This is a genomic window from Streptomyces sp. NPDC059828, from assembly GCF_042731955.1.
Lineage (GTDB): Bacteria > Actinomycetota > Actinomycetes > Streptomycetales > Streptomycetaceae > Streptomyces.
In genome coordinates, this window is the sequence record NZ_JBHWIW010000047.1 from 12,131 (window position 1) to 60,234 (window position 48,104).

The 48,104-nt window shown below is 68.7% G+C and carries 55 protein-coding genes; 34 read left to right on the plus strand and 21 right to left on the minus strand.

Features of this window, described 5'->3' with window-relative positions; translation table 11 throughout:
- Window positions 1–41 precede the first annotated feature (41 nt).
- From ACFV6V_RS24705 to ACFV6V_RS24760, 12 genes are all read right to left on the minus strand, one after another.
- On the minus strand, window positions 42–893 hold the full coding sequence (locus tag ACFV6V_RS24705) for an SDR family oxidoreductase (protein WP_385568807.1): 852 nt from the start codon (window positions 891–893) through the stop codon (window positions 42–44).
- A 91-nt stretch (window positions 894–984) separates the two neighbouring features.
- Complete coding sequence (locus ACFV6V_RS24710; protein WP_385568810.1) at window positions 985–1,446, minus strand: GNAT family N-acetyltransferase; 462 nt, start codon at window positions 1,444–1,446, stop codon at window positions 985–987.
- A 14-nt stretch (window positions 1,447–1,460) separates the two neighbouring features.
- A complete protein-coding gene (locus ACFV6V_RS24715) occupies window positions 1,461–2,783 on the minus strand; it encodes a UDP-glucose dehydrogenase family protein (RefSeq protein ID WP_385568813.1) in 1,323 nt (440 codons plus the stop codon).
- A gap of 149 nt (window positions 2,784–2,932) precedes the next feature.
- Window positions 2,933–4,225, minus strand: coding sequence for an aminotransferase class III-fold pyridoxal phosphate-dependent enzyme (locus ACFV6V_RS24720; RefSeq protein ID WP_385568815.1), 1,293 nt, complete (start codon window positions 4,223–4,225; stop codon window positions 2,933–2,935).
- A gap of 79 nt (window positions 4,226–4,304) precedes the next feature.
- Window positions 4,305–5,561 (minus strand): hypothetical protein, encoded by a 1,257-nt coding sequence (locus ACFV6V_RS24725; RefSeq protein WP_385568818.1) that lies wholly within the window; start codon window positions 5,559–5,561, stop codon window positions 4,305–4,307.
- A gap of 296 nt (window positions 5,562–5,857) precedes the next feature.
- The gene (locus ACFV6V_RS24730; RefSeq protein WP_385568820.1) at window positions 5,858–6,112 is read right to left on the minus strand and encodes a helix-turn-helix domain-containing protein; all 255 of its coding nucleotides are present in this window, start codon (window positions 6,110–6,112) and stop codon (window positions 5,858–5,860) included.
- On the minus strand, window positions 6,105–6,782 hold the full coding sequence (locus ACFV6V_RS24735; protein ID WP_385568823.1) for a hypothetical protein: 678 nt from the start codon (window positions 6,780–6,782) through the stop codon (window positions 6,105–6,107). Before ACFV6V_RS24735 ends, ACFV6V_RS24730 begins: the two co-directional genes overlap by 8 nt.
- Complete coding sequence (locus ACFV6V_RS24740; RefSeq protein WP_385568825.1) at window positions 6,779–6,973, minus strand: DUF5999 family protein; 195 nt, start codon at window positions 6,971–6,973, stop codon at window positions 6,779–6,781. Before ACFV6V_RS24740 ends, ACFV6V_RS24735 begins: the two co-directional genes overlap by 4 nt.
- A gap of 70 nt (window positions 6,974–7,043) precedes the next feature.
- Window positions 7,044–7,526 carry a DUF6302 family protein gene (locus ACFV6V_RS24745; protein WP_385568827.1) on the minus strand — a complete coding sequence of 161 codons (483 nt, stop codon included), beginning with the start codon at window positions 7,524–7,526 and terminating at the stop codon, window positions 7,044–7,046.
- Window positions 7,523–7,996, minus strand: coding sequence for a DUF6415 family natural product biosynthesis protein (locus tag ACFV6V_RS24750; RefSeq protein ID WP_385568829.1), 474 nt, complete (start codon window positions 7,994–7,996; stop codon window positions 7,523–7,525). Before ACFV6V_RS24750 ends, ACFV6V_RS24745 begins: the two co-directional genes overlap by 4 nt.
- Window positions 7,993–8,466, minus strand: a complete 474-nt coding sequence (locus ACFV6V_RS24755) for an ATP-binding protein (RefSeq protein ID WP_385568831.1) — start codon at window positions 8,464–8,466, stop codon at window positions 7,993–7,995. Before ACFV6V_RS24755 ends, ACFV6V_RS24750 begins: the two co-directional genes overlap by 4 nt.
- A 46-nt stretch (window positions 8,467–8,512) precedes the next feature.
- Window positions 8,513–9,031: a hypothetical protein gene (locus tag ACFV6V_RS24760; RefSeq protein ID WP_385568833.1), complete on the minus strand. Its 519-nt coding sequence runs from the start codon at window positions 9,029–9,031 to the stop codon at window positions 8,513–8,515.
- Window positions 9,032–9,301: 270 nt separating this feature from the next.
- On the opposite strand from ACFV6V_RS24760, the gene ACFV6V_RS24765 reads away from it, so the two are divergent.
- The 3 genes from ACFV6V_RS24765 (at window position 9,302) to ACFV6V_RS24775 (ending at window position 11,922) form a co-directional block, all read left to right on the plus strand.
- Window positions 9,302–10,171: a helix-turn-helix domain-containing protein gene (locus ACFV6V_RS24765; protein ID WP_385568835.1), complete on the plus strand. Its 870-nt coding sequence runs from the start codon at window positions 9,302–9,304 to the stop codon at window positions 10,169–10,171.
- The gene (locus ACFV6V_RS24770) at window positions 10,171–10,383 is read left to right on the plus strand and encodes a DUF397 domain-containing protein (RefSeq protein WP_385568838.1); all 213 of its coding nucleotides are present in this window, start codon (window positions 10,171–10,173) and stop codon (window positions 10,381–10,383) included. Before ACFV6V_RS24765 ends, ACFV6V_RS24770 begins: the two co-directional genes overlap by 1 nt.
- Before the next feature lie 243 nt (window positions 10,384–10,626).
- Window positions 10,627–11,922 carry a helix-turn-helix domain-containing protein gene (locus ACFV6V_RS24775; protein ID WP_385568841.1) on the plus strand — a complete coding sequence of 432 codons (1,296 nt, stop codon included), beginning with the start codon at window positions 10,627–10,629 and terminating at the stop codon, window positions 11,920–11,922.
- Between the two features lie 188 nt (window positions 11,923–12,110).
- On the opposite strand, the gene ACFV6V_RS24780 is transcribed toward ACFV6V_RS24775, so the two are convergent.
- Window positions 12,111–12,548 (minus strand): helix-turn-helix domain-containing protein, encoded by a 438-nt coding sequence (locus tag ACFV6V_RS24780; protein ID WP_385568843.1) that lies wholly within the window; start codon window positions 12,546–12,548, stop codon window positions 12,111–12,113.
- A gap of 106 nt (window positions 12,549–12,654) precedes the next feature.
- Here ACFV6V_RS24780 and ACFV6V_RS24785 point away from each other — a divergent pair, with 106 nt between their 5' ends.
- The 17 genes from ACFV6V_RS24785 (at window position 12,655) to ACFV6V_RS24865 (ending at window position 27,927) form a co-directional block, all read left to right on the plus strand.
- Window positions 12,655–13,764 carry a conjugal transfer protein gene (locus ACFV6V_RS24785; protein WP_385568846.1) on the plus strand — a complete coding sequence of 370 codons (1,110 nt, stop codon included), beginning with the start codon at window positions 12,655–12,657 and terminating at the stop codon, window positions 13,762–13,764.
- Between the two features lie 38 nt (window positions 13,765–13,802).
- Window positions 13,803–14,048: a hypothetical protein gene (locus ACFV6V_RS24790; protein WP_385568848.1), complete on the plus strand. Its 246-nt coding sequence runs from the start codon at window positions 13,803–13,805 to the stop codon at window positions 14,046–14,048.
- Complete coding sequence (locus ACFV6V_RS24795) at window positions 14,045–14,596, plus strand: hypothetical protein (protein WP_385568851.1); 552 nt, start codon at window positions 14,045–14,047, stop codon at window positions 14,594–14,596. The genes ACFV6V_RS24790 and ACFV6V_RS24795 overlap by 4 nt, the downstream gene beginning before the upstream one ends.
- Window positions 14,597–14,612: 16 nt before the next feature.
- On the plus strand, window positions 14,613–17,156 hold the full coding sequence (locus tag ACFV6V_RS24800) for an ATP-binding protein (RefSeq protein WP_385568854.1): 2,544 nt from the start codon (window positions 14,613–14,615) through the stop codon (window positions 17,154–17,156).
- Window positions 17,153–17,764, plus strand: coding sequence for a hypothetical protein (locus ACFV6V_RS24805; RefSeq protein ID WP_385568856.1), 612 nt, complete (start codon window positions 17,153–17,155; stop codon window positions 17,762–17,764). The genes ACFV6V_RS24800 and ACFV6V_RS24805 overlap by 4 nt, the downstream gene beginning before the upstream one ends.
- 4 nt (window positions 17,765–17,768) lie before the next feature.
- Window positions 17,769–19,886, plus strand: coding sequence for a hypothetical protein (locus tag ACFV6V_RS24810; RefSeq protein WP_385568859.1), 2,118 nt, complete (start codon window positions 17,769–17,771; stop codon window positions 19,884–19,886).
- Window positions 19,887–20,681, plus strand: a complete 795-nt coding sequence (locus ACFV6V_RS24815; protein ID WP_385568861.1) for a hypothetical protein — start codon at window positions 19,887–19,889, stop codon at window positions 20,679–20,681.
- 1 nt (window position 20,682) lies between these two features.
- Window positions 20,683–21,900, plus strand: a complete 1,218-nt coding sequence (locus ACFV6V_RS24820) for a peptidase M23 (protein WP_385568864.1) — start codon at window positions 20,683–20,685, stop codon at window positions 21,898–21,900.
- Window positions 21,901–21,956: 56 nt separating this feature from the next.
- On the plus strand, window positions 21,957–22,373 hold the full coding sequence (locus ACFV6V_RS24825) for an Lsr2 family protein (protein WP_385568866.1): 417 nt from the start codon (window positions 21,957–21,959) through the stop codon (window positions 22,371–22,373).
- A gap of 25 nt (window positions 22,374–22,398) precedes the next feature.
- The gene (locus ACFV6V_RS24830) at window positions 22,399–22,782 is read left to right on the plus strand and encodes a hypothetical protein (protein WP_385568869.1); all 384 of its coding nucleotides are present in this window, start codon (window positions 22,399–22,401) and stop codon (window positions 22,780–22,782) included.
- A gap of 11 nt (window positions 22,783–22,793) precedes the next feature.
- Window positions 22,794–23,663, plus strand: a complete 870-nt coding sequence (locus ACFV6V_RS24835; protein WP_385568871.1) for a hypothetical protein — start codon at window positions 22,794–22,796, stop codon at window positions 23,661–23,663.
- A 28-nt stretch (window positions 23,664–23,691) separates the two neighbouring features.
- A complete protein-coding gene (locus tag ACFV6V_RS24840; RefSeq protein ID WP_385568874.1) occupies window positions 23,692–24,444 on the plus strand; it encodes a nuclease-related domain-containing protein in 753 nt (250 codons plus the stop codon).
- Window positions 24,445–24,542: 98 nt separating this feature from the next.
- Window positions 24,543–25,148, plus strand: a complete 606-nt coding sequence (locus ACFV6V_RS24845; protein WP_385568876.1) for a hypothetical protein — start codon at window positions 24,543–24,545, stop codon at window positions 25,146–25,148.
- Between the two features lie 145 nt (window positions 25,149–25,293).
- Window positions 25,294–26,964 carry a hypothetical protein gene (locus ACFV6V_RS24850; RefSeq protein WP_385568879.1) on the plus strand — a complete coding sequence of 557 codons (1,671 nt, stop codon included), beginning with the start codon at window positions 25,294–25,296 and terminating at the stop codon, window positions 26,962–26,964.
- Window positions 26,964–27,287: a hypothetical protein gene (locus ACFV6V_RS24855; protein WP_385568882.1), complete on the plus strand. Its 324-nt coding sequence runs from the start codon at window positions 26,964–26,966 to the stop codon at window positions 27,285–27,287. The genes ACFV6V_RS24850 and ACFV6V_RS24855 overlap by 1 nt, the downstream gene beginning before the upstream one ends.
- A gap of 107 nt (window positions 27,288–27,394) precedes the next feature.
- On the plus strand, window positions 27,395–27,676 hold the full coding sequence (locus ACFV6V_RS24860) for a hypothetical protein (RefSeq protein WP_385568884.1): 282 nt from the start codon (window positions 27,395–27,397) through the stop codon (window positions 27,674–27,676).
- A gap of 14 nt (window positions 27,677–27,690) precedes the next feature.
- Window positions 27,691–27,927, plus strand: a complete 237-nt coding sequence (locus tag ACFV6V_RS24865) for a hypothetical protein (RefSeq protein WP_030794391.1) — start codon at window positions 27,691–27,693, stop codon at window positions 27,925–27,927.
- A 547-nt stretch (window positions 27,928–28,474) separates the two neighbouring features.
- Here ACFV6V_RS24865 and ACFV6V_RS24870 read toward each other — a convergent pair.
- The 4 genes from ACFV6V_RS24870 to ACFV6V_RS24885 are packed head-to-tail and all read right to left on the minus strand — an operon-like array spanning window position 28,475 to window position 32,074.
- Window positions 28,475–28,897: a hypothetical protein gene (locus ACFV6V_RS24870; RefSeq protein WP_385568886.1), complete on the minus strand. Its 423-nt coding sequence runs from the start codon at window positions 28,895–28,897 to the stop codon at window positions 28,475–28,477.
- Window positions 28,898–28,901: 4 nt separating this feature from the next.
- Window positions 28,902–29,705 carry a 3'-5' exonuclease gene (locus ACFV6V_RS24875; RefSeq protein WP_385568888.1) on the minus strand — a complete coding sequence of 268 codons (804 nt, stop codon included), beginning with the start codon at window positions 29,703–29,705 and terminating at the stop codon, window positions 28,902–28,904.
- Window positions 29,702–31,081, minus strand: coding sequence for a hypothetical protein (locus ACFV6V_RS24880; RefSeq protein WP_385568890.1), 1,380 nt, complete (start codon window positions 31,079–31,081; stop codon window positions 29,702–29,704). Before ACFV6V_RS24880 ends, ACFV6V_RS24875 begins: the two co-directional genes overlap by 4 nt.
- 12 nt (window positions 31,082–31,093) lie before the next feature.
- Window positions 31,094–32,074: a hypothetical protein gene (locus ACFV6V_RS24885; protein WP_385568892.1), complete on the minus strand. Its 981-nt coding sequence runs from the start codon at window positions 32,072–32,074 to the stop codon at window positions 31,094–31,096.
- A 560-nt stretch (window positions 32,075–32,634) separates the two neighbouring features.
- Here ACFV6V_RS24885 and ACFV6V_RS24890 point away from each other — a divergent pair.
- From ACFV6V_RS24890 to ACFV6V_RS24910, 5 genes are read left to right on the plus strand one after another with little or no spacing between them, the layout of a single operon-like run.
- Entirely contained in the window at window positions 32,635–33,108 is a 474-nt protein-coding gene (locus ACFV6V_RS24890) for a hypothetical protein (protein WP_385568895.1), read from the plus strand.
- Window positions 33,105–33,452 (plus strand): hypothetical protein, encoded by a 348-nt coding sequence (locus ACFV6V_RS24895; protein WP_030795186.1) that lies wholly within the window; start codon window positions 33,105–33,107, stop codon window positions 33,450–33,452. Before ACFV6V_RS24890 ends, ACFV6V_RS24895 begins: the two co-directional genes overlap by 4 nt.
- The gene (locus ACFV6V_RS24900) at window positions 33,449–33,865 is read left to right on the plus strand and encodes a hypothetical protein (RefSeq protein WP_030795183.1); all 417 of its coding nucleotides are present in this window, start codon (window positions 33,449–33,451) and stop codon (window positions 33,863–33,865) included. Before ACFV6V_RS24895 ends, ACFV6V_RS24900 begins: the two co-directional genes overlap by 4 nt.
- Window positions 33,862–34,308: a hypothetical protein gene (locus ACFV6V_RS24905; RefSeq protein ID WP_385568898.1), complete on the plus strand. Its 447-nt coding sequence runs from the start codon at window positions 33,862–33,864 to the stop codon at window positions 34,306–34,308. The genes ACFV6V_RS24900 and ACFV6V_RS24905 overlap by 4 nt, the downstream gene beginning before the upstream one ends.
- An 18-nt stretch (window positions 34,309–34,326) precedes the next feature.
- Window positions 34,327–35,595: a hypothetical protein gene (locus ACFV6V_RS24910; protein WP_385568900.1), complete on the plus strand. Its 1,269-nt coding sequence runs from the start codon at window positions 34,327–34,329 to the stop codon at window positions 35,593–35,595.
- Here ACFV6V_RS24910 and ACFV6V_RS24915 read toward each other — a convergent pair.
- From ACFV6V_RS24915 to ACFV6V_RS24930, 4 genes are all read right to left on the minus strand, one after another.
- On the minus strand, window positions 35,592–36,287 hold the full coding sequence (locus ACFV6V_RS24915) for a hypothetical protein (protein ID WP_385568903.1): 696 nt from the start codon (window positions 36,285–36,287) through the stop codon (window positions 35,592–35,594). The two genes, ACFV6V_RS24910 and ACFV6V_RS24915, sit on opposite strands and share 4 nt — an antisense overlap.
- Window positions 36,288–36,927: 640 nt before the next feature.
- Window positions 36,928–37,419 carry a hypothetical protein gene (locus tag ACFV6V_RS24920; RefSeq protein ID WP_385568905.1) on the minus strand — a complete coding sequence of 164 codons (492 nt, stop codon included), beginning with the start codon at window positions 37,417–37,419 and terminating at the stop codon, window positions 36,928–36,930.
- On the minus strand, window positions 37,416–37,979 hold the full coding sequence (locus ACFV6V_RS24925; protein ID WP_385568908.1) for a hypothetical protein: 564 nt from the start codon (window positions 37,977–37,979) through the stop codon (window positions 37,416–37,418). The genes ACFV6V_RS24920 and ACFV6V_RS24925 overlap by 4 nt, the downstream gene beginning before the upstream one ends.
- A 15-nt stretch (window positions 37,980–37,994) precedes the next feature.
- Window positions 37,995–38,375 (minus strand): hypothetical protein, encoded by a 381-nt coding sequence (locus ACFV6V_RS24930; protein WP_360119429.1) that lies wholly within the window; start codon window positions 38,373–38,375, stop codon window positions 37,995–37,997.
- 177 nt (window positions 38,376–38,552) lie between these two features.
- Here ACFV6V_RS24930 and ACFV6V_RS24935 point away from each other — a divergent pair, with 177 nt between their 5' ends.
- The 9 genes from ACFV6V_RS24935 to ACFV6V_RS24975 all read left to right on the plus strand — a co-directional run bounded on the left by ACFV6V_RS24935 (window position 38,553) and on the right by ACFV6V_RS24975 (window position 47,987).
- Window positions 38,553–38,927 (plus strand): hypothetical protein, encoded by a 375-nt coding sequence (locus ACFV6V_RS24935; RefSeq protein ID WP_385568911.1) that lies wholly within the window; start codon window positions 38,553–38,555, stop codon window positions 38,925–38,927.
- A gap of 614 nt (window positions 38,928–39,541) precedes the next feature.
- A complete protein-coding gene (locus ACFV6V_RS24940) occupies window positions 39,542–39,883 on the plus strand; it encodes a hypothetical protein (RefSeq protein ID WP_158709002.1) in 342 nt (113 codons plus the stop codon).
- A gap of 372 nt (window positions 39,884–40,255) precedes the next feature.
- Complete coding sequence (locus ACFV6V_RS24945) at window positions 40,256–42,025, plus strand: hypothetical protein (protein WP_385568914.1); 1,770 nt, start codon at window positions 40,256–40,258, stop codon at window positions 42,023–42,025.
- A gap of 1,020 nt (window positions 42,026–43,045) precedes the next feature.
- Window positions 43,046–43,804, plus strand: a complete 759-nt coding sequence (locus ACFV6V_RS24950; RefSeq protein ID WP_385568916.1) for a hypothetical protein — start codon at window positions 43,046–43,048, stop codon at window positions 43,802–43,804.
- 98 nt (window positions 43,805–43,902) lie between these two features.
- Window positions 43,903–46,020, plus strand: coding sequence for a hypothetical protein (locus ACFV6V_RS24955; RefSeq protein WP_385568918.1), 2,118 nt, complete (start codon window positions 43,903–43,905; stop codon window positions 46,018–46,020).
- A 486-nt stretch (window positions 46,021–46,506) separates the two neighbouring features.
- A complete protein-coding gene (locus tag ACFV6V_RS24960) occupies window positions 46,507–46,887 on the plus strand; it encodes a hypothetical protein (protein WP_030795580.1) in 381 nt (126 codons plus the stop codon).
- Window positions 46,888–46,974: 87 nt separating this feature from the next.
- Window positions 46,975–47,349, plus strand: coding sequence for a hypothetical protein (locus ACFV6V_RS24965; RefSeq protein WP_376539193.1), 375 nt, complete (start codon window positions 46,975–46,977; stop codon window positions 47,347–47,349).
- 129 nt (window positions 47,350–47,478) lie between these two features.
- Window positions 47,479–47,712 carry a hypothetical protein gene (locus ACFV6V_RS24970; protein WP_385568921.1) on the plus strand — a complete coding sequence of 78 codons (234 nt, stop codon included), beginning with the start codon at window positions 47,479–47,481 and terminating at the stop codon, window positions 47,710–47,712.
- A 68-nt stretch (window positions 47,713–47,780) separates the two neighbouring features.
- A complete protein-coding gene (locus tag ACFV6V_RS24975) occupies window positions 47,781–47,987 on the plus strand; it encodes a hypothetical protein (protein ID WP_385568923.1) in 207 nt (68 codons plus the stop codon).
- The last annotated feature ends 117 nt before the right edge of the window (window positions 47,988–48,104 follow it).

Genomic DNA, 48,104 nt, shown 5'->3' on the forward strand with positions numbered 1-48,104 from the left:
AGGCCATGACCTGCCGGGCCGATTCCGTGGCGCGGTTTCCGTTACACCTCTCGTGACACTGCTGCCGCGTCGCGGTCCAGGAACTGCCGAGCCCCGCGCAGCGGAGTGCGTAGTTGCCGTTGGGTCAGCCGGCTGTCGAGGCGCACGTCGAGGGCTCCGGGAATGGTGCTCTCGGCTCGAAGGCCAGTGGGCAACCGGGAGGCGTCGAGACCGTCGCGCCGTGCGATGAGGACGCCGAGTTCGTGGCGGCTCAGGGCATCGGCTCCCGCGACATGGTGGATTCCCGCAGCACCGCTCAGCGCCAGTTCCAGCAGGGCGGCGGCCAGGTCTGAGACGTGGACCGGACACCGAATGTCGTCGGTGAACAGGGCTCCGTCGACCGTGCCCGCGGCGAGTTGGTGGACCAGGCGCTCGTGCACAGAACGTCCGTGGCCGATGATCAGTGAGGTGCGGACGACGGCGGCTTTCGGGTGCACCGCGAGGACGCCAGTCTCCGCGGCTGCCTTGGCTGCGCCGTACGGGGTGACGGGGTCCGGGAGACTGGACTCGTCGTAGTGGACGCGGCCGGAGCCGGAGAACACCGCGTCGGTGGACATGTGGACCATGCGGATGTCGCGCTTCGCCGCCACTATGGCGAGCTGGAGAGGGCCTTCTGCCGTAACCGCCCAGTCGGCCCCGCCGCTCGATGCGTTGACGACGACGCGCGGGTTCACCTCGGCCATGACGGAGTCCAGGCTTCCCGCGTCCCGCAGATCGAGGGGGCGCCACGCGCTCGGGGAGGCAGTGCCCGCCTTGGTCGCGTACGTCGCGACCGTCGAGTGTCCCGCCGCTCTTGCCTGCCGGACCAGCTCAGACCCCAGGAAGCCCGACCCACCAACGATCAGAATTGTCATGTGCGTAACCGTAGTCCCGTAGGCCCCACGACGACGGCGGCCACTCGGTGTTCGGGTGACCGCCGTCATCGTCTGGCCGGGCGGGAAACGGCTACGTCTGCGGCTGCCAGACGTAGCGAACATCGGGCTCGTGCTCGTCGTTGCGCTGACCGTCGGTGCGCTCGGCCTCGGTGAAGCCGTGCCGCTGGTAGAAGCGCCGGGCCGGGCCATTGACCTGGAACGTCCACAGCGACAGGCCGTCAGGCTGCTGCTGCTTGGCCAGGGCCATGAACCGGTCACCGAGGCCCCGTCCGCGCCAATCCGGGTCGAGGTAGAGCTGCTTCAGTTCCTCTCCCTTGAGCACCAAGAGGCCCACCACGCTGTTCCCGGTGACGGCGACCCAGGTCTCGTACTGCGGCACGAGTACACGGGCGAACCAGTCCCGCACGTCGCGCTCGTCGTGTGCACAGTGCACGGTCGGCAGCGCCGCGGCGTAGGAGCGCAGCCACACATCGGCCGCGGCGCGTGCGTCGGCGTCGCGGGCCCGGCGGAGGAGGACTTCGTCGCTGGTCATGGCGCGGCGCGGTTCTACTTCCCCGGACGCCCGAGCTGGCGAACGGTCCATCCCGCCGCCCGCCAAGGCTTGGGGTCGAGAGTGGTCCGGCAGTCGACAAGCAAAGGGTTGGCCGGGCGGTCCACCAAGGAATGGGGGACCGCCTGCCGGTACTCGGGCCACTCGGTGGCCAGGACGACGAGGTCCGCGCCGTCGAGGGAGGCGGCCAGGTCGTCGGTGTAGTCCAGCTCCGGGTTGCGGACCATCGCAGTGGGCACGGCCTGCGGGTCGTGGACAGTGACCACACCGCCGGCCTGCTGGAGTGCCTGGCAGAGGGCAAGGGCGGGCGAATCGCGCACGTCGTTGGTGCCGGGTTTGAACGCGGCGCCCCACACGGTGACCCGGGCGCCCTTAATGGGGCGATCGCCCAAGGCGCGGGTGATGAGCCCGAGGGCGACGTCCGTGCGGTGCTCGTTGATCTCCTCGGCGGCGCGCAGGAGGGTCGCGGCCTGTTCGGCACCGAGCTGCCGGGCGGATGCCGTGAATGCCCGGACGTCCTTGGGGAGGCAGCCACCGCCGTAGCCGATGCCGGGCCGCATACCGCCGGCACCGATACGGGGGTCGATGCCGAGGATGTCCACGATCTCGGAGACGTCGCCGCCCGCAGCCTCGCACATGTCGGCGACGGCGTTGATGTAGCTGATCTTCAAGCCCAAGAACGTGTTCGCGGCGCCCTTGGCCAGCTCGGCGGTCTGCGGGTCGGTGACGAAGATCGGCACGCCCGCATCAATGATCCCGGCGTACACCGCACGGATCGCCTTCTCACCCTCCGCGGTGGAGACGCCAGCGATGAGCCGGTCCGGGCGAAGGGTGTCTTCGACCGCGTGACCTTCGCGCAGGAACTCCGGATTCCATACGACGTCGACCCGATCACCTGCGGGGGCCAGGCGCTGCGCGAGAGCAGTTACCTGGATGGTGGTGCCGACGGTGACCGTGGACTTCCCGACGATCGTGCACGCACGGTCGAGGTGAGGAGCGAGCTGACGGATCGCGCCGAAGACCTGTGCGGTGTCGTAGGAGCGGCCGTCAGCGTCGATGGGAGTGCCGACGCCGATGAAGTGCAGCTCCGCGAAGTCGGCGGCCTCTCGGATGTCAGTGGTGAAGCGCAGACGCCCGCTCTGGGTATGGCGGGCGAGCAGTTCCGGCAGGCCGATCTCGTAGATGGGGCATTCGCCGGCGTTGAGCCGATCAACCTTGGCCTGGTCGACGTCCACGCCGATGACATCGTGGCCGAGCTCGGCCATCGCCGCAGCGTGCGGGATGCCGAGGTGCCCGCAGCCGATCACGGAAACACGCATTGCAGGTCGTCCTTGTCCTGTCGGGGGCACACCGACGTCGGTGTGCCCCAAGACGCTATCGGTTGGTGAGCAAGGCCCAAGTCGGCCTGCTCGTGGGTTCGTTGGAGTGTTCGATCGGGTGACGTGAGTCCGGTCGGGGAGTCGACGGTTCAGCTCACGGTGCCCAGCACGCCGGACAGCGCGGTGGTCAGGAACTCGATGTCCTGGTCCGTCGACGTCAGCGGGGGCGCGACGACGAACCCCTCGCTCTTGGGCTCCCCGACGCCGGTGAACGGGTAGAAGAACACCCCTCGCTCCTCCACGGCCTGCAACACCGGCCAGAGCTGTCCCGGGGTGACCTCCACCCCGTAGAGGAAGCCCCGCCCACGGACGTCCTGCACCGGCCCGATGCCGTTCAGCGACGTCAGGGCCTCCCCGAGGCGTTCGCCGCGCGCCGCGAAGGCGGCGAAGTCCATCCCCTCCAGTTCGTCCAGGACGCCCAGGCACGCGGCCGCCATGAGGGGATGGCTGGCCATGGTGCCCATCGCGGGCAGCGGGTCGGCGTCCTCATGCCGTACCCACCGGGCCATCTCGGGTGACACCAGCACCGCGCCGACGCTTGTGTATCCGGCACCCAGCCCCTTGGAGAGGATCACCATGTCGGGCTCGCAGCCGTCCCAATGGTGGCTGGCGAGCGGCGTCCCGGTGCGCCACATCCCGGTCAGCACCTCGTCGTGGATCACCAGGACGTCCCGCTCCCGGCAGATCTCCGAGACCCGCCGTAGATAGCCGTCGGGCGGCACGAAGGCACCGCCCGTGGTCCCGTTGATGGGCTCGATCAGCACTGCGGCGACGTTCTCGGCCCCGCGGCGGTCGATCTCCCTCGCGATCTCGTCGGCGCACGAGGCGTCACAGTCGCGGTCCGAGTGGGCGTGCGTCGGCGGGTAGGGCGCCGGGAACCCGGGGCCGAGGCCGAGCGCGTCCTCTGGGCGAGGCCTGCGGGCATGGTTGCCGGCCAGGGCGAGAGTGAGCGCCGACATCCCGTGGTAGCTCAGGGTGGAGGTCAGGATGTCCCCGCGCAGCTTCCCGTCGCGTACCCGGGTGATGTTCCGCGCCAGGCCCACGGCCACCTCCACGCCGAGCGTCCCGCACGTGGTCAGCGCTACGGAGTCATCGGGTCGGCCCACAGCGCGGCACAGACGATCCATCAATTCCATTTGAATGTGGGGCTGGACGACGGCGGCGCCGCCGAAGGAGTAGCGGAAGAACTGCCTTTCGAACCTGGCGTGAACCTTGGGGCTGCTCTGGCCCACGTTGGTGCAGAGCAGCCCACTCGATCCGTCGAAGATCCGGGCGCCGCCCGCAAGGTGCAGCCATGGGCCCTGTGTGCCCACAACCTCGAAGTCCGGCATGGGCCTGGATGACGTCAGCAACCGCTCACGGTTCTGTGCGTACCGATCCACTCGGGGGAGTCCCTTCTCGGGTGTGCTCACGGAAGGGGCCGCGCACGAGCGCCGTGCGCGGCCCCGGGGAACCGATCGGTCAGGCGGCAGGCTGGGCGACGGGGACGTCCACCCCGAGCTGGTGGCACAGCTCGATGAGCGTGGGGATGGCCTCGGCCTTCACGATCACGTCACCGTCCTGCGGGCCCTCCAGCGGATAGGGCATGTACTTGCCGAACTCCTCCAGACCCTCGGTGTCGACGTAGAAGACCTTCATCCCGCGCTCGCGGGCCCGCTTCTCGACCGACCGCCGGTCGGCGTGCAGGCCGACGACCAGGAGCGCCTTCGCCTCGGGGTGGAACGGCACGGGCGGGATCTTCTGGTCGTAGCGGCGCACGAAGCACTCTTCGAGCCCGGCCCGCGCGGCGAGCAGGTCGAAGTTGTGCTGGAGCACGGGGCCGACGAAGTGTCCGGCGTCGTGCAGGGCCTTGAGCGCGTGGTGAGCGGCCGTCGGCTGTGCGAGGAAGCTGACGCGGAACATCGTGACCAGCTCGTCCGCCTTCGCCGTGGCGTCGAGCAGCATCTCCCGCACGAGCGTGTCCTTCTTCGGGCTCAGGACGAACGGGTGCGTCTGCTTCATGACGTTGTCGGTCCGCTCGGTGACCCGGTACGCCTGGTGTAAGAAGTGCAGCGGCGGCACCCCGGCCTCCACGCTCGTGCCGCACCCGATCTCGACCTGGAACGGCAGGAAGTTCTTCAGCTCGCTCAGGTCGTCGGCGTAGGTCGGGTTGCCGCGCTCGTCCTTAATGCGGATGCCGCCCGCCAGGACGTTCCACGGCATCTGTCGCACGTTGCGGGTCACCGTGAAGTCCTCGGAGAGGAACATGACGTCGAGCGAGCAGAACCCGGCCGGTGTCTCCCGCGAGGCTCGCTCGTCCTGCGGGTGCGTGTCGTACGGGGTGACGGTGACCCGCAGGTCGCCCTTCGACCACATGGCGTCGTCCACCTGCCGCCAGCCGCCCTCGATGAGCCAGAAGCGCACGTTGCTGCGGTACTCGTCGATCTCGGCCTTCGGGCCGAGCACCGACGTGTACAGGTACAGGTCCGCGAGAACGAGCCGCGGCACCGGGAACGTGTAGTCGAGGTCGTACCGGTATCGGTAGTGCACGATGCGACGGCGGCCCTGCTCGTCCTCGGACCAGCCGGACTGGACGGCGTTCGCCGGGTCCTGCGTCCGGCGCCAGATACCTTCCTCGATCGCCCGGGGCCGTTCGTGCCCGGCGCCGGCGAAGTGCTTCTCCCAGGTGGCCACCTGGGGGTCATCGAGCTGTTCGATCACGGGATAGGGAAAGAACATCTCGTCCTCCTAGTGAGCGACGTTGGCGTAGCGCGTGCTTCCCGGCCTGGCGCGGCTGCCATTGCGCTGCAACGCGGTGAACTGCATGTGCGTCGCGTGGCCGTGCTCGGACGGGAAGTCGGAGCCCGCCCCGTCCTGCGCCATGAGGCAAGACGTGCCCGGCAGCAGGCCGGGGCGGGAGTCTGGGGTGCGACGTTGGCTGTTCGAGAACACCACCGGCACGACGGCCGTAGGGCTCTGCTAGCAGGACATGCAAACGCCTTGCAGGATCTGCAAGGGGTCGCTTGCCCGAAACGTCAGCGTGAGGTTCGGGGGCCGCTGTTCCGCGGTCGACGCGAGGAGCCCCGCCGGTTGCCGCCCCGAGGTCGGAACGTCACGCCGGATTCGTACAGGCGCTGGTGGACATAGCCGTACGACCGTCCCGATTCCTCTGCGAGAGCACGGATCGACGCGCCGGCGTCGTACTTCTTCCGTAACTCCGAGGTGACGCGGTCCTGCTGCTCGGGCTGGAGCCTCCTACGGGGCTCTGGCCATGTGAAGTCGTCAGACACCTGCTTCTATCTCCTCTGCGAGGTTGATGACGGTGACGCCGCGCAGCTCACGGACGAGCTGGGACGCCAGAACCCACGGGGTGTACCGCCGCTCTCGGTACGAGAGGGGGACGTCGTCCTCTCCCTCTTTCGTCTCGATGGGCTCGGGGGGCTGCAGACCCCTGCTCTGGTAGTACGTGCCGAGCACGCCGTACAAGCGGGGAACCCGGGCACGGAGGGCGACGACGCCCTCCCTCAAGAGGTGGCCGCACCGTTCGGTCGCGATAGCCGCGTGCTGCAAGCAGAGCGGTGGCTGAGCGGTTCGGTAGCCCTCCACCCACTCAGCCGACGTGGCGTCGGGCGGTGGCGAGGCGAGAAAGAGGTACCCCAGGGACGTCCGGCTGGATTGCTGGACGCACCCCTGGCACAGCAGTTGCTCCATGCACTCCCGCTGGCGGGCCGGATGCACGTCCCTCCAGCGGGGCTTACCCAGAACCGCGTTGCCGTCGCGGTTCTGGGAGCAGCGGGCCCAGAGGACGCCCCGGTCGTCCCGGTCGCCCGGTCCTTCATCCGTGTAGAACAGGCCGCCCTTCGGGCCGGGCCTCGCGCCCAGCGTCGACGCCAGGGCGGCTTCCTCGCCGTGGCGGGCAGTGATGTACGGAACGAAGGGGTGAGCCACCGTCCTGCTCATGCCGACACACCGGCGAGGGGGCGGTGGGGCGCGATGATCTGCCCGTTCGGCAGCAGCTCGCCGGTGTCCTCGAAGAGCAGGACCCCGTTGCACAGGAGGCCCCAGCCCTGTTCCGGGTGGGACGCCACGGGGCGCGCTGCCTCCCGGTCGGCGGAGTCAGCTGTGGGGCAGGTGGGCTCATGTTGGCACATATTCATCCTCTTCAGACAGACCTCCTCCACCAGCCCGTCGGGGGTACAGCTCGGGCTGATGGAGGAGGCGCTAGGGGCCGCAAGGGGCGGTTACGGGGGAGTGGTACTCCGAGGCTGCTCGGCGTTCCGCAGCGGCTTCGGCCTCAGCGATGCAGTGGTCGGCGCCGCCGTAGAAACGGGCCCGATCGCTGGCCGTGATCCGGAAAGGAAGGCGTTCGCCCCATTCCACGACCCAGTTGTTCCGCCGCTCGCCCGGAGGCGACACGAGGCGGATGCGCACGTTGGGGAACCCGGGGATCTCCAAGAGGGCGTCCCGGATCGACAGGGCCACTTCCACGGGCCCTGCGTCCATGCAGCCGCCGCGGCGCCGGCCGCCGACGGGCACGGCCAGGAGCGGCGCGCGGAAGACGCGAACGGCAACGCTGGAGTCCAGGAGGTGGCGGTCGTGCAGGCGGGGCGCGACGAACTCGAAGTCGTACGCCGTCCTGGCGTGGGACAGCGTGACGGGCAGCGCACCGGCTCCCTGCGTCTGGGAAGCGAAGTGCGATTTCATGCCTCATCACCGGCCAGGAGTGCCGCGCGATCCAGCACGTCTTCGGCAATCACGTCTTGATCGAGAATGTCCTGCGCGGCCAGAGCGACGCGCCGTAGGTGCCCCAGACCGTCTTCGCCTTGTGTGGGCAGCGCCTCCGCCAAGGCCTCACAGGCACGGAGGACGGCGTCGGCGACCTTGCCCTGGGGCCGGTTGTGCGTCTCCTGCATCACGAGGTCCACGAGCTGGGCGGCGGCGCTTCGCAGCCGCAGAGACAGTGGGGCGATCATGTGGGCGGCAGGTGCGCGTTCCCCAAGCGCTGTGTCGATGTCGTCCTCGATGTGGGCGAGGGCGATCATGTCGATGGCGACGGATTCCTTCAGCGCAGCCACGAGCCGTTCCAGGAGGTACGTGTCGCCGACCGGCTCGGCTCTCTCGACCGCGGCGTCTCGTAAGGGTGTCCGCTGAGCGAGGCCGGTCGCGGCAGTCATTGGCTCCTCCGCGGAGTCGTGGGGATGGTGAAGGTGCACCAGGTCTTGGTTCCGTCGGGACTCACGCCGCACAGGGTGGACAGCGCGTTGACGATGAACAGGCCGCGGCCGTTCTCGTCGTACGGGTCTGCTTCGTTGACGTGCGCTCGGTTGGGGGAACCGTCGTCCACTTCGAGCGCGAGTACGTTTGCGGCGAGGAGGAACCGGAAGGCGACCCGGTCACCCTTGCCGTGTAACAGCGCGTTGGTGACGAGTTCGCTGATCACACTTTCTGCGTCTTCGATCAGGCTGGGGAAACCCCAGTGACGCAGCTTGGCCGTGCTGATCCGACGGAGGCGGCCGACCCACTGGCCCTCGCGTTTGTCGATGGCCTCGCCTTCGGCCCTGGGGTCACGCTTGATGCTGAGGACTAGGTCGTCCCATACGGCCCCGGGTACAAGCCCTAGGTCTTCGACTGTTCCGACGATCACGGTGTTGCCTCCCAGTGAGCCGGCCCGCGTCGACCGGTCGGCCGCCTCACTGCGTCACCACGTTCTCGGCGTGCACCAGGGCGACGAATCCGCCGTGCGTGGCGAACCAGTTCAGCTCCGTCTCGTACCCGTCGAGCTGCGGGCTGACGGTGACTCGGGTCACCGCCACGACTCCGTCGATGAACCCGCTCTTGACCTGCTGCTTTATCTGCAACCAGCCGTAGCGGTCCTCGGGGGCGGTCAAGCTGAGGCAGTCGGTGAAGGTCTGCGCACGGCCAACCTGCCACTCCATCCGCTCCGCGAACTCTCGGGCAGCGGCCAAGGAGCGGTCCGGGCTCTGTCCGTTCACCGTGCGGGCATACAGAGCGATTCGAGGAACACGACCGCTGGCCCTCAACGCTTCGAGTCGTCGCCCCATGTGCTCTCTGCGGAGCTTCATGAGGTGGATGTTCCGGTCCGGTGAGACGCGTGGGGCGTCGGGGCGGAACATCCGGTCGCGTTCGTTCTCGCGGTCCATCCAATCGGTGGAGGCGCTGGAGGTTCGGGTGGTGCTCTGGCTCGTCATCAGCGGCCTCGGCTTCGTCGGAGGGGGGCAGCGGAGGCCCGCCCCCACGGGGGTGGGAGGGCGGACCTCCGCCGGGCCAGCGACCCGGCCCGTACGACGGCGCACGTAACTGTGCGTCACAAATGATCATGACCTGATGGACAGTCACGTCCGCCAGGGACTAGCTTGCTCCCATCGAGCGCCGATGCGCAATATCGAGCATGGAACTGCTGTATCGACAGAACACTTGTCTTATCGCCAACGCTCCCCGCGACTGACAGAATGCTCCTCATGACTCAGAAGAAGCTCCCTCCGCCTGTCATGAGGCGTCGCGTAGGTGGCTTGCTGCGCGATTACCGCGAACAGACCGACCTGGGTCCCGGCGTAGCCGCCAAGCGGCTCGGTTGGGACTCCACGCGGCAGGGACGTATCGAGCGGGGCATCTATCGAGTCTCCGAGGACGACATCCGCCGGATGCTGGAGTTGTACGGCATCAACGGGGATGAGGAGGCTGTTCGAGAGATGGCCGCAGCCTCCAACGAGTCGGCGAAGGCTGGCTGGTGGGGCTCGTACATCGGCCAAGTCTCCGATGCGCTGCTTGACTTCGTCATCCTTGAGTCGAAGTCGAAGAAGATCCGGGTCCAGCACCCGGCGATCATCCCGGGCCTACTTCAGGCGCCGGGATACGTCAGGGAGATCTTCAACAGCCCGCTCCACCCGGACAACCGCGAGCTGTCAGACATGCTGAGCGCGATCCGGATGGCTCGCCAAGAAGTGCTGCACCGCCCCGGAAGTCCGGTCCAACTCCACGCGCTAATCTCCGAAGCCGCTCTCCTGCACCGCTTCCCCAAGGCCCCGGGGGTGATGAAGGAGCAACTGCGCAAGCTGGCCGACGATACCGAGCGGTCCAACATCACCATCCAGATCGTCCCCGTGGACGTCCCCGCCTACGCGGCTGCGAACCAGGCCATGACCATCTTGGACTTCCGTCATCCCTGGCCCACAGTCGTCTCGATCGACAGCTCCTTGGGTGGCAACTTCCTGGAGCAGCCGGCCGAAGTGAACGACCTTGCGGTCGTGTTCGACAAGATCGCCGAGCTGGCACTTCCCGCGGATCAGTCGCGGGATCGCATCAACGCTCACCTTGAGGAGAACTTTTAATGACCGGCTACACCCGCACCGATGAGAAGACTGGCCTGACCTGGCGAAAGTCGTCCTACAGTGGTGGGGAGCAAGGACAGTGCGTGGAGGTCGCCGAAACGCCCAGCGTGATCCACGTTCGGGACTCCAAGAACCCTGACGGTCCCTCGTTGGCCCTCACCCCTGCTGGCTTCAACGCCTTCACTCAGTTCGCATCCAAGTTCGAGGTCTGATCCAGGCGCAGAGCGGCGAGGCCCGTCTCCCCCATCCAAGCTGGGGGAGACGGGCCTCGCCGTACTTCTGGCCCCCTGGGGGTGAGGGCAGAGTACCCCGGGAGATCGCTTCGCCCGGTGAAAGTGGAGTCACGTACCGGATCAAACGTCGTTTGCACATGTTGCAAACCGCGCTCGCGTAGCGCTCCGGAGGTTCTACGGTGAGCGAGCGCACATGTCGGGCCCTCGGGCGGGAGAAGCCGGATGAACACGGTTCGTCTCTGGGTATCCGAAGAGGCCCGCTCCTGTGTCGAGGGGCAGGACCCGGGCGGTCTGATTCGGCTCGGCCGTAGGGGGCGCGGTTGGCGCCTGGAAGACCTCGGCGCCCGCATCGGCTGCTCGGCCGCCACCGTCTCCCGGCTGGAGCGGAGAGGCAGGAAGGCCGACTTCGACCTGATCATGAGCGCCGCCAGGGCCGTAGGTATTCCGACACACGTCTTAGCTGCGTCTCTCGGCTTAACCAGCGTCCCACCGAATAGAGTTGCGCCGGATGGGCCACGTTGTGCCGAGGAGGATGACCCGATGCGTCGCCGCACGTTGCTCACCGCTGCTGGTCTGGCGGTTCCCGCCTCCCTCTTGGCGGGGGTTAGCGACGCGCTCGCGAGTGTTCCTGACCCCACGGGGTCGTCCGTACCACTCGACTCACGGCTCGCAGCGGCCCGCGGGCTCTTCGACGCCGGACAGAACTGCAAGTTGCTGCGCGTCCTGCCCGGCCTCCTTGCCGACGCGAACCACGCCGCTTCCCCCGCGCACGAGGAGATCGCGCTCGCCCGCCTCTCAACCGCATACAGCCTGGCGAGCAGGGTGTTGACCAAGGTCGGCAACTACGGCAACTCCCGACTCGCCGCAGACCGGGCGACGCTGTACGCGGAGTGGTCCGGATCGCCGCTCGCCGCCGCCGCTGCGGCCCGGGAGCTCAGCATCGTGCTCCGCCACCAGGAGCAGCCGACCGCGGCCGAACGTCACATCCTCGATGCCGTGGCCAAGGTGGAGGCGACCGGACTGCACACGGACGCGCAGCGCTCGGCGTACGCCCAGATGCTGTGCACGACGTCGTACACCGCGGCCCGCGCGGACCAGCGCGACCAGGCGCTCACGATGATTCGGGAAGCCGCGCAGGCCGCCCGCAACCTGCCTGTGGTCGCCCCGGAGGGGCGCTTGTTCCCCATCACCTCGGCCGCCGTCGACCTATACGCCGTCGGTGTCCACTGGGCCCTTGGGGACGCGGGCGCCGCGCTCGAAGCCGGCCGCGACCTCCGCGAGGGGCAGTTCACGACCGTCGAGCGCAAGGGGCGGATGCACACCGACCTGGGGCGGGCATGGTGGCAGTGGGGCAAGGCGGAGCAGACAGCCGCCGAGCTGCTGTGCGCAGTGCGCGTCTCCCCGGGCGAGGTTCGTGACCGGCCCGCGATCCGGCAGATCGTCAGCGACCTCCAGTCCCGTCACTCGCGAGTGACGGGCGTGCGAGAGCTGGTAGCGGCTGTGGGCTCGGCAGCCTGACAGATCCTCCACTACGTCTCAGCGAGCCTCTGCCCGAGCGTGTCGCATGGGCTCGCGGGTACGAGGATGGAGAATCTGAGTCTGCGCACTTTATCCCGCAAATATTCCTTTTGCCCTAAAAGGGATGCGTGCGTATCTAATCGGACCCGCGCCGAAGATATGCATTCTGTGGTTTTGTCGACAAAGGGTTATCTCTTCTTTGGCTTCTTGAATGGGGCGCTGTTTCTAACAGTCCGTTCATCCGTATTGAAGAGGGCTTTCAGTACCGGCACCCATCGTTCGGGGAGGGCCTGGCGCCCCCTCTCGACATCGCAATAGGTGCTGACCGCGACCTTCAGGGCCTGCGCCACCTGGGTCTGGGTGAAGCCCAGGAGTCGCCGGAGTACCCTCAACGTGTCGTCAGGGTCTGCGAGTTCAACAAGATCCAGCGGGCTGACGCCCAGGCGTGTGGCCAGCCGGGGAAGGTACCGTGGACCCGGTCGCTGATTTGCCGCCTCCCACATGGCGACTGTGCTGCGAGAGCATCCCACCTCTTCTGCCAATACCTGTTGGGGGATTCCGCGGGCCTGCCGCAACTCGGCGACCAGCCACCCCCGCAGACGCCATCCGTCTGCCCCCGTGCGCATGGCGCCGCACTCTACTCGCCCCGATACGAAATTTTTTGACGATCAGTAATCGACGGCGTACTGTCCAGAAACATTCGGGCCTATCGCGGGGAAGGTCGATCTGGGGATGAGTGTGCTCAAGACGGTTGTGTGGAAGGTTCTCAACCTGCCGGAGCCACGCAAGGACACACCAGCCCCCCAACCGGAACCGCCCCAGCAGCGGACCACGCCGTCGGCCGGTGCCGCGCAGTGGGTGGCTGCGGGCAAGCGGGTGCAGGCCGAACGTAACGGGCAGGGCAAGCCGCCGGTTGCGACCGAATCCACGCAAGCGCGAACGCCGGTGACCCCATGGGCGCTCCAGGAGGAAAAGAGCGGCACGAGGGCGTTGGTCACCGCAGGGCGGATCGCGCTGTGGGCGGTAGTTGCCCTGGCCGCGATCACCGGCGTGAGGTCGTGGTTCTGGCCGAGCGAGCCCGCGCCCGCTCCGGCGCCGAAGGTGCAGCAGGGCCCCACCTACCCCGTGCAGGACGCCCAATCGATTGCCGCCCGCTTCGCATACTCCTATCTGACGTGGGATGAGGCGAAGCCGGACGAGCGGGCCAAGGCTCTGGCGCGGGACATGCCCAAGGGCGTGGACACCACTGCGGGCTGGAACTCCAAGGGGCAGCAGTCCGTACTCATTGCCCAGCCGGGCCAAGTGGCTGAACTCGGCAACCAGCGGGCGCGGGTGCACGTGGACGTGCTGGTCAACACGCCAGGCGAGACGACTGACAAGAAGAAGACCCAGCCGGCCGTGCAGAAGTGGATTGGACTGGAGGTTCCCGTCCTCTACACCTCCGGTCGGATCGTTGTCACCGGTGAGCCGGGCATCGTAGGCGTCCCCACCTCCGGCCCGTCGGTCACCGACCAGAACGCGGCCGACAGTGACGTCGAGTTGTCCGCCCAGACCAAGAGCACCGTGGACACGTTCTTCACCGAGTACGCCAAGGGTGAGGCCGACAGCGTGACCGCTCCAGGCGCAAGCGTTCCGCCGCTGCCCGCCGGTATGACGCTGATGGACGTCCAGAGCTGGAACGTCGACCAGGGCAAGGGAACTGACCGCACTGGTACCGCTGTCGTCCGCTGGCAGATCGGTGACGCGGAGCTGGAGCAGACCTACCGGGTCGAGCTGACCCGGGTTGCTTCGGCCGCTGCCGAACGCTGGCAGGTGGCGGAAGTCCACGGCGGAGCGTCCTGAAGCTCCGCCCGCACGAACCGAACGAGGGGATACGAGGCATGACCGAGGGCGTCAACTTGGCGTTGACTTCCGGTGCAGACCTGAAGACGTGGGTCTTCCTGATCGCCGGAAACATCTTCCTGATCATTCTGGTGGTCCGGGCGATCGGCCATTACGCGAAGCGTGAGTGGGGCGAGCTGATCGGCCACGTCATCACCGGCATCCTGGTGGCGGGCTTCGTGTTCGCCACCGACACCACCAAGACGATGTTCGTGGAAATCTTCAACAAGGTCGCGGGCACGTGAGTCGGGTCGGACACACCTACACCCGGCACTTCGATCTTGAAACGCGTCAGCACGAGATTTTCGGCATGGACCTGGGCGAAGGCCCGTCCCGCCGGATGCTCGTGACCGGCGTAGTGATCTACGCACTGTGGACCGGGACTCTGCTGGCCCTGTTCGGACTGCCCAGTCAGCTGACGTTCACGCTGTACTTCGCGCCGCCAGCGGTAGTCACGTTCTATGGCGCTCAGCGCAGCCGGAGAAACGAACGCAGGTGGAACCTCACCCAGTGGGCGCTGTGGGTGCGCTACCTGACGGTCGGACACCGGCCGGTCATCAACGGCGGCCGCCGCGCGGCAGAGCGCAACGAGTGGATGCCGATGCGGGCCCGCCTCGGTGAGCGGGCCGAGACGTTTGTAGAGCTTCCCGGCATGGGGGTCTTCGAGAGCGCCCTCGGCAAGGACGCGCCCAGGCCGACCGCCGGCCGCAGCGTTCCGTTCGACACCAAGACCCGGTTGTACGGGCCAGACGTGGTGTACCGGGCCCGAAAGCGCACCGGCGGCAAGAAGTAACAAGAGGGGTACGGGGATGAAGATCGCGAAGGCAGTCGGGCGTTTCCTCGGAGTCGCGGGCGACCGGTCGGCACCGCCACCGCGCTACGTGGCTCTGGCGGACGGAGTCGTGGTGACGGAGACTCACGCGGAGGCGTGGTACGTCCTGTCCAGCAGCAACACAGACCTGATGTCCGAGAGCGCGCGAGACGCCGAGCACGACCAGGCGTCCAGTGCGCTCGCGCGCATCCTTGCAGGGCACGAGTGCCACCTGCGGATTCTGTGGAGCCCCCTCAACGCGGAGGACTACCGCGTGGAGGCAGAGGAACTATTCACCGCCGGTGACTTCCAGTCGTGGGCGGACGCGCGTGTCGAGCGGTTGAACGATCTCGCTCTGTCAAGCCGCCAGTTGCTGCTGGGCGTGCGCATCCAGGAGCGTTCCGGTCAGGCCCAGGCCCGCGGCCGTAGCGGTCTGCAGGATGCCCTAGGCATCAAGTCGACGGGCATTCCACAGCGTGAACTTGCTCGGCTCGACGCGCTCGCGCGACGGCTGGGCCGACAGCTGGAGACGACGCCGTGGCGGGCCAAGCCGGCGCCGGTCGAGGTCCTGGCTTGGATGATCGCCCGCGAACAGCACCGGGTCACCGCACTGCCCAGCGCCAATTCCGCAGGGGTGATCTCCGGTGCGAAGCTGGCCGCTCTCACCCGTGGCCGTGTCGTCCCCTACCCGGACCACGTACGAGTGATCGACTCGCACGGTGAAGTCGCGTCCTGGACCAGCGTCCTGACGATGGACGCCTTCCCGGAGGAGATGGAGAGCCCCGGGCCGGGGGAGTGGTTGCGGACCGTCAGCGAGATCACGTACGTCCCCGAGTACGACGAGGAGGGCGTCGACCCGGATGTCCAGATCCTCCCCGTCAACCCGGAACCCAGCGTCCGCTTCAAGGTGCTGCACCGCCGCGACGCACTGAAGATCACCGAGGAAACTCGGCGCCTGGCCAAGGAACAGGGCGACTCGGCCGCCCAGCACTCCGCCGGGACGCCCGCAGCCGACATCATCGAGACCGAAGAGACCATGACCCAGCTCGCGCGCGACATGAAGCGCGAGGACGTCACCCTGATGGAGGACCACCCTCGGTTGGTCGTCTCCAGCGACGTCTCCCTGGACGACCTGCGGTCGAAGATCGACGCCGTGGTCACCCACTTCGGCGGACTCGGCATCGAGGTGTCCGTCGCCAGCGAGGAGCAGAAGGAACTCTGGCTGGAGACGCTGCCCGGCGACAAGGTCCGTGTCCCTGATCTCAACCACATCCGCACCGTCGGCGCGTTCGCCGGAAGCTGGTTCTGGGGCGGCGCAAGTGTCGGAGACGACACCGGCCCCGTCATCGGCTACCTCACCGGCTCCACCCCCGGGCTGGTCCGCAACGACCTGACCGGCGGCAGCCAGCGGGGCGACGCGACCACCACCGCTTTCATCGGCAGGTCCGGCCGAGGCAAGACGACCGCGATGATGATGAGCTTGCTGGACTCGGCGTTCCGCGGCAGCTTCGTCCTGGCGCTCGATTTCAAGGGCGACATGGGTGGCCTGGTTGGCGCCGGCCGTCGGTACGGCCTGAACGCGCACCTGGTCGAGACGGGCAGTCAGTTTGCCGGTGTCGCTGACCTATTCACGCTTCTGACCGGCGAGAGTGCCGAGCGGGCGCAGACCGAGGTCCCCGCTCAGCTGGGCATCGCCCTGCCTCAGCACCTGCGGATGCGCGGTGCTGAGACGCCGATCCAGTCGGCCGTCAACGAGGTGATCGCCGCCGGTGACCCGCAGGTGTGGAAGGTCATCGAGTACCTGCGGCAGTCCTCCGACGACCTGGCGAAGGAGGCCGGAGAGGCGCTGTACGAACTCGCGCAGACGGGACTCGGCGCCCCGTTCATGGGCAAGCCGTCCGGCAGCGCGTTCATGCGTCCCGAGCCCGGCATCTGGGTGGTGCAGATCCCCGGAATCTCGCTTCCCGCCCCGGACGACGACCGCGAGGACTGGTCTGTGCACCAGCGGCTCAGTGTGGCCCTGGTCCACTCGATGCTCGCGTTCGGCATCTCGATGGCAGGCCGCAAGGACCTGCGAGGCCTTCGTAAGGCGATCGCCGTCCCCGAGGTGCACGTCCTGACCGCGACCCGCGAAGGCAGTTCCTTCTTGCAGTACATCGCGCGAGTCGGCCGCGCGTTGCAGACCGCTCTCGTCATCGACACCCAGGACCCGGAATCGCTGGCGAAGCTGACCGGCTTGATAGAGCAGATCACCACCATGTTCGGTTTCCAGCTCACGAGCGCTGAGCAACAGGACGCGCTCGCCGCCCTGCTCGACTTGCCGGTAGGCGACCACACGCGGGCCCTGATCCAGGCCATCGGCGTGGACTACGACCAAGAGATCCGGCATGGTCACGCGATCATGCGCGACCGCAGGTTCCAGTCCGCCACCGTCCAGTTCGACGTCCCGTCGCTGGAGCTGCTGGAGCTGCTGAGCACGACACCGAAGGTCGACACCCATGGGACCAACCTGACCAAGGAACCGCAGGGGGTAGGGGTATGAAGCGCGCCGTGACCGTCGCCGCCGTGGCGGCTGCCGTACTCGTCGCCGGATGCTCATCGAAGGACGACGGGGAGAAGGGCAGCACCGGCGGAGGCAGCGCCGCCGACGCCACGAAGGCCGCCGTGCTGGCCGCTCAGAAGTACCAGAACGCCGTCAACGACGAGGACTGGGCCACGGCGTGCGGGCTCCGCACGGAGCGGTACCGGCACGGCTCGGTCAAGGAGTGCGTCGCCAACAACGAGCCGAAGGCCACGAGCCCGGAACCGACGCCGACCGACAGCGAGAGCGAATTTCCGCCGCTGCGTCGGGCGGACGGCTCCGTCGTCCCCGGCAAGTCCACGCCGAGCGCCAGTGGCCCTGATCGGGCGGAGACAGGGGAGGTCAAGGCCAGCGCGCCGCAAGACGTCCCCGCGGCAGGTGACCACCCGGCCGGCACGGGCGTGCGCGTCGAGTACACCGTCACCTGGCCCGACTCCACTACCACTAGCCGCAAGGCCCTGCGCGTCGTCCGGCAGGGCGACGCCTGGCTGATCGACCAGTCCGAGGACATCGCGGAGTCGGACGAAACCCATGGCAACCCTGTCCGCGACGCGCTGACGAGGGGATGAAGCAGTGACCAGCCTTGAACGCAAGACCTACCGGTTCAGCGTGCTGAAGCTGCTGATCCGGCTGCAGAACTTCCGTCTGCCCCGCAAGCGGAACATCCTGATCCCGGTCCTGGGGATCTACGTCACGCTGCTGGTGACCGCGCAGTCGGCATGGGCAGCGGACTACACGCCGGTTGGTATTGGCGACCTCCTCCCCTCAGTCTCGATCCCCTACACCAAGGGGCAGGGCACCCTCTACGAGGAGTACGGCAACCCGCTGCTCTACACGGTCACCGACGACTACGGCATGTGGGACGTCATGGACCCGATGCTGGAGATCCCGGCCATCATCTGCATGGGGCTCACTGCGGTGGTCGGTTCGGCCGCGGTCACCATCGTGCAGTGGATCTTCAACGTCACGACGATCCCGCCGTTGGAAAGCGCCATCACCGATTCTGTGGGCGGTGCCGCCAAGACGCTCACCGAGACGCTGCTGCCGTCCGCGATGGTGATCGGCGCGCTGGTGGCATGGGCCAACCACCGCAAGGCCAGTGGATCGAGCCTGTCACAGCTGGGCTGGGTAGCCGTGTCCACCGTCTTTTCGATCTCCCTGCTGATGTCGCCTCAGACGTGGGTCAACGGCATCGACTCCGTCCGCAATGTCGGTTCCAGCGTGGCCATGAACGCGACCAGCGCCGGCCTGGGCGACGGCACCAAGGAGCCCATCGACCTCGGTCACAAGACCACGTACGGCAACAACGAGCGCGACAACATGCTGCGGAAGTCGTCCGACGCGGTCTGGCGGACGTACGTCGTCACGCCGTGGTGCGTGGTGGAGTTCGGCAGCTTGGAGGCATGCAAGGACAAGGGGAAGGAGTTCCTGGACCAGGGCATGGACAAGGACAAGCGCAAGGAGTGGCTGGACGACCACGCGGGCGGCGACGACATCGGCGGTGCCAGCAACACGTGGGTCGACGGACACAATCCGGTGGGCCGCATGATGGTCGCCATCCCCGCGTTGATCTGTGTCGTGCTCTTTGCCGCCCTGGTCCTGATGCTGGCGTTCGCGAGTCTGGCGTCACTGATCGGCGCCCTCATGATGCTGCTGTCCGGAGTGATCTTCGCTTGCCTCTGGATCATCCCGGGCCGCCCCAGGATGTGGGGCACCCGCTGGTTCGACTTCCTTCTCGGCTACACGCTGCAGAGCGGCATCGCGACGATGACCCTGGGCGGCGTCCTGGTCGTGACCACCGCATCCACCCGGATGATGGGCGAGTACGGGTACGCAGCGGCCGCCGGTATCTCCATCGCCACCGCGGTTGTCGCCTTCAAGTTCCGGGGCGTCCTGGAGTCGATCGTCGGAGTCACCGGCCTGACCAGCCCAGCCGCCGCCGTCGGCGGACTGTTGGCCGCCCGCGCTGCAGGCAAGGCCGGATGGGGCATGACCAAGGCACTCGGCCAGGGCCTCGGCAGCATGCGATTCCCCCGCATGCCCCGATTCCCCCGTCGCAGCCCCGGAGGCGGCGGCGGTCGAGGCGGCAACCCGACTCCGCAGCTTCCGCCGGGCGGTACTCCCGGAGCACTGTCCGGTTCCCGGCGCCCCATGCCGCCCCTGCCCTCCGGTCAGAGTGCGGGCGCCGCGCTGCCAGGCAGCAGCAGCCGTAGGGAAGTTGGCCCCCTCACCAGCCGCCCCGAGCTGCCTTCGTCCACCGCCCCGGCCCGCGGACGGTCCGTGGCTGACGGCCCGGCCACGGCCGTCCCGGGTACCCGCCGCCCGGCAGAAGTCGGGGGCTCAGTGCCCCGCCAGGCGCTGCCCGCCGGAAGCGGCTCTGCCCAGTCGGCGACCCAGCCCGCATCGGGCAACGCGAACCGCCCGGCCACGGGAGCGGCTAGCCGCCCGTCGCCGACGCTCCGCACCGAGAACGGCGGTGCTAGCTACACCTTCCGGCAGGGACCGAAGACCGGCACCTCCGCACCGAAGGTGATCCCGCACAAGGTGGTCCGATCGACACCCAACCGGCCCGGCGGGTCCACCGGACCCAACCCGAGCCGGCCGGAGGCCCGCACCCGCACCCGCACCCGCGGAAGCGGGCGCGGTCTGGCCGTGCCCACCATGACGCGCCGCAACGGGGGGAGGAACTAAATGACCAGCGACGACAAGCGCCCGCGCAGCCCGGCGGAGTTCCGCGAGCTGCTGCGGGAGGTGTACGAGCCCCCCGAGGTAGAGGAGGAGGGCAAGCGCCGTCACCGGCGCCGTGCCCGCCGCCAGGCCCGCCGCGACGCGAAGCAGAACCGCAAGTCCACGGTCAAGCAGGTGCTGGAGGAGGAGCGGGCCAAGGAGCCCATGAACCCGGCCGGTGCCGCCGTAATCATCGTTGTGATCCTGGTCGTGGGGTTCGGCGCCACGAAGTGGATTCTCGGTGACGAGAAATCGCAGGACACCGTAAGCGTCGCCCCGAGCTCGACCGCTGCCGGTCCAGCCGCCGGCAGCAGTACGACGCCCAGCGCCACGCCGAGCGTGTCCGCCTCGCCCTCGGCCTCCGTGCCGCCGGTGGACCTGAGTTCGCCGGAGAAGACCGCGGAGGGTTGGGCCCGGGTCTACATGACCCGCAATCCGCCGGTCGACAAGGAGCACGAGAGCGTTGTCGAGCGTGCGGCGCCCTGGATGACCGAGGCCCTGGCCCGGAACCTGGCGGGCAACGAAGACAGCCTGTGGAACAACCTGATCTCCAACGGAGGGGTGTCGACCGTCACCACGGTCGACGTGAGCAAGGCCGACGAGAAGCTGGGCATCGACACCCCGCTCAGGGCCTGGCGGGAGGTCACGGTCAAGACGGCCATCGAGGGCTACAAGAAGTACGACAAGACCTATGTCTTCCAGGCGGAGATGACGCGCGACGACGACGAGTGGCGTGTGTCGAGGGTGCTGGGGGTCTGACGTGAATTCGCGCCAGGCCGCCATGATGGCCACGGGGGTGGCGCGTCGAGGGGCAGCCCTGAAGCTCGCTGTTCCCGCGAGTCTCCTCTTCTTCGCCTTCCTTATAGGACTCGGGATCGTCGGCGGTATCTCCGGCAGCTCCCAGGCGTCCGCCGCGTCCTGCGGCGGCGCCGGGCTGCCCGATGCCCAGTACGAGAACGACGACGAGAGTAATGGAGGCGGCACCGACAGCACTGATGGACTCCATGCACAGCAGATCAAGAACGCCAAGATCATCGACTCGGAGGCGATAAAGGCCAAACTCTCCGGCAGGGCAACTCTCATCGCTTTGATGACGGGCCTTCAGGAGTCGACTCTCCTGAACCTGGACCACGGGGATAGGGACAGCGTCGGTGTCTTCCAGCAACGTCCGTCCACGGGCTGGGGCAGCAAGGAACAGATCATGGACGTGCACTATGCGGCCAGGATGTTCTTCCTCGGCGGGGACGGAGGCGACCCGCCGGGTCTCACCGACATAAAGGGCTGGGAGACCAAAGACCTGGGAGCCGCTGCCCAAGCGGTACAGCGCTCGGCAGCCCCCACGCTCTATGCGGGCCAGGAGTCCGAGGCACGTCGGATCGCCAAGGAAGCCGGGATCAACCTCACCCGCGTCGGCAAGGCGAACGCCCAACCGACCGACACCCCGTCAGGCGGTACGTCCGCCCCGTCCGGCGCCCCGAGTGGGGCCCCCACCGAGCGGTGCGAGAACGAGGGGGGCCAGCAGGACACCCCCGCCAAGCCGGGCACCGCATTCCACGACGGTGATGCGAGCTGGCCGGCCGAGGTGAAGAACCCCCGGTCCACCGCTGACGCCGTGGCCTGGGCCCGACGGGAGGCCGAAAGTGGTTCCACTGAGTGGTACCGCAGGTGCCTGGCCTTCGTGGCGATTGCCAACGGTTGGAGCTTTTCTGGTACCAACTACGCGATAGACCACTATTGGGAAATGCCCTCCCGGATGAGGCACAACCGGGATCGCAACCCCCCGGTGGGCGCCCTCATGTACTGGAGCACCGACAGCCGGGCCGGGCACGTCGCGATCTACGTCGGCAACGGAGAGATCGCGTCCAACGACATCCGCGAGCCCGGCCGGATCTCGATCGTCCCGGCCACCGACATTGAGTCGAAATGGGGTGCTACGTACCAGGGTTGGGCACCCCCGTACTTCCCCAAGGGCGGATAAGACGTGGCATGTCAGTGCGTTTTGAGATCATCTAGAGCTGAGCAAAGGAGACGGGTGTGGCTGATCGGCTGATCCTGGTTGACGACCTGGACGAGGAGAGCATCAAGGGCGTTGAGCGGATCGATTTCATGTGGCGGGGGACGGAGTACGAGATCGATCTCAACCCGGAGCACCTGGCGGAGTACGACGAAGTCCTTGCTCCGCTGCTGAAGGTGGCCCGGGTGAAGCAGGGCGCCGGCCGCAAGGGACGGAAGGCGGCGAAGCCTAAGTCCGAGACGGCGGCTGAGACCAAGAAGGTCCGCGACTGGGCCAAGGCGAACGGGCACGAAGTGCCCGACCGCGGCCCGGTTCCGGCGGCGGTCCGCGAGGCGTACGCCCGCGCTCAGGCCGAACCGGAGAGGACCGTACCGCCGCAGGGGCAGCAGGAGACCGCCGCTGGAACCGCGACCCAGCACCCCTATGCCGGTCGCTGACCAGGAGGGGGCTAGCCGGACCTCCGTGTTCTGGCTGCCCCTGACGGAAGAGGCGGAGAAGGACCTGCTCGAACAGGCGGCCTGCTACGTCTGGCTCAACCTCACCACGGGGGAGTTGTCCGTCGCCGCGACCGACGAGTTTGCGGACAGCCCCCCGTGGCTGGTTGCCACGTGCTGGATGCTTCGCTGGCCCATCGCTCCGCTACCAGCGGACCGGGCCAACAAACTGTTGGACGAGATCGCCCCCCACACTCAACGCTTGATCGACGCCACCAGCACCGAACTGCCTGACCGAAAACGGCCGGGGACGGTTCTGTACTACGGCGCCGGGCCCGCGCTCGACGCCATCCAGAGACGCTGTGCCGCCACATGGACCGACCCGGACCGGCTGCACACGGACCAGCAGTAAGGAAAACGTCGATGCCTGTTGTGACTGACCATGACACCGTCCCCCTGACGCCCGTTTACACCATCATCATCAGCGAAAACGACGAGGCCAGCGTCGACGGGCATCCAGTGGACAAGCTCCCGGGGCAGGACGGCCGCGCGGCCGCCCTCGCGAACATCCAGGAGCGGGCGGCCCGGCTCGACCGCCCAGTTCGCGTCAACGCGAAGGAACCGGACGGCAGCACCTGGCCGTTGATTGTCGACTACGACGGCGAAGTGACCCCGCTCGACCACCCTCACCCGACGGCGCCGCCCGCTGCACGGCAAGCACCCGTGCAGCCTCCGGCACCCGTCGCCCCCGTGCACCTGCCCCCGCCCACCGGCGAGCCGGTCATCCCCAGCCCCGCACCAGCCGCTGGCGACGTCGACTGGATGGCGCCCTTGCCCCCCGAGTACCAGGAGATGCTGGACGCGGTGAAGGGAGCTGAGGAGGCGGGCAACCTCGCGGCCGCCGAGGTTGCCGCCCAGGATCTCGAAGACGCACTGGAGGACGCGTTCGGACCCGCACACCCCTACACCGTGAACGTGGTCGCGGTCCGCGCCATCTTCGCGGCACGTCGAGCAGCGTGGGCCACCGGCCTGGAACTGCACATGCGGGCTGCCTGGCTCCGGCACGACCAACAGGCTCCCCGCGAGGAAACGCTGAGGCTGGCCCGCAACGCACACTTCTGCTGGAAGCACCTGGTCGCGCCGTGCCGGAAGCACCCTGGGACGCATGACCCGGCGGAAGCCCAGCGGCGGGTTCAGGACCTCCTTCGCGTGCTCCGGCACGTGGGCGTCGAGCCGATCATCGTCACCACAACCGAGGAGTGGGCGGCGAAGCTGCTGCCCGTCGCTTTCTGACGCACCACCACGAGACGGGGGACACGGGATGGCGACTCGCGTCGGAGCCGGTCAGTCGGCCCAGCATGAGTACGAGCGGCGACGTCGGGCCTGGCGGACTGCCGCAAAGAGGCGGTTCCTCATCGGCTTGCCCGTCGTGCTCGCTCTCGCCGCGGTGTTGGAGTGGTGGATTGGCTGGCAGGGCGTCGGCATCCCGCTGTTCGGCCACATCGCGGCGGCCGCCGTGGTCGTCGCGTGGTGCGGGACGTTCACCACCCCCCAGCACGTACGGGCCTGGCGGTCCGGCGCAGAAGGAGAGCGCCGGACCGCGCGGATGCTCGCCCCGCTGGCCCGCCGAGGCGCGGTCATCCTCCACGACCGCGCACTCGGCAAGGTCGCGAACCTGGACCATCTCGCCATCGGCCACTGGGGCATTGCCTGCATCAACACCAAGAACTGGCAGGCACGCGGGGCGCGAGTCGCCGTCAGCCCCGACGGTGGAACCCTGTGGTATGGCGCCCACGCCCAGAACCGCGAGGTGGCGAAAGCCCGAGGGGAGGCGAGGCAGGCCGCCGCAGCCCTCCGGCGCCCGCTGGACGGGCTGCCGGTCGAGGTGCGGCCGATCATCGCCGTCCACGGGGCTCGGGTCGGCCGTCGCGGCATCGTCGTCTTCGACGGCGTGGTGGTGATCGAGGCCCGGCGCCTTCGCGGCCACCTGCGCAAGCAGCGTCGCGTCCTCTCGCCGGCCGAGGTCGCCCAGGCCGGGCAGGCAGCCGACCAGGCCCTTCCCCCGAAGGAATAGAACGTCGCTTCGCCAGGAAGTCGAACAAAATATGCCAATGGCCCGGGAGGTTACCCGGGCCATTGGCATATGGGTTTCCTGGACGGTTTAATAGGTGTATGCCAGCAACGTTGCGCGTCACCGTCCACATGTCCGAGGATCTTGCGACACGGATCAGCAGTACCGCCCGGTCATATCGGCTGGCTGAAAAAACCTGGCGTCGCCTTTCTCTGCTAAACGCCAGGGATTCCCGAGAGCGCAAGAAGATTCGAGTAGAGGCGGAATTGCGTCGTAAGGCGGAGTGGCCGACAGAGGACCATCTTGTCGAAGCCTGCGTCCGTGGCCGCATGGCGCAGCCGGACCTTGCCCGCGACTGGCGTCCGCTGACAGTGGAGGAGAAGGCCGAGCTGTCATTGCCCGGCATGTGGCCCGGGTCGGAGCGGCCGGGGGAGAACTTCGGGACCCCCTTCGCCTGCACGCTTGACTACGACCTGGTCTGGCAGGCGCGGACGGCCGCATGGCGCATCAGTGAGCCGTGGATCGAGGAGATCCTGAGCCAGGGGCTGGGAAACCTGCGCGGACTCACCGAGGAGCAGCGCGACCGGCGGGCCGCCCTCGGTGCCCATGTGATCACCTTTGGTGCCATCGTCCGGCAAGGGATCGCGGACCACTGGCCCACCAAGGGGGTTTCTCAAACTGAATCGCGAAATGGTTCTGATCAATAACGTTATTTAGATCCTTCATATCCGTCGTTCCTTTTCTCTGGCGCCTTCCTGGCCGATTGTCGATTCTGCTTGCAAAGCGTTTCCGGTACTGCTATCCATGAAATGGCGTCGGTGAAAGTAAGCGAGAAATGGAAGGGCTCTACGGATGTCCGAAGAGGTGGCGGTCGCGGCGCAAAAGGCGCGGCCGAAAGTGGTCAACGGAACGCAGTTGGCGGCCGAACTGGGCATCGAGCCCTGGATGGTCACCCGTGCACAGGAGTTGGGGCTCATCCCGCCCCGCGACAAGTCCAAGGGGTGGTCACGCGAGGCAGCCGACGCCCTCGCGCCGCGGGTCGAGGAGATCCGCGAGGGCATCGCGGACCGCGAGGGGTACGGCGCCCGGCGTACGGCCGAGCTGCTGGCCGAGCTGACCGGCCTCGCGGTCGAGTCCGCCGACGTGGTGCCCCTGGCCGAGAAGACCAGGTTGCGCGTCGTGGACAAGTACAAGGGCTGGGACCTCTACTCGGTACGCGACGCGCGGGCCCTCGCAGTATCCGAGGACGCCAAGGCGCTGATGTCTGAGCTGATCACCGCACGGCAGGAGGCGAAGGCCCGCAGCGAGGCCGAGTGGACCGCGTGGGTCGAGGTGAGCCTGCCGCCCGACGAGGCAGCCGGCCGTCTGGGGTGGAAGGTGGCCGAGCTGAAGCAGGTCGCCCAGGACGGGCGGATCAGTGCGGGGAGGGGCGGACGGTTCGGCGTCGAGGACCTGGACGTGCTCGCCGCGGACGAGGAGCTGTGCGAAAAGGTGACGGGGGACCGGCTGATCCGGGCCGACGAGGCGGCCGGACTGCTGGAGATCCGGTACCCCACCGACTGGCAGCATGTGGTGGCCGCAGGCTGGATCACCCCGGCTTCCCACGTAGAGGCCCGGGTCGGCAAGCGCCGGTGGATCGAGGTACCGCTGTTCCGGACCCGCGACGTCGAGGGCCTGCGGGATCTTCCGGGTGTGCCGTGGGAGGAGGTCCGCGCGGTACGAGCCGGAGAGCCGAGTCCGCTCCGCGAGTACAGCCGGGTGACGACCCGTGCCGAGGCGATCCACGCCTTCGCCGCCGCCGTCGCCGACCGGCACCAGGTCGAGGTGTGGGCCTTCCACGACGACCGCACCGGCGCGTGGGCACTGGACTGGGCCCGCGACGATCAGGACGGTCCGACGCGCGAGCAGGTCGCCGCCGAGCTCCGCGCCGACCAGCAGGCCGCCCGCTACAGCGCGGACATCACGGTCGGCGGCACCCGGTGGGGCCAGCGCGCACGTCACGCACGCGAGATCCTGGCGGCGGACACGGCGGTGCTGCTGTGCACCAGGTCCTCCGGGCAGCCGACCAGCGACACCGAGACGACCGAGATCATCGAGATCGCCGTCGTGGATGCCTCCACCGGCAAGGTGCTGCTGGACCGGCGGGTGAAGCCGTCCGCCCCGCTGGGGGAGCGGCACGCCGGAGGGCTCTCCGACGAGGACCTGGCGGACGCCTCCCCGTGGGAGCGCGTACTGGTCCGGGTGCGGGACGCGACCCGTGGACGCCTGATCGTCCCAGGCCGGCCGGGAGAGGACCAGAAGCTGATCGCGGCCGACACCACGCGGGCGGGCAAGCGCCCGATGCACCTCGCCGCCGACGAATCCTGGGCTTTGCGGGAGGGGGACGACCCGGTCACCCCGGTCAGGGGACTACCTGCGGTGAAGGGGTGCGAGTACGTACGCGAGGAGCTGTTGCGGCGGTCCCGCGCCCGCGGCCGCGCTCACCTCCCAGAGGCCGCTGTCCGCCGGGAGGTGACCCGCTGATGGCCGAGATCCGGATCATGGGCGCGAGCGTCGAGGAACAGGAGCAGGTCACGGACCTGATCAGGAAGGCCCTCGCGGCGTACCCAGTACCGGTCGCCGTAGACGAACCGCGCCGTCTGCAGAACCGGCGGTCCGAACCCGGCACCCCCGCGTACCGGATCGTCTTCACCGTCATCCCAGCTCCCGCCCCGGCGCCGGCCGCCGAGGAGCACACCGTGCACGTCGAGCGGGAGGAGCCCGCCCGCCGAGGAGAACGCCGCGGCGGACGCCCGATGAGCGGGCGCCGGGACCGTCCCGCCCTTCCTCCGGGCACCGGCCGGTAACCGCCGGGACTGTCCGTCGTATCCCGTACGGGCCCTTGCCGCCGCTACTCTGGGGGCGAGGGCCCGGTGACCGTTCCGGAGCCCCGTGCCACGGGAAGGCGGTGACCATGCGCGAGGCGATGAATCCTGGCGAGGGGGAGTGGACCCCGGACGCCATCGCTCACGCCCTGACGCCGGGCCAGCGGATGGAGTTCATGCGTCAGCTGAACCTCACCCCGTTCAGCGAGCTGGAAGCCCTCGGTGCCCGGTGGCAGAAGCTCATCGAGGACCTGCGGGCCGGAGCCGCGAAGGCCCCCGAGGTCCTGGACTACCAGCGTCAGCACGGCGGCGCTCTGCCGCCGGAGTACACGGACGTCACCGAGCTGATCAGCGAGCGGCGGGTCGCGTGAACTACCGGCTCTACATGGACCCCACGCAACACGAGGTCTACCGGAGCCTGCCCGAGCGGGCCCGCGACCGCTTGGCCCGCTTTCTGCTCGACTCACTCACCGACCCCATCACCGCGACCGAGCCCTACGGCGACGTCGATGACGGCGTGGTGCGACTGTGGGCCGCCGGGGACCTGGCGGTGGTGCTGATGGTCGGTGCCGAGACCAAGACCGTCACAGTGCTCAGCATCGCGTACGCCGGCCTGGACTGACGACGAACGACGAGGGGGCTTCTCCTCCTACCCCCGCGGGGGTAGGAGGAGAAGCCCCCTCGGTGTCTTCAACACCCTTCCGCGGGCGGACCCGATCAGCGACCGTTCCGAAGACACCGCTCGGCGCCGAGCGTGAAAGTCGATGCGGAATTACCTTCACCGGGATCAACGAGGCGCGACCTCAGAAGGTCACGAGGGCCAGCAGAAAGCTCAGCGCCGACCACGGGGGGAGTCGGCGCTGAGCTGCCAACCACTGTGCCACGGACAGACGTCCGGCAACCGGCAAAGCGCACATCTTGCATCGCCTTCGACCCCGGCCACAGAACGGAACCCCCGAGGACCCGCAGCCGAGGACCGACGAGCGGAGGTACCCAGCCGTGAGGCCCCCAAGGGCCGTGCGGCGGCACCTCCCACCCGCATCGGCCACGCTTCCCTGTGTTGTGACGTCACGGCGACCAGCCGCCCGAGACGCAGAGCCGATGATGCTCACTGGCGGGCAGCAGACGACGACGGCGCCGCACGCGCAGCGAGCTCGACCCACGACTCACTAAGCGTGGGGCTCGCCGTCCCCGAGAGACCCAGGCGGCTCCGGGCTCCACTCGGGCAGCCGCGCCTCAGCGCCGGTCTGAGAGCCGAGGAACGCCGTCGCTGCGAGGAAACTGGCACCTGTGCCGTCCCGGTCCTCACAGCTCTCCGTCAAGCGTGCGCGGACGGACACGGTGGCCGCGATCAGGTCGTACGCTGCTACCTCGGACACCCTGATCTCTTCCACAGAGACACCGCGCTCTGCGGCCAGAACTTCGAGGATCGCCCGGCGGTGGGTCCAGGCGGCCCGCGCCACCTGGTGTTCCGGGCTCTCCTCCCCACTCAGTCGCGTTCGGCTGAGTAACACCCGGATCTGCAAGATGTCCTCTCGAATCCGCTGGGCCAACGCGCCGGGGGAGTCGAGCAGTTCGGCACGTTCCTCCACAGGATCAGCTTCCTACCGGTCGATCGAATGACGCCATTTCCTGCATCCTCGCCAGGAGGAAGCGGCAGTCCTCCACGGCGGTGTGCGGGCCTCCGAGCCTCTGCGAGCGGTAGCGCCCCCGCTTGACCGACCACAGGCCCTTCCAGACGGCGTACGGCTCCATCGCGTCGTGCCACCGGCACTCGCCCAGCCATCGGGCGGCTACCTCTGCCGAACTGTGCCGTTCCAGCTCCCGTTCCAAACACCCTTTGTCGAAGGGCAAGTTGTAGGCCACACACGTCCGTCCGTGCAGTGCCTCACTGAGGGCGGGCAGCAGCTCTCCGAAGGTAGGTGCGTCGGCCACTCTCTCCGGGGTGATCTTGTGGACGGCGATGGCGCCCGGCTCGATCTCGGCCTGCGGGTTTACGTACGAGTCGAAGAGTACGGTGCCGCTCTTGTCGGTGGCCGCGATCTGAACCGCCCACGCCCCGTTCAGGCCGGTGGTCTCGATATCGACCGCAGCCAGTGAGTCGTCCGCCAGGAGCCGCCGGGCCCAGTCCGCGACCTGCGCCCGCTCTCGCGGCCACGATCGCGGTCTGCGCAGGGCCCGCACCGCGTCGTCCAGGGCGCCGTGCCGCTCACCGCTCCCTCCGAGCCGCCACCCGGCGGTCCCGAGGACCTGGTCCGAGTAGAGCATCCCGAGGAACGCGTCCCCGTCGTACACCGCGAAGTCATGGCGGTCGGTGTCGGCCGGCCGCACGAACTGGGCGGCCCTGCCGTCGATCTCCTGGGTGAATAAATCGTCCAGCAGCGCGGGGTCGGCGGTCATTCGTCGCCCTCCCCGTCGCGGACCGGAAGACCCTGTTCGTTCACGATGAGCTTCTGCCCGGGGATCGGTTCGTCCTCGGCCACGGGGCTGCTGACGTGGTCACGGCCGTGGCCGTCCGCCGCAGGCGAGGACGGCTTGCTCCCCTTGCTGCCGCCGGCGGGGGACTTCACCTGTCGCTCCAGGCGACGGAGCTGGGTCTCCAGAGCCTTGCGGGCCTTCTCCGCCCGCTCGGCCGCTGCTGCCTGGTCCGCGCCGAACTTCTGACTGGCCTGGAGTTGTTCGAGCAGGCGGTCCCGGTCGTCGTTGTGCTGCTTGACTAGCTCGCCGCGTTCCTTGGTGTGCTGCTCGATCAGGCTGTTGCGATCGTTCAGGTGCTCTTGGATCAGGTCCTTCCGTTCCTGCTTGGCCTCGGCGACCCGTGCATTCGCGGCTTCCGCCTCCGCCTTGTGCTGGGCGGTCTCCGTCTGGAGCTCTTGGACGCGTTCCCTGGTGGTCCGCTCGATGGTCTCGACGTCCCTCCGGGCGGCGGCGACCTTGTCCTCCGCGTCCTTCCGGGCGGCGGCGATCTTTTCGGTGGCGTCGTTCTCGAACTGGACCCGGTGTTCTTCGATCCGTTCGTCGGCCGCCGTCCTGGCCGCTTCGATCTGGCCGTTCGCCTCGGTCGTGATCCGCTCGATCTCCGCGCGAGTGCTTTCCTGCACCTCTTTGACGCGTTGGTCCGCCGCGGCGACGGCCTCAGCGGATGCCCGCTCGGCAGCCTGCTGGTGCCGTACGGACAGGGCGGCCAGGACGAGCATCGCGACGGCGGCCGCCGCCGCCTCTTCCTTCTGAGTCTCGGCCTGCCCTCGGAGTTCGTCGGCCTCAGTCGCCGCCTCCTGGGCCTCTTCGAGGAGGCCCTGAAGACGCTCTTGCTCCGACTCGGCAGCAAGACGTAGTTCGTGCTCGGTGCCGTACTTCGACTCCGCCTCAGCGATGCGGAGCTGGGCGGCTGCCTGCGCATTGGCGACCTGCACACTCGCCAGTTCCGGATCGCCCGCAGCTTCGACCGCCGCGCGGTGCTGGGGGAGCACTTCGAGGAGCTGAGTCATCAGGGACCGGAGACTGGTCTCCGTGACCTGAGCCTCAGCCACCGCGGAACTGTGGGGCAGCGCGGACAGGTCGTCGGGCACGACATGCCCCGCGGGCTTGCCCCGTTCGTCCTTGCCGTTGGCCTCCCGCCACCGCAGCGCCCTCAGAGACGTGTGGTCCGGATCGTCGCAGTATTTCGCCCGCGCCCCCGACTTGCCGGGTTCCTTCGCCTTCACCGGGCGGCTACAGCCGGCCGGGAACGCGCAGAGGCGAACGTCGCTGGTGGCCTCGCTGGCCTGGTCGGTCATTGCTGCTTCTTCCTAGGCGGTCTTGCGTGCGGGCAGGGCGATGACGGCGGCTTCCTTAGCGGATTCGAGCGCCACAGTGAAGGCATCGGCGACGGCGGCGGCCTTTCCGGTCATACCCTCGATCTCGGCGACGGCGAGGTCATCGCGCGCGGTGCGGGCGAGGAAGTCGAGGACGTCGTCGCTGCCATCGGTCAGGGCCTGAATCTGCTGCAGTTCGCGGTACCGGTCATCCGCTTTCGCCACCTGGGCGGCGTACGACTCCAGGGCGCTGACCCGCCGGGCGATCCCGTCGAGGCTCGCCTGCATGGCCCGGCGCCGGGTATCGAGCAGCGCGGTGACCTTGCCCCCTTCGGGGTTGGCAGGCTCAGCCTTCACCAGCCGGGTGTACTCCCGCAGGTCCTCGGCGATCTCCCACTCCTGACGGGGGAGGGACACCTCGTTGTGTTGCCGGTCGATGAGGTCGAAGCGGTGCACCGCCGATGTGCGCACAGCCTCCTTCGCCTGCTGGGCACGGGCGAGGAGGGCGCGGGCGTCATCGCTGAGTTCCGCGGGCCGGATGCAGCGACCCCGGAGTTCGGCCAGCCGCCGCGCCGACTTGTTGCGCACGGCCGCGTCCGTCGCGAACGAGAACGCCGCCACCCCGAGAGCCACGGCACCGATTGGCCAGGCGTAGACGAGTGCCGAGTGGAGCGTATCGAAGATGCCCTGCATCGACCGGTCGACGAGGTCCGTCATGGTGGCCCGGTCATCGTGCGGGCTCGGTGTGTACCACTCGGTTCCCCCGGTCACCCAGGCCCCGCCCGCGAGGGCCGCGACGCCGGCACCGGGACGGAGAAGACGCGGAGCCGTGGCCCACCAGACGCTCATCTCGCCCTCGCTGTACGAGCGGGGATGCCGTTCGGCTTGCTCCAGGAGGTCCCGTTCCTTCTTCGTCAGATCAGGGTCCATCACCGTGGCGGCGGCCAGGCTCGGTGACGGCGGTTCCTTCTTCACCCTCGGATTCCTCCCCCTGCGGGTCGGCCGTGCCCAGGGGCCTCACGGTCTCATGTCGCACCGACAGAGAACCGGCTCCCGAGGGAGCAGCCGTACCGCTCCGACTCCGGAGTGTAGTCCATTCCATTTCAAGATCGCAATGCAACGCAATGAAATGTAATGCAATGCAACGCAATGAAATTGAATCGACACAGGGTCTGATCAGGAACGATTCGACACGCGACGATCTGAGAACAGCATTACGTTTCAAGGTAGGGGTCTATACATGTAAAACTCGATCCCAGGAGAACAGCACAGAGCGACGAACGCCACCGCCGCTTGCTGCTGCTGTCTTTCCAGTCAGGGCACTGCCGTGAGCCCGGACCGGAAGGCTGCGCGGGGAGGGGACGAGCGGAGAATCGCTCTCACAGAACCGTTAGGCGTCCGAAGTACCCGTTAGGGCGGCGTCGTCTGCCCTCGCCGGCCGCCTGATTTCCGATACCGTCTCCTTAGCGGAAATCAGAAACAGCGCGCTTGCAGACGCCTACAACAGGCGCTGACAACTACCGGAGGGGGCGGCGATGCCGGAGCGAGACGAGACCGAGGAGCCCGGCCGGTCGGCCGAGGACGTCCAGCGGCTGCTTCAGGCCGAAGCCGACCGCCGCGGCGTCAGCGGCCCGGAACTGCTCGACCAGCTCGCCCGCGAAGGTCGGGCCACCGGCCTGGTCGACACCGACCCGCAGGGCGACCTCACCGGGTGGACCACCACGGTGGTCGATCGACGCGGCATCGCCCGGGGAGGCGAGGAGAAGACGGTGTCCGTTCAGCCCCTGGTGTCGCCCGAGCTGTTCGGCGGCGGACCGGTGACGATCCTGGACGGCGCCGAGGGGGCCGCCATCCTGGGCCCGCTGAACAGCGGGAAGACCAGCACCGTCGACCAGACGCGGGCCCAACTGGACGCCGCCGGCCTCGCGTACGAGGAGCGGGCCGTCACGGACGACTTCGGCGTCCAGCGGGTCGAGTTCACCGTCGAGCAGCCGGAGAACGGCGAGTGACCGGCGACCGGATGCCGTACGGCCGGTGGTGCATGGAGGCCGATGCGGCGGACGCCCAGCGCGGGGACCTGGTCCCGCTCGCCGAGCTGCCCGGCCTGGCGTCCGGCAGGGCGTCCCTGAGCCGGGCGCTGGAGCTTCTGCAGGAGGCCCCCAGCCGGCCCGCCGCGCTGGACGAGGCCCGCGAGGCGATCCGGACCGCCCTGGAGCAGGTGCCCCAGACCGGCCGTGACCAGCACTGTCACGAGTACCGGTGGCGGTCGGGGGATGCTCCGGTGTGCTCGGTGAAAACCTGCGGGCGGTGTGCTCCGATTCGGGCCGCCCGCGACCGGCAGGGCGCGCGGTGACCGCCCCGTACACCCGGGCGGAGGCCGGGCGGGACCGGCTGGACGAGCAGATCGCCACAGCCGCCGGGAATGTGCAGCGTCTCGCCGAGGAGGTTGCCGTCGAGGCCGCGGAACTGGGGCGACTGGCCGCAGCCGGGGCGCCGTTGAGCGCGCAGGCCCGGAAGCTGACGGCATGTCTCGAAGGCGTCGCCCGGGGTGCCGCACGGCACGACGCGCTGACCGACGCACTGAAGGCGGTGTACGGCAGACCGGCCGTACCAGCGGATGCTCCCACCGCAGTTCTCCCCCTCCCCTCCCCGCCGGACGAGCCCTTCCGGGGAGACCGCCTGATCCGGCTGACCGCCGCGGAAGTGCAGGAAAAGATGCGCACCCTGAACAACGACACCCAGGGCACGGAGGGCACGGGCCGGTGAGCCAGACCTACGAGCAGGCCCGCACCCAGGGGTGGGGGCCCGAGGCCGAAGCGATCAAGACCCGCGTCCACACCGCCCTGCGGAGCGGACGCGGCATCGCCGTCTTCCCCCTGGTGGAACTGCTGCTGGACGGCGAGGAGTTCGACCTGACCGGGCTGCCGGACGAGCGACGTCGGCTGGAGATCGCATTCGCCTACCGCGCCGGCCGGATGGAGGTCGAGATCTTCCCCGCCACGCTGCCGTCCGACCCGGGCGAAGCCGTGCTGGTCTACCGAGCCCAGCCGCTCGACGGCACCCCGGACCCCGTCGCCACGCTGCTGGACGCGCTGAAGGCGATGACCCGGGCGTCCGGCACGGGCGCCGAAGCCGTCCACCAGGCCGCCCAGGACGCGGCGGCCGCCGTACGCGCCATGCTCCCGCCGACCCGCACCAAGCGGAAGTAAGCCCCGGAGGCCCCTGCCGTGACCAGCACTGACATCGTCCTCCCGCCGTCTCGCCCCATCGCGCGGCAGATGGAGACGGTGACCACCAGGACCGGAATGCGCCTGTCGGCGTCCGCTGCCAAGTGGTTCGAGGAGAGCGTCCCGCGGTCGAGCCGGGACGCGCGGGCCTGGCGCTGGCAGGAGTACGCGCAGTGGTGCAGCGACGTCGACTGGCACACCGCCGAGCGCGGCGCCGTGGCGTCGTTCATCGCCGCCCTGGCCGACCGGGGGCACCCGGTCAAGACGCTGCAAGCGATGTCGGGCACCCTGCGCGGGATGCGTGCGCTGGACGGATCGCCGCTGGACGCCGAGGAGTTGAAGGCGATCGAGGGCGTCATCCGGGGACGCGCCAAGCATGAGGCGAAGGGGATCGGGGGTGTCCGTCCCGGCCCGCTGAAGGCAGACGGCGTGACCCCGGAAGACCTGCGGCGCATGGTCGCCACCCTGAACGTGAGCACCCCGCGCGGGGCGCGGGACGCGGTCACGCTGGTGCTCGACTGGTGGATGGCCGGGCGGTGCAGCGAGCCGGCCGCCCTCAACATCCACGACATCCGCATCCTCACCGTGGAGCTGACGGACGAGGAGACCGGGGAGATCCACGAGGTTCCCGCGCTGGAGGTCGAGGTCAGGGAGTCCAAGGCGGACCAGGACGCCGAGGGCGAGACCGTCCGCATCCTGGCGCCCCTGGACGCACCGGAGTTGTGCCCGGTCACCGCCGTGCGCCGGTGGTTCGACGTCCTCGCCGACGCCGGGCAGCTCACGGACGGTCCCCTCCTCCGCCGGATCGACCGGCACGGGAAGATCGGCGCGGACGCCGCCGGCCGCCGCAACGACGACGCCGACCGCCAGGGCGGCATCACCGCCCGGACCGTGCGGACCATCATCAAGACGGCCGCCCGCGCGGCCGGGCTCATCAAGGACGAGGACGAACGGGCGGTCGCCGAGGTCTGGGAAGACCGCGCGGAGGCGGTCGCCGCCGCGGCGGCGACCGACAGCGAGGCCGAGGCCAGCAGCATCCTCTCCGGCTGGCGGCTCCGCCTCCGCCGTGCTCTGCAGCAGGGCCGCCGCATCACCGGGCACAGCATGAGGCGCGGGTTCATCCAGGCCGCCCTGCGCAGCAAGAAGCCACCGCACCAGGTCGCCATCCACTCCCGTCACGCACCCAAGAGCCGGGCGTTCTGGGAGTACGTCGACAGCGTCCCGGACTGGGAGCAGAGCGCGACCATGTCTCTGCGTCTCGCGGCTTAGGACGTCATCACGAACGGCTTGTTGCACCCGCCGCAGATGACTGGCGGCCCCTCCCAGGTGCCCGCCGCCGCCCGCAGAGTGCGCACGGGACGGCACTGGCAGCTCGCCGGCCGGTAGTTGGTGTTCCGGCGTTGCCCGCCGGTGGCGGTGGCGCCCGAGGGCGGGATCGTCCGCTCCGCCCGGATCGCCGCCTCCAGTGCGGCGATCTGCTCGCGGTAGCGCTGCCGTGCGATGTCCGTGATCGAGGTGACGGAGTAGCCGTTGCGCTCCGAGCGCTCCACGGCGAGCCCCAGCACCTGGGCCGAGTCCCGGAAGAACTTGTTGTGGTACTGCGCGGCGTTGCAGTCCTTCTCCCCGCGGGTGGAGCACCGCCCGTGCGCTGCTTCGTGCAGCAGGCTGCCCATCACGTCGGCGGCGCCGCGGGCCAGGCCCTCAGCGGCGATCCATACCTCCGGGACCTTGTCGCCGCCGGTAAGACTCCACTGCTGGGCCCAGAAGTGCGCCCAGAGAGGCTTCCGGTGCCGGGTCCCCATCGTCACCACGGCGTCCGGCACGTCGGGATGGTGGCGGCGGATCTCCTCCCAACCCACGGCGAGGGCCCCGGTGATGGCGGCTCCGACGCTGCTGAGCGTCGCGTTCTCGGCGGGGCCCTCGGACTCCGCTGCTGACGTGGTGATGATCGCTTCTCCCATTCTCGCGTCTTAAGACGCGAGAATATCGGACCCGGGCGCCGATTTCACCAGCCATAGGTCGACTCGCACAGCCGCGAGAGCGAGGGGTCGACGGCCCCCTTCGACATGGCGCACACCGTGCCCATGTCGTACGAACGGGCAGGGCGGGGACGAACCGGAGGCCGCTTCGGCACCGCACGCGGCCGTGGGGTCACGTGCTCGACCCGGGGGCGCGGGCGCGGAGCCGCGCGACGTTCGGCTGGGGCCGGTGCGGCGCGGGCTGGAGAGGCCGGGGACCGTGGCGGCGCCTTCCGTGTCTCCTTCGCCGGCCGGGGGGAGGACGTCGCGGAACCTGCCGAGTCCTCGGAGGTGTCCACGAGCACTTCGAGAGCGGGTGGAGGTGAGGGCAGCGGCGTCTCCGGGAAGATCATCGGCCGGGCATTCGCCGGGGGCCGTGTGCCGTCCGGGTGCGGAGCCTGCCCGGCGACGCTGACGCACCCCGTGCACCCCACAGCGAGCAGGACGAGGGCGGACAGGAGACGGAGCACCACCCCACCGTGCCCGAGCCGGGAGAGGGCCCGCCCCCGACACGCGGAAGGACCACCGGTACGTGTGACCATCCACCGGCAGGTGCTGACAGAGGGGCGCCTGTCCCTGGCCGTCAGGCCCACTCGGTGCTGGTCGAGCAGATGGCAGGCAGGGCCGCTCCCGCCACCAGGTGGTGGACGACCCCGAGCGCGATGAGCCCGCAGGCGTGCAGCGCTTCCTCGCGCTCCATCGTGTAGACGCCGAGCCCGCGGACGTCGAGCGCGGCCACGATCCGTTGTGCCTGCCGCCACCGCGCCCGCCGGACACCGAGCGGGGCGGCCTTGAGCACGGCCCGGCGGCGCAGCCGGTGTATGAGCAGCTTCTCGGTACGCTGCCACCGGCTCATGTACCGGTCGAGCTGCACACCGATGCGGCCGCTCTGCTCTGCGGTCCGCCACTCGGCGCAGGCCGTCAGGTACGCCAGGGCCACGGTCACGACGGCCGCGTCCTGGCCCCGGCGCTGCAGGAGAGCGCCCACCGCGTCCCAGTCGGGAGCGCTGGCACCCAACGCGGCGACCCCTGCCCCGGCGCGGTCCCTCGCCCCGTCCTCTGGAGGCCGGGTCACAGCGACTCCTGCGGCCAGTCGGCTTGTTTCAGCGGCCGGTCAGCGTACGGGTAGAGCGGACGTTGCCGCGCGAGTTCCGGCGCCCGGTCGAGGCGGTCGATCACGCTCGGCTCGCGGTAGTGCCACCGGGCCCAGTCGAGGGCCGCCCGCTTCGTCTGCTCGCGCCGCAGGAGGCCGAGGTCGGGGTGCCACACCACCCAGTCCAGATGACCGCCGCGGCGAGAGCGCCACAGCACGAACAGCACGAGCGCGACCACAGCACTCAGCCCGGCCCACGGCAGGGCGAGCAGTGCGGCCGCATCGCGGAGGTCGGAGGGCTGGGCCCACAGAAGCAGCAGGCTCAGGACGGGAGACACCGCCCAGGCGACCCAGTACGCGTAAGCACCGCGCATGACCCGGCGGTACACCATCACGGCGCCGATCAGTGCACCAGCCGCGACGAGTACCGGCCACCGGTGTCCCGAGCCGGCCGCGAGGACGACGCACACCGCGGCGGTGCCGGTCAGTCCGGCCGCCGTCGTACGGTCCTGCCGATCGCGGGTAGCGGCGGGTTCTGGCATGGTCGCAGGTCCTGGTCAGACGAAAGTGTGACGGCCGCCGCTGAAGTGCCGAACCATGGGGTCGAAGACCTGATGGCGGACCGCGTGCTCGGCCGCCTCGTACTCTACGGGGTGGTCGAGGTCCGGAGAATCGTCCGGTCCCAGCCCCAGGTTCGCCGCCCACTCCACGCAGTTGTGGCAGCCGTCCACCCGGGGCGGATTCAACCGGTGCACAACCAGTTGGTGCGTCGTCCACGCGATCTCGGCGTCATACACCTCCCGGGCCGCTTCCCCGGAGTTCACGGCGGCGCCATAGGCGGTGACCCACGTCTTCATGAGGTCGCGGCCGTCGAGGCAGCACGGTGTGGGCAGGCCGGGGACGGCGAGCGGGGAGGGCGCGAGGGCGTTGTCCGGCATACGGCAGACCGTACCGGGCGGACGCCCGCGCCGAACAGGGAACGGTTCTTCCGGACGGCTGGCTGGTTTCCAGCAGTCGTGCACCAGTGCGCTGCTGCCGTCGAACCCATGTGACCAGTAGCGTTTCTCCGGGGTCGCGGCAGCGGCACACGGGAGCCGGGAGAAGCGGAGAACACGGTGGACGACGTCGAGGGCCTGCGGATCGAGGTCTACCGCACGCTTCAGTTGGCGGGCCTTCCCCTGAGCGATCTCCCCTCGGCCCCGGCCACCCCTCCCGCCGGCGGCGGCGTGGACGTGGTGGAGTCCCGCGAGTTGGAGGCCGTCATTGTGGGGTGGGCGTGCAGCGCTGAGTTGCTGAAACAGGCCGCCGACGCCATCGACCGCGAGGAGGACGAGCACCCCGACGTGCAACTCCAGGACGAAACCGAAGCGGCGATGGCCGCCGCGATCGGCCGGGTGCTGCGGCGGCGGGGCTACGTCACGAGCGACCGGACCGACGTGCCCGGCAGCCACCAGCTCATCGTTCGAAGAGGTGACGACGCGGTCAGCTGATCCTTGCCCGGCGGAACGATCGAGGTTTCCCGGGACATGTTCCGGCCGGTACTCGACGTACTCGCCACCAGCGACCGACACTGAAACTCAGGTCGCGCCGCACACCGCAGCCCGGATGCGGTACGAGTTCCGGAATCGGCTCGACACTTCCGTCGGCCGCCCGGCCACGCTCACGGTCCGCGCGGAACTTCTGCCGTCGGCATCACGAGGCGCCCCCGGCCTCACCGGGAAACTCCGTGAACTGGTCGCGGAGGCCGCCCAGCCGAGGTGAGCCCGAAGAACAGCGTCCCGCCCCTCCGGCCTCCGTCGAAGAGGGGCCGCCACACGTCCGGCGAGCGATCCACCGACGTGGCCCCCGGGCAACGCAGAGCGCTGCCGCAGGAGCTGGCACCCCGTCTAACGCTCACGCAGAGCGAGGGTGACGAACCGTCACCCTCGCGAAGGACGGACACCCAGGCGTCGTTGACGCGCCGGCACCACAGTGGCAAGCCGACATGAACAGGTCGAAGGCCGGACATTCCGCGCTGAGCAGGGCGGGACGGACGTGAAAAAAGTGCTCCGACACGCGTGATTCGTGATGCACGGAAGGGGTCGGAGATGGCAAGATACGGATCATGGCCGGGACTGGGAACAAGCGGATGCTCACGAATCGTGAGAGCGCCTATGACCCTGCCTCCGGCGAGAACTGGCGGATCACCGTCAACCTGCCGCCCGTGGTGGCAGAGGCTCTGATCCCGAAGCTGCGGGAGATTCACCCCCGCCTGGCTGCCGCCGGTCTCATCGGCGCCGTCGTGGAGCACCTGGTGCTGCGTGGCGACGTGCCGCTGGACTGGAAGCGCACAGCCGAGATGGTGAAGAAGGAGATCGAGGGGATCGAGGGTGCACAGCGCCCGTCCAACCCGGCTCAGGACGCACCCCTCCCTCGGGGTAGTCGCCATGGGGGCATATCGACGTAACTGATACACGCCCCGGGGACTCACCCGCGGGGCCTACGAAAACTGAATCCCAAGGCACTGTCAGCGATCGGTTTGGTCGCCAGTGAGCTGATCAGGGCCTTTTCCATCGACGTCGGCGACATCGCCCGATGCGGGCTTTGTGCTGCCTCATGTCGTTCAGTTCTGGAGACCATCATAGCCACAGGTCCCCGGGCCGGCACCTCCTTGCCCGAAAGCGGTGTGTCACGCGCGCCGTTCACGGGAGTACCCACCGCCGAGCCCCGTACGCACAGGGCAGCGGCCACCGAGCCGCTTTTCCCCCTTCCCAGCACTTCGTCCCTGCCCCGGCAGCAGACGGAAGACAACACCGAGAGCGCAGCCGAGCGAGCCCGCGTGGCCGCCATGCTGCTGGACGATCTCCTATTCGCCGCCCCCGTCTTCTGCATCGACAGCGGAAACTCGAAGGTGGCAACCGGCCGACCGCTGAAGTTCCTCAGCGAGGCCGCCGAGTTCGTCCGCACCGGCCGCGCAGCCTCCTACGTCGCCACCCTTCGGGAAAGCGCGGTCGCCGTCGATGTCGACGGCGACGACGACGACTGGAGCACCAGCGCGCTCGAACACCTCACCACCCGCGCCAGGGAACTGGACGGCTGGTTCGTCACCCGCCGTTCGGGCGGCGGCGCCGGCCGCTGGCACCTGATCGCGTGTTTCCGCACCCAGGCCGCCCGCGCCGAGTTCAAGACCACGGTGGAAACCGTCCGCGCGCACTGGGGCGCCACGGCCCGCCAGATCGACTGGCGCCGTACCCTCCGCCCGCTCTCCGCACCGCACCGCAAGAGCGGCCGCGTCGACCTTCCCGAGTTCGTTGAGGGAGCCGCCAACACACTGCCGTCCTGGGCCATGAACATGCCCCAGTACACCCGGCCGGTCACAACTCTGCGAAAGGAAGTTCCGGCAACTCCCTGGCAGCGTCGTATCTCCACGATTCCGGAGGGGGAGTTCTGGGAGCGCCTTCGTAAGCCCGGTCCCGATTACTGGATGGACCGCTCCCTCAGCGAACTACTCTCTACCGCCCGCCTCATCATCGCGGGGTTCGACGCCGACGCCGCATGGCAGGTAGTCAGCGACCCGGCACACCTCGGTTTCCACCGCGCCCGCAATCGCGGCCACCGCTGGTGGGTGAACCACTGCTGGAACGCCGCCGTCGAGTACGTGGACGACCACAGGAACAGCCGCACAGGTAAGTCCGCGTCCGAGCGCTGGAAGAAGGTCACAGGCCCGCTTCTGGCAGGCGTACGGGAACTCCACTGGCCGAACTGGACCACCGCCACCCGGCACAGCAGGGAACACATCCTCGCGGCCATCGGGGACCGCATGGCGCGTCAGGGGCTGGCCTGCCGGCCGCTGCCCGAACGCGACCTGGAGAACGACACGGGGAAGTCCCGGAACACGATCAGGGACGCCCTGGACGCGTTCGTGGAGGACGGAGTCCTCATCCGGACCCGGACGTACGACCAGAGCATGGGCCCCAAGGCGTCGCACGAGTTCAGCCTGAACCTGCTCACCCTGGACTTCCGTGCTGAAACTTCTGAACCACCTTGTAGTCACTCCCCCGCCCCCCGCAGCCGCTCCTGGTTCAGCCTCGCTACGACCCTGGCCCTCCACCCCGGCCCGCTCACCGTCGCGCAGCTCTACACCCTCAGCGGCTACACCCCCACCCCCCGACCGACCCGGGCACAGCTGATGAACGTGGAGACCGGCCTCCAGGTGCTGAGGAAGCTCCGCATCGCCCAGGCCGGACGGAAGGGATGGGAGCTCACGGGTCAGGCCGTCCGAGAACTGAGGTCCATGACCCAGCGGAAGGCAGCAACGGCAGCACGGATCGAGCGCGAGCGGAGTGCCTTCGCGAGGGCCTGGGAGGCCACCAGGGAGAAGCTGCAGCGCCGTTGGCAGGAGCAGAAGGAGAAGGCCCTCCAGAGGCGTGCAGCGGCCGACCAGAGCCGTCGCGAGCAGTGGTGGGCGAGTTTGGCCGCGGAGGAGAGGAAGAGCCGTCGAGACGAGTGGAAGGCCCGTTTCCGTGAGCTGACGCCGGCCCAGCAGAAGGCCAGGGTCACCGAGTTGCGTGAGCGCCGGTACATGGCGAAGTGGGGAGCGGCCGCCTAGGTGAGTATCACGGGGTAGCCGCCCGCCAGTTCGGCAGCGTGAACCCTGCTAGCAAACTCGGAGTTTGCCGCAGGGTGTAAAACCATGTGTAAAACAGGGTGTGACAAAGGGTGCTCCCCCCACCCCCTCTGACCTGCCCTTTTCCACGTGCTGCATCCTGACCACCCACTCCCATCGTCCCTCAGGAAGTGGGTGGTCAGGATGCAGCACGTGGGTTCAGATCAGAGGGGGTGGGGGGAGCACAGGTTGAGTGTGGTGGAGGTAGAAGAGGAACTGAGAAGAGGAGAGTGAGAGTGAGTGAGAGAGAGTGAAAGACAAAGACGAAGGACAAAGACAAGGACAAAAGAGAAAGACAAAGACGAAAGACAAGAGAAGAGAGAGAAGATTTTAAGAACTAGGGTGGGCCGGTGGGTGGTACGGAGGAGTGGTATCTGCAAGTTGTCGCTGGCGAGTTACTGGGCGGGGATGGGCAGCGAAACTTGAAGCCGGTGGGGGTACTTGTTCCGGCGGGGGGGGGCGCTGGGTTCGCCGGGAGGGTGCCGCCAGGAGGTGGGTCGGTGTGCGGACGGTGATCGGCTCTGATCTGTGCCGTCGTGATGCACCCTGTCCACCGGTGGCGAGTTCCGCGTCTTGAGGGTGTTGGTTCCCTTGCTTCCGTCGGCGGCGAGCTGTCGAGTTCGCCCCGTGGTGGGTGGCTGGGCGAGTCGGAGAGTTTCCGTCGGAGTCGGGCGAGGTTACTGAAGTGGGCGCCCTTCGGGCGGCGTTTGGTGGTCCGGCGGCGTTCACCTGGCGGCAGACGTCGGCCCCGGGGGGCCTTTGGTCTGCCACCAGGGCGCCGGACCTTGGTCGACCCCTGGCGGGGTCGGCTGCTTTGATCTGGTGGTGGCCTCCTACGTCGGCCACCACGGCAGGGGCTCTCGTTCCTCGGCCCCTGCGGGCGGGCGAGGCCGGTTTGAACCTCGGAGTTTCGCCGTGTGCCGCACGGCGCGCGTTCGTAAGTCACGGTGGGAGTTGGTTGTCGTGGAGGTTGTAGTCCGCGAAGTGGTGGTGCCCAAGGGTAAGAACTGGCGGCTTACCGAGCGGGACGTGCCGGTTCTGGAGTGGATCGGCCGGTGGTTCGGCGTAACGGCAGAGCAGGTCACGCGGCAGTTCACGGGAGACGGCGGAGTTCTGCCGTCTCGTCAGGTGGTGTACCGGAGGCTCCGAGCGCTGACGTCGATGGGTCTGCTGTCAGCCGGCCAGCTCCCCGGACGGCGCGCTCAGGTGTTCTGGCTGACGAAGTCGGCGACGGAACTGCTGAACATTCCTGGGAACGCAGTGACGCCGAATATCAAGGAGTACAACCACGACCTGGCCGTGGTCGACCTGGCTCAGTACATCAGCAGCATCAGGCCGGACGATGAGCTGGTGACCGAGCGGGAGATCCGTGCTCGCGATACCCCGAACCAGTACGCGAGCACGGAGCCCACCTATGCGGTGTCGACGGGGGAGAACGGGCGCGGCCGCCGTTACCCGGACCTGGTGGGTCTACGTCCGGACGGAACCGTGTGGGCCCACGAGCTGGAGCGAACCCAGAAGGCGCGTCCGCGTCTCGTGAGGAACATGCTGCTGTACGTCAACGCCGATCACATCAGTTACGCCATGTACTGGGCCTTTCCCAAACTGCTGAAGAACGTGGAGTCGGCCGCGGAGGAAGCGAACGCTTCCGCCGTCGAGCTGGGGCGGGGACAGAAGATCTTTGTCCGCGTCTGGGATGTAGAAGAACGGGGAGCAGAGTGAGTACGCCACGGAGCCAGCGAGCGCGAGGGAACATCGCAGGCGGACCTACGACGAAGTGGCAGGGTTCGCAGCCCATCAACCCAAACTCCGGTGAGGCCGTGGCAAGGGCGGCGGGGGTGATCCTGGCCGTCCTGAACCCGGTCGCGGCGATTCTCGTGCTGGTCCTGGTCGCGGCCGGCCGCCGCTTCCCGCCGCGGGCCCGGCACTGGGTGTGCTGGGCCGGGTGGGGTGCCGTAGTCGTCGGCGCGCTGATCGGCTTCTTCCGGTGGTACCTGGTGCCGTACCGCGAACTGGGTACGGCGATCTGGGACAGCCCGAACCGGGCCGCTCTGGCAGAACTGGCCCAGGAGAACTGGGTGAGCTGGGTGGGCAACCAGATTCCGTTCAGTGTGACCGTCGCGGCCGGGGTCGGCGGAGCGTGGCTCATCCGGCGAGCGAAGTTCCAGGCGGAGTGGCGGACGGTGAAGGACCCGGTGCCGCAGAAGCGTATCGAGGCGAAGCTGCGGGAGCTCGCGCAGAACGATGACCGTCCCCCGGCGCAGAGTTTGGGCGACCTGCGTATCCGGCTGGGCGTCGACAAGATGACCGGCGAAGCATGTGAGATCAGCGGCCGTGCGATGAGGCGCCACGGATTCATCCCCGGAGCGTCCGGATACGGAAAGTCCCGCACGATCGAGCAGCTGGTGTACGAGCTGGTGGTCAGTTCGCACGCGCGGCCCCTGGGTATCGGGTTTCTGTTCGCCGACATGAAGGCGGACCCCATGCTGATCGAGGCTATGGCCGGAGGGGCGCATCACGCGGGGCGCCGGTTCAAACTGGTCACGGTCACCGGGGCGGGTACGACGTACAACCCCATCCGGCACGGTTCCGCCGAGCAGATCCGCAGCCGGATCGTGGAGTGCCTGGACCAGGTGGCCGGCGGCGGGTTCTCCGAGCCGCACCACCGAGAGGCCGCCGAGGAGTTCCTGCTGTACGCCGTCCGGGCCCTGGACGATCTGGTTCGTGGAGGCGTCACGGAGTTGTTCCCCGACGGGACGACGAGGGCCTGGCGCCGCGACCTTCCCGACCTGGCCCGTCTGCTGACGCTGAAGTCTCTCGGCTCCCGGACGAACCACTTCTCGCCCCGGCTGCAGAAGGAACTGGGCGACTACCTGAACTACCTCAACACCGAGGCCAAGGATCTGAAGCGGTCGATCCCGGGCCTGGCCACCCGTATCCGGAACCTGGTGTCGGGCGACGCCGGCCGCGTCCTGATCGAGACGCCGGACGGTGTCGACCTCTACGAGTCGGTCAAGCGCGGCGACATCGTCCTGTTCTCCCTCGCGGCGAACACCGACGCGAAGGCGGCGCGGCAGATCGGCAACCTGTTCCTGACCGATCTCGGATCGGTCGGAGACCGGCTGCTGACGGAGAACTTCGGGGAGAACGGGGGACTGTTCATCGCGGGCGTCGATGAGTTCAGCGGGCTCGGGGGCAGCACGATGACGGGGCTGTTCCAGCGGTTGCGTGCCGCTGGCGGCGGTCTGTTCGTGTGCACCCAGGACCTGGCGGACCTGGCCGACGTGTCCGACGCGTTCCTGGCGGCCGTGCTCACCAACGCGGACGTGCTGATCCTGCACCGCACCAAAGCGTCCGCGGAGCAGGTCTCCGAACTACTCGGAACGTACGAAGGGTGGGAGGAGACGCTTCAGGTCCAGGAGGACATCGGCGTTCTCGGCTCGACCACGGCCGGGTCCGGAGTCGGCTCCCTGCGCCAGGTCGACCGCTTCAAGGTCCACCCGAACCAGCTACGGGAACTCGGTGTTGGCGAGGCCATCGTCGCCATCGGTCACCCGGAGGACTCTTCCCAGACGGTGCAGATGGCTCTTGCCCCGCGGTACCCGGTGCCGGAGGCAGAGCAGAACGAGGTGGTCGAGCAGCAGCCGCCGGTCGACCTCACGAAGGAACTCCCCTTTACCCCGCCGCCGGCCCGCAAGGACGTCGAGGCCGTCGAGGCGGCTCCGGAACGCGAGCCGGACGACGCCGCCGAGTACGAGGGTTGGGAGGAGGAACCTCCGGAGGTCGAGGAGGAACCGGTCGAGGCCGACGAGAAGGAGACCGTGGAAACCGGCGACGACGCGGCGGCCGCGACCGCGGAGGAAACTCCGGTCATCGTTCCCCAGCCCACAACGAGCCCGTCCCCAGCGACGCCGAAGCCAGCCAGCGACCCGTTCTGACGAGGGGCTGAGCTTCACGATTTTCTGCCTCCGGCGGGCCCTTACTCCCAAGGGGGTGGGGGCTCCGTCGTTGTGTGCGGGCCGGGAAGTGGCTGGGGTGGAGGGGTGGCCGGGGGCTCCCCTCGGCCGGACGGGCACCCTTCGGGCTACCACCGAACCTGCGGGGGGTGCCAGGCCGAGCCGCTTCGCGGTCGCGCAAGCGCGAGCCTGGCACCCCCCGCAGAACCGGCGGTACGGCGGAGCTGCCCGACCGACCGAGGGGAGCCCCCGCCCACCGGGCGGAGTTGTGGCGGAGGCCGCCGGGCAAGGCCCGCGCGGAGGGGGGCGGAAACCGCCGCTGACCTGCGGAAAGATGTGATGCAGGTCACCTGTTCGGAGGACTGTTTCAGGTGGACTCAGGCACTCGAATAAGGCAGAATTAGTGATGTCGGAAGGGGATGGCAGCCCCGGACGACAGGCCCGAACCTTCAACACCAGGGAGACCACGTGAACACCGAGACCGGCACCGCGAAGCACTGGATCGTGGACGCCTACGACGCCGTCTGGGTGGACGGCGTGATCGTTCACGACCTGTTCAACGTCGCCCGCGTCTGCATGACGTGCCACATGGAGACCGGTCTCACCGGCCCGTGTCTGCGGGAGAACCCCCTCCCGACCCCGGAGGAGATCACGCAGGTCGCGACGCTCGCCGAGCTGCACGAGGCCGCGCGTATCGCGTTCGGCACCCTCCCGGTGTGGATGGTCGACGCCATCGCGCGGGGCGAGCTGGACGCATACGCCCCGGACGACCGGCGGAAGCGCCTCAGCCGGGCGCGTCAGTCGCTCGCGTACGCCGAGCTGCACCGCCGGGCGCTCGACACCGAGTAAGCGACCGCAAGAGCCCCACCGTCCGGGGCGGGATGGCAGCCCGCCCCGGACGAGCCCCGAACCTTCAACACCGCAAGGACGCACAGCATGAGCACTCAGCCCGTCAAGCCCGAGACCGTCGCCCCCGAGTGGCCCGCCGCGAAGCCCGCCGACATCGACGCCGCCACGGCGTCCGCCATCATCGAGGCCCGCGCGATCAGCGAGGAGCTGACCAAGGAGCACGGCGTTCCGGCCGTCATCGTCGGGCACGGCATCGACCCGGTCACCAACGGGCCCGTTGTGCGCGTCGACACGGCGGAAGGGCTCATTGCCCTTGCGATCCCGGCGGTTGGCGAGCCGTACGTCATCCAGCGCGGCGGACAGCGCCTGTTGGGGCTCCAGGCCGTCCGCCGCCCGCGCGCCCAGGTCGCCACCGTCGCCCGCCAGTTCGTCGGAGTGCTCCAGGCCCGCAACCTCGTGTGATCCAGGTCACCCGAACGAGCGACGCGAAAAGCTGGACCCGGACCCCCAAATAAGGCAGAATTAGGGATGCCGGGAGGGGATGGCAGCCCCTCCCGACACCGGCCCGAACCTTCAACACCGGGAGACGCAATGCGGAACACCCCCACCACCGACGAGCAGGCGCAGGAGAACTTGCAGGCCACCAAGGCACTGCTCGGACTCCAGCAGCGCGGATACCTGCACACCGCCGAACGCCGTGCCTTCGGCTGGATCGCGGTGATCAAGCGGGGTGAGCCCCCGGTCGTCATGCACTCCCCCAAGGGCGTCATGGAGTTCGTGGCGAACCACGGGATGCCCCAGGACCTGGAGCCCGTCCGCCGCTAACCCCGAACGCCCGCCGGGAGGGGTGGCAGCCCCTCCCGGCCCCCGAACCTTCAACGAGGAGCAACGCAATGCGCCGGAACCACAACCACAACGCCCGCCAGGACGACGGACGCCGGTACGGACTGGCCATCGTCGTCGGCATCGGTGCCCTGATCGTGGGGGGCGCGATCGGCCTTGACGGCGTGTGGTGGCTGATCCAGCACCTCATCCCCGCAATCGTCGTGGTCGGCACGCTGGGCGTGATCCTGAAGATGCTGGACCGCCGCCGCAGCTGAACCAAGCCGCGCGGTCCCCGGCCCGAGCCGGGGACCCCGCGCGGCGCGGTAGTGGACGCCCCAGTCGGCCGGCACCCCGTGTTGGGACCCGTCCTGGAAATTATAAACATAAACGAA

What these genes read in the sequence shown, in the direction of transcription:
- ACFV6V_RS24845 (WP_385568876.1), top strand. Translation starts at nt 24,543, where the DNA reads ATGCCAGCAACGTTGCGCGTCACCGTCCACATGTCCGAGGATCTTGCG.
- ACFV6V_RS24940 (WP_158709002.1), top strand. Translation starts at nt 39,542, where the DNA reads ATGGCCGGGACTGGGAACAAGCGGATGCTCACGAATCGTGAGAGCGCC.
- ACFV6V_RS24975 (WP_385568923.1), top strand. Translation starts at nt 47,781, where the DNA reads ATGCGCCGGAACCACAACCACAACGCCCGCCAGGACGACGGACGCCGG.
- ACFV6V_RS24860 (WP_385568884.1), top strand. Translation starts at nt 27,395, where the DNA reads ATGCGCGAGGCGATGAATCCTGGCGAGGGGGAGTGGACCCCGGACGCC.
- ACFV6V_RS24915 (WP_385568903.1), bottom strand. Translation starts at nt 36,287, where the DNA reads ATGGGAGAAGCGATCATCACCACGTCAGCAGCGGAGTCCGAGGGCCCC.
- ACFV6V_RS24750 (WP_385568829.1), bottom strand. Translation starts at nt 7,996, where the DNA reads ATGACTGCCGCGACCGGCCTCGCTCAGCGGACACCCTTACGAGACGCC.
- ACFV6V_RS24785 (WP_385568846.1), top strand. Translation starts at nt 12,655, where the DNA reads ATGAGTGTGCTCAAGACGGTTGTGTGGAAGGTTCTCAACCTGCCGGAG.
- ACFV6V_RS24775 (WP_385568841.1), top strand. Translation starts at nt 10,627, where the DNA reads ATGAACACGGTTCGTCTCTGGGTATCCGAAGAGGCCCGCTCCTGTGTC.
- ACFV6V_RS24745 (WP_385568827.1), bottom strand. Translation starts at nt 7,526, where the DNA reads ATGAAATCGCACTTCGCTTCCCAGACGCAGGGAGCCGGTGCGCTGCCC.
- ACFV6V_RS24865 (WP_030794391.1), top strand. Translation starts at nt 27,691, where the DNA reads ATGGACCCCACGCAACACGAGGTCTACCGGAGCCTGCCCGAGCGGGCC.
- ACFV6V_RS24815 (WP_385568861.1), top strand. Translation starts at nt 19,887, where the DNA reads ATGACCAGCGACGACAAGCGCCCGCGCAGCCCGGCGGAGTTCCGCGAG.
- ACFV6V_RS24710 (WP_385568810.1), bottom strand. Translation starts at nt 1,446, where the DNA reads ATGACCAGCGACGAAGTCCTCCTCCGCCGGGCCCGCGACGCCGACGCA.
- ACFV6V_RS24965 (WP_376539193.1), top strand. Translation starts at nt 46,975, where the DNA reads ATGAGCACTCAGCCCGTCAAGCCCGAGACCGTCGCCCCCGAGTGGCCC.
- ACFV6V_RS24835 (WP_385568871.1), top strand. Translation starts at nt 22,794, where the DNA reads ATGCCTGTTGTGACTGACCATGACACCGTCCCCCTGACGCCCGTTTAC.
- ACFV6V_RS24880 (WP_385568890.1), bottom strand. Translation starts at nt 31,081, where the DNA reads ATGACCGACCAGGCCAGCGAGGCCACCAGCGACGTTCGCCTCTGCGCG.
- ACFV6V_RS24850 (WP_385568879.1), top strand. Translation starts at nt 25,294, where the DNA reads ATGTCCGAAGAGGTGGCGGTCGCGGCGCAAAAGGCGCGGCCGAAAGTG.
- ACFV6V_RS24715 (WP_385568813.1), bottom strand. Translation starts at nt 2,783, where the DNA reads ATGCGTGTTTCCGTGATCGGCTGCGGGCACCTCGGCATCCCGCACGCT.
- ACFV6V_RS24740 (WP_385568825.1), bottom strand. Translation starts at nt 6,973, where the DNA reads ATGTGCCAACATGAGCCCACCTGCCCCACAGCTGACTCCGCCGACCGG.
- ACFV6V_RS24725 (WP_385568818.1), bottom strand. Translation starts at nt 5,561, where the DNA reads ATGTTCTTTCCCTATCCCGTGATCGAACAGCTCGATGACCCCCAGGTG.
- ACFV6V_RS24770 (WP_385568838.1), top strand. Translation starts at nt 10,171, where the DNA reads ATGACCGGCTACACCCGCACCGATGAGAAGACTGGCCTGACCTGGCGA.
- ACFV6V_RS24855 (WP_385568882.1), top strand. Translation starts at nt 26,964, where the DNA reads ATGGCCGAGATCCGGATCATGGGCGCGAGCGTCGAGGAACAGGAGCAG.
- ACFV6V_RS24875 (WP_385568888.1), bottom strand. Translation starts at nt 29,705, where the DNA reads ATGACCGCCGACCCCGCGCTGCTGGACGATTTATTCACCCAGGAGATC.
- ACFV6V_RS24890 (WP_385568895.1), top strand. Translation starts at nt 32,635, where the DNA reads ATGCCGGAGCGAGACGAGACCGAGGAGCCCGGCCGGTCGGCCGAGGAC.
- ACFV6V_RS24735 (WP_385568823.1), bottom strand. Translation starts at nt 6,782, where the DNA reads ATGAGCAGGACGGTGGCTCACCCCTTCGTTCCGTACATCACTGCCCGC.
- ACFV6V_RS24765 (WP_385568835.1), top strand. Translation starts at nt 9,302, where the DNA reads ATGACTCAGAAGAAGCTCCCTCCGCCTGTCATGAGGCGTCGCGTAGGT.
- ACFV6V_RS24790 (WP_385568848.1), top strand. Translation starts at nt 13,803, where the DNA reads ATGACCGAGGGCGTCAACTTGGCGTTGACTTCCGGTGCAGACCTGAAG.
- ACFV6V_RS24925 (WP_385568908.1), bottom strand. Translation starts at nt 37,979, where the DNA reads ATGCCAGAACCCGCCGCTACCCGCGATCGGCAGGACCGTACGACGGCG.
- ACFV6V_RS24970 (WP_385568921.1), top strand. Translation starts at nt 47,479, where the DNA reads ATGCGGAACACCCCCACCACCGACGAGCAGGCGCAGGAGAACTTGCAG.
- ACFV6V_RS24840 (WP_385568874.1), top strand. Translation starts at nt 23,692, where the DNA reads ATGGCGACTCGCGTCGGAGCCGGTCAGTCGGCCCAGCATGAGTACGAG.
- ACFV6V_RS24760 (WP_385568833.1), bottom strand. Translation starts at nt 9,031, where the DNA reads ATGACGAGCCAGAGCACCACCCGAACCTCCAGCGCCTCCACCGATTGG.
- ACFV6V_RS24930 (WP_360119429.1), bottom strand. Translation starts at nt 38,375, where the DNA reads ATGCCGGACAACGCCCTCGCGCCCTCCCCGCTCGCCGTCCCCGGCCTG.
- ACFV6V_RS24705 (WP_385568807.1), bottom strand. Translation starts at nt 893, where the DNA reads ATGACAATTCTGATCGTTGGTGGGTCGGGCTTCCTGGGGTCTGAGCTG.
- ACFV6V_RS24805 (WP_385568856.1), top strand. Translation starts at nt 17,153, where the DNA reads ATGAAGCGCGCCGTGACCGTCGCCGCCGTGGCGGCTGCCGTACTCGTC.
- ACFV6V_RS24800 (WP_385568854.1), top strand. Translation starts at nt 14,613, where the DNA reads ATGAAGATCGCGAAGGCAGTCGGGCGTTTCCTCGGAGTCGCGGGCGAC.
- ACFV6V_RS24780 (WP_385568843.1), bottom strand. Translation starts at nt 12,548, where the DNA reads ATGCGCACGGGGGCAGACGGATGGCGTCTGCGGGGGTGGCTGGTCGCC.